Origin of the sequence: Algibacter sp. Ld11, assembly GCF_045066735.1 — a bacterium.
Taxonomy (GTDB): Bacteria; Bacteroidota; Bacteroidia; order Flavobacteriales; family Flavobacteriaceae; genus Algibacter.
This window is the reverse complement of record NZ_JBISHH010000023.1, coordinates 172217-229887: the sequence shown is the minus strand read 5'-3', so window position 1 is coordinate 229887 and position 57671 is coordinate 172217. Positions and strand designations below refer to the sequence as shown.

The following is a 57671-nucleotide window of genomic DNA, read 5'->3' as shown; positions in this document are numbered from 1 at the left end:
AAGAATTAATCCTATTTTATTAAATATTGTTTTCATCTGTATGTTTTATTGTTTTGTAAAATTCATTGTAATTGTAAATGGTTTACCTTCTACATTAAGCGTTTGTTGCCATTGCATTGTAGCTTCTGTAAGTTGAGTAAGTTGCATTCTGTAACCGTAGTTGGTTGGCGATTTTCCTTTTTCGTCTGTAGGTTTTAGTAAAAAATCGTACAAATCGGTATCAGGGTCTACTTCTTGAATGGTAAAAATGAAGTTACGAGCACCAATACTACAATTGGTATCATTAATGGTGTAAATCCCCGAATTGTTATTAGGAATAAACTGCCAATCACTACCTTCAAAACATGCTTTTGGAGCATCATCTAAAAGAGATACATTATAGGTGCCTTTTTCACTATAAGAAATAGTACTTAGCGTCCAATTTCCTTTCATTACTTTTTTTGAAGTTCGCACTACTTTTGATGTGCCGCATGAAGCTAAACTTAATGCTAACACTAATAAAATTGCTATTCTTTTCATTTACATGTATTAATTAGGTTTCTATTTGGGTTTAAAAATTATCACTATTTATTGCTTCTTAAAAAAAAGAAACAATTTGATGTACGCAAGTTAAGACCCCTATGCGATATAGGTAGTCACTATAAGTTATTTTTTTAACGTTATCGGGAATTGAACTTGAGTAAATACCAAAAACACGGATGGTTTTTGGTACGAATATTTTTAGGTATTAAGAGTGATTATGCCACTTTTTTAAGCAAGTCGAAACAAGGGCATTTTTTACAACGCTTATTTTCGCCTTTTTTAAATTTTTTACAACAACTGCTTTTTACTTTATCAGGAAGTTCTACTCCTAATTCACGTAACATTTTAATTGCCTTTTTTTTCTTTTTTTTGCCCAAAACAGAATCTGAAATTTAAGAGATATCAAATTTATCTTGGGCAAAAATAACTATTTTTATTAAATCTAAATAAGATTAAATGTTAAAATTACTGTAAACCATCTGCAGATGCGGAAGTTACAGTTAAGTTTTCTATATCGCGATCAAAAAGATACAATCCACCTTTATCATCTCCAATAAGATTTATTTTGTCTAAAATGGTGCGAGCTACAGCTTCTTCTTCTATTTGCTCAGCAACATACCACTGTAAAAAGTTGTGTGATGCATAATCTCTTTCTTCTAAACTAATATGGACTAAATCGTTTATACTTTGAGATACAAATACTTCGTGCTCGAACAATTTCTCAAACATTTCTTTAAATGAAGTAAAGGTTACGTTAGGTGCCGATAATTCCGAAATTTTTGCATGACCACCACGCTCGTTAACAAACTTTACAAGTTTTAACATATGCTCACGCTCTTCATCAGATTGTGCGTACATAAAGTTTGCAACACCTTCTAAACCTTTTACTTCGGCCCAGCAAGCCATGGCTAAGTATATTTGAGACGATTCTGCTTCTATTTTTATTTGATTGTTTAATGCTTTTTCTATAGCTTTTGATAACATAGGTTTTGTTTTTTATAAAGTTAGTAAATTAGACCTTCTTAAAAGTAAATAATACTTTTATTCATTACTTTTCAAATTCTATTAGATGATAATTTTTGTCTTCGGTGTTTAAGTACCCAAAATACAATTTGTTATTAAATGAAAATACATTGGTTAATTTAGCTTTAGGAGTATAAATGCTTTTATTATCAAAAGAATCTTCAAAATCTTTCACCTTGTCTAAACTATTTTTTTCTATTTCACCTTTTACGTGATTAAAATCTTTATCGAAAAGACAACCAATATAAGTAGACCTTGATGATACATAATTTCCATAAGCAGAAAATGTAGGATTAAAACTTACGCTTAAAGGTCCAAAACCACCAAGCGGAATTCCGCCAAATCCAGGCATTGAAGCACCACCGCTGTAATTTATAATTTCACCTCCCAAAAGAATCTTGAGATTTTCATTTTGTCTTAGAACTGATACACCTATTTTATCTTTAGAAATTTTTCTTAGAAACTTATTTGTTTTCTCAATTTCTTTAGTCTTATCACCGTTAAATCCGACTCCCTCTAGAATAATAGGTGTGTTTTTGAATGTTATTGAATCTGATTTATTTAAAACGATATTTTTAATTAACTCTTTAGTTCTAAAATCTTTAATTGTAAATTTTAATTCCTCAGCTGAACCACTAATTTGATATAGTTTGTTATCAAAAAGATAGGAGTTATGTTTTGAAAATTGATGTAGCGTCACAACCGAATGTTTAAAAACATCATGTTTTATATTAAAATTGGTTGGATCAAGTTTTGCAACAATCGTACTGTTTTTATCATTATCAAAAGTGAAGATAAATTCGTCATTATTTAAATAAATTTTATTTTCATTTGCTGTTAACTCTATTGCATTTGGTAAGCTAACATCAATTTTAGCTAGTTTAGAACCAAACAAAATGTTAGAAGCCTTTTTGTTAGATGAATTTACTTTTCTCTCTAAAAAATCGAATGATACTGTTTTTTTATCAAAATTTCCGTTGTTATTATAAATATAAAAGTGAACATCGTTACTTCGCTTTGTTACAGAAATTAAATAAAATTCATTATTAAACATTAGAGTTTCAACATAGCCTTCGAAATTAAATGTAAAATCTAATTTGTGTACGCTTGATTCTTTTGTTTCAAAATTAATGTCTAACCTTCCAAATTTCTTGTTTTTAAGATTCGTAAAAAAAACTGAGTAACTATTGTCTTTATTTACTTTATAACCAAGATAGTTTTTAAATGATTTTGGTAACGTCTCTATTTGAAATTCAGATTTAACCTCAAGGTCACTATTAAGTAAAACCAATTTAGTCTTTTTATGATCTTCTATAAAAAGAACTAACTCACTTTTACTTTCATTTATTAAAGCAAGAGACTCTTTGTCTCTATAAAATTCTGATTTATAATTTACTGGTAAATTCAAAACTGGGTTTTGAGAAAAACCAAAAAAAGAATAAAATAGGACAATAAATAGTAAACGTTTTTTCATTTTTTTTATAAAACTTATTAGCTTATCGCTAATCCATTAGCAACATTATCTGTATCGGGATTTACAAATACAAGTTTTCCGTCTTCACTCTCCGTCATTAAAATCATGCCTTCACTTTCTACACCGCGTAAGGCTCTTGGTGCTAGGTTTACCAAAACAGTAACACGTTTGCCTACAACCTCTTCTGGCGTAAAGCTTTCTGCAATACCAGAAACAATAGTTCTAACATCAATACCTGTATCTACTTTTAAAACTAAAAGTTTTTTAGCTTTTGGCATTTTTTCAGCTTCTATAATGGTACCAACACGCATATCAAGTTTAGTGAAATCATCAAAGTTTATAGTGTCCTTTTGTGGTTCTACTACTTTATTTGCTGCTTCGTTAGCTTTTTTACTCGCTTCTAGTTTATCAAGTTGTTTTTGAATTGTTTCATCTTCTACTTTAGAAAATAATAATTCAGCTTCACCAATTTTATGTCCTGCAGGTAAGAGTACGCTTTTTGTAGCAACTTCTTTCCAAGTCGTTTCTCTATCTAGATTAGAATGATTTAATATGTTTTTTAATTTAGTTGAAGTGAACGGTAAAAAAGGCTCACTTAAAGTGGCTAATGCTGAAGCAATTTGCAACGCAACGTACATAATGGTTTTTGTGCGTTCAGCATCTACTTTAATCACTTTCCATGGTTCTGCATCGGCTAGATATTTATTCCCTAAACGCGCTAAATTCATCATTTCTTGGCTTGCTTCTCTAAAACGGTAACGCTCTATAGAGCTAGCAATAACATCTGGGTAAGCTTTTATGGTAGCTAAAGTTTCTTCATCTACTTGCTCAAGTTCTGAGGGACTAGGCACAATACCTTCATAATATTTATTAGTTAAAACAACTACTCGGTTAATAAAGTTTCCGAAGATAGCAACTAATTCATTGTTGTTTCTTGCCTGAAAATCTTTCCAAGTAAAATCGTTATCCTTAGTTTCTGGTGCGTTTGCTGTTAATACGTAACGTAAAACATCTTGTTGACCTGGGAAATCTTCTAAATATTCTGGTAACCAAACGGCCCAGTTTTTAGAGGTAGATAATTTGTTGCCTTCTAAATTTAAAAACTCGTTTGCTGGCACATTATCAGGTAAAATATAAGAGCCTTCCGCTTTTAACATCGCAGGGAAAATAATACAATGAAATACAATATTATCTTTACCTATAAAATGTACTAGTTTAGTATCTTTATCTTTCCAGTATGGTTCCCAATCTTTTCCTTCGCGAGCAGCCCATTCTTTGGTAGATGAAATATAACCAATTGGTGCATCGAACCAAACGTAAAGCACTTTACCCTCACCACCTTCGGCAGGTACAGGGATTCCCCAGTCTAAATCACGGGTTACGGCTCTTGGGCGTAAACCATCGTCTATCCAAGATTTACATTGTCCGTAAACATTAGGTTTCCAGTCTTTTTTATGACCTTCAAGAATCCATTCTCTTAAAAAAGCTTCATGTTTATCTAGTGGTAAATACCAATGCTTTGTTTGTTTTAAGGTTGGTACATTGCCTGTTATAGCCGATTTAGGATTAATTAAATCGGTAGCATTATGGCTTGTTCCACAGTTTTCACATTGATCACCGTAACTTTCTTCATTGCCACATTTTGGGCAAGTTCCAATCACGAATCTATCTGCTAAAAATTGATTAGCTTGAGCATCATACAATTGTTCCGATGTTTCTTCAATAAATTCACCTTTGGCATCTAAAGTTTTGAAAAACTCAGAAGCTGTTTCATGATGAATAGGTGCAGAAGTTCGAGAGTAATTATCGTAAGTAATTCCAAAATCTACAAACGATTTTTTAATAATAGCATGATATTTATCTACAATATCTTGAGGTGTTACACCTTCATTTTTAGCTTTTATAGTAATTGGCACACCGTGTTCATCACTTCCGCCAATAAATACAACATCGTTTCCTGTTAAGCGTAAATAGCGTACATAAATGTCTGCAGGCACGTAAACACCAGCTAAATGGCCTATATGTATTGGGCCGTTGGTGTATGGTAAAGCAGTTGTAATGGTATATCGTTTTGGTGTGTTCATCAATTTAAAATTATATTATGAGTGTGTTTTTGATTGTTATGTATTATAATATCAATTGTTTAAAATGAAATATATATTGGTTTTACTCAGAAACACAAGTGTTTTTCAAGCCGTAAAAGTAATCAATTTAAGCCCTATTTAGAAAAAAAATGTACATTTACATTATGACACGAATTACTTATGTTACCATTTTATTTTGCACTCTTTTTTTCTTCGGAAAAACAACACTATTGGCGCAAGAATCACCATTAAAACACTCCACTAAATTGATACAACCTCCATATTTAAAAGCAGGCGATACGGTTGCTATTGTAGCACCATCGGGTGTTATAAAAAACGGCGTTAAAGAAATTGAACAAGCTAAAGCATTACTTAAAAGTTGGGGTTTGCATGCTATTGTAGGTAAGCATGTTTTTAGTAAATACAATCATTTTGCGGGAACCGATGATGAGCGTTGTGAAGACTTTCAAAATGCTCTAGATAATCCAACCGTTAGTGCCATTTGGTGTGCTCGTGGGGGTTATGGCACTGTTAGAATTTTGGATAAACTAGACTATACTAAATTTAAAAACCATCCAAAATGGCTTGTAGGTTATAGCGATATTACGGGGTTACATAATCAATTTAATAATGAAGGTATAGAAAGTATACATGGTATTATGTGTTTAAGTTTGCCAGATGATATAAGCACTATAGAAAAGCCTATTGCCACATTTAAAGCGGCCCTTTTTGGAGAACAAATGAGTTATACGCTTGAAGGCTCTAAATATAACAGACCAGGAACAGCAAAAGCTCCTTTAGTTGGTGGTAATTTAACATTATTGCACACTATGCTAGGTTCTAAAACAAGTATCGATACAGATGGAAAAATTCTTTTTATAGAAGAAGTAGGCGAGTATAAATACCATATAGACCGTATGTTGCAAAGTTTAAAACGTGCTGGCTATTTTGATAATTGTGAAGGTGTTATTATTGGAGGAATTAGTAAAGTGAGAAAAAACACAACAGATTGGGGTACATCTATTGAACAGTTATTTTTAGATGCATTGGCCGATTATAATTTTCCAGTAGCTTTTAATGTGCCTGCGGGACACGAAAAAGATAATCGTGCTTTAATTTTAGGTAGAACTATAGATTTAAAAGTAGATAAGGATAAGTCTACAATTGTTTTTGAATAGAAAACGGTCTAGTTTATAATGTTTTTTGTTGTAAAAATCGTTGCTACGTTTTGGTTTTTAGGTTGGTAATTTAGTTTGACGTTAATAAACTACAGTCAACTAATATTTTGTTTTAATTCAAGGATGCGTTGTAGTTTCGTAGTGTTAATTTAAAGTATAACCAACAAAAATTCTCTCAATGAAAAAGTTACAATTATTAAGTGTAGCAGCAATGCTTTTATTTTCTGTAAATATTAATGCAGATACAGTAAATCCAAATTTAAACCTTTTTAATCCAGATGTGCGTAAGTGCTTAATTGAAGCTTCTGAAAGTGAAGGCTGGAAATTAGAGGCTGTTTACACAGATACACAAGACAAACTAGTTATGGTTTTTGGGAAAGGAACTGAAACTAAAACTTATATCAATAAATAATACTTATTGATATCATTAAAATTAAAAAGCCAACTATTTTATAGTTGGCTTTTTTTATGTGTTTTAAACTCCAAATTGATTGAGATGGTGATCTAGATGTTTGTAAAACATGGTGTTCCATTCTTTATTGGTTAGGTTACCGAAGGAATGTGATGCTTTGTTCTCAAAGTGGTTTGCACCTAATTGTTGAGTTCTATTAATAAAATCTACAAGTCTACTTTTTTCTTTATCGAAGTTCTTCTTATCGGTAATTACGAATTCTGGAGCTGTACGGCTATTTTTTTTATAAGGTTTGTCGCCTACAACTATAGGTTTTACAATGGTTTTTAGCATCCAACGTTTAAAAGCATTTGGTTTTGGGTGCTTTTTATCGTAGACCATTTCGTAAGTTACGTTGCAATGCGCTAACATTTGGTCTACACTCATTTTGCCCCAAAGCGGTTGTGCTTCGTTGTCCAAGGTTTTAATTCTTTCAACTACAGCTTGTGTGTCTTTAGAATTGAACATGTTTTTCATAAAAAAGAAGTATTAAGATAGTATCACGCACTAAATTTATTACTTAAAGTTCTTATAACCAATTGTTTTTGGGTTGAAAAGTATTTTTTTTAAGAAGAACTTAATCTATCATTAAAATCTACGCTCCTTCTGTATCTGCTCATAAGCAGCTTGCACTTGCCTAAATTTTTCTTCGGCACCTTTTTGGTGTTCTTTTCCTAGATGAATAACTTTATCTGGATGGTATTTTTTAGCCATAGTACGGTAGGCTTTTTTAATTTCGTCTACGCTAGCACTTTTAGTGATTTCTAAAACCTTGTAAGCATTGTCGCTACTGTCGTAAAACATGGCTTTGATGCTTTCGTAATCTCGAGAGCTTATGCCTAAATAGCCGGCTATGGTATAAATTTGTTTTATCTCGTCTTCGGTTACTAAACCATCGGCTTTGGCTATACCAAATAGAAAGTGCATAAGTTGTAAACGTGATGGATGATCCATCATTTGTTTAATTTGTAAACATACTTGACGTGTAGAAATATTGTTTTGTTTGTTTATGTTTTTAAAAAGCGTAAAAGCACTATTTGCACGTTCTTTGCCATACATATTTACAAATTGTTGACGTACGTAATCTAGCTCGCGTTGGTCTTGTTTACCATCGGCTTTTATTACTATGGAAGCTAAAATAAGTAAGCTCACTTCAAAATCTCCAGATTGTGTTTGCGGGCGTGGTGCTGTGCGTGTATTATATGTGGTTCGTTGACCTTGTTGAGGTTGTCCTTGGTTTAAAAAGGGGTTTCCTTTTCCGTCGGACATGGCATCAATAACACTACCTAGTGCTAAGCCTATTATGGCACCTATTGGTCCGCCAAACGACCAGCCTAAAGAGGCGCCTATCCATTTTGTAAAACTCATGTACTGTTTGTTTTTTATGTTTCAAAGATACTATTGTTAGTTGAATTTTTATGGGTTTTGTTACAACATTGGCTAATTTGTGATGCTTTTAACGTATGCTTTATTTTGGCTGATGACCGCGTTAAGGATAGTAGCGGCATCCTTTTTTGTGATTGGCCTTTGGTTAAATTTTAGCTCGAACTTTGGATATATGCTAAAGTTTAATATGAAGTACGATATTTGAATATGAACAAAAAAGATATAGCGGAAAGCCTGACCCGTAGGGAAACGCCCAAAGAATTATACGTAAATTTGTCAGGTTTTGGTGGTTATGAACGACTTAAACCTGACAGTTGTCTTAAATCGCATGATTTTTGACTAACTTTGTAACAGAGATTAATTATAAAACATAAAAATTTAAAAGATATGTATCCAGCAGAATTAGTAAAACCTATGCGTGAGGATTTAACCAACGTTGGTTTTGAGGAATTACACACTGCCGAGGCGGTTGAGGCGGCTATTGCAAAACCGGGAACTACGCTTGTAGTTGTAAATTCGGTTTGTGGTTGTGCGGCAGCTAATGCGCGTCCAGGTGCGAGAATGAGTTTACAAAACGCAAAACGCCCAGACCATATTACTACGGTTTTTGCAGGTGTTGATAAGGAGGCTGTAGATGCAGCGCGTGGCTTTATGGTACCGTTTCCTCCAAGTTCACCTTGTATGGCTTTATTTAAAGATGGCGAATTAGTACACATGTTAGAGCGTCACCACATTGAAGGTCGTCCAGCAGAATTAATTGCTGAAAACCTTGTTGATGCTTACAATGCAAATTGCTAGTCTAGTTTATAAAAACTTGATTTAATTTATAAAGAAAACCACGATTTATCGTGGTTTTCTTGTTTCTACACGCAACTATTTACTTGTTTTAGTATCTAAAAAATAAAGAACTTATTTATGCGAAAATCGATTGTGTTACCTGGTTTGCTTTTGTTTAGTATGCTGTTTATGGCTTTTCAGTGCGATGAGGAGAATACTGACACCATGGAAAGTGATAGGCTCGAATTATCTCAATTAAAAACTGAAATCGACAGCATTGTAAATGCTTCTGCTTGTGATGGTACTCACATTTGCGAGTTTATGGCTTATGGCAGTAAAGCTTGCGGCGGACCTCAAGGGTATTTGGTGTATTCTACTTCTATTAACGTAGAAAACTTAAAGGCGCTAGTTGATAATTACAATGAAGCTGAAGCCGAATTTAATTTAAAATGGAATATTTTATCTGATTGTTCTGTGCCAAACCCGCCAAGTGAAATAATTTGCGAAAATAACAAGTGCGTGCCTGTTTTATAAGACTGAGTTTTTACTTATTTTTGAGGCATGGTAAAATTAATATCTTATCCGCTAACTATTATATATGCCTTTGCGTTTTTATTAACCATTGTTATATTTCATCCTATACAAGCGTTTTGTTATAGGGTTTTTGGTTACGAAGCGCTTAAAAAAAGTGTAGATGCTTTGCAGTTTTGCTTAATGCGCTGTTTAAATATTTTGGGCACGCGTTTCACGTTCGATAATCCTTATGATATTCCTACCAATCAGCCTATAATTATTGTTTCTAATCACCAAAGTATGTACGATATATCGCCGCTTATGTGGTATATGCGTAAACATCATCCTAAATTTATAAGTAAAATTGAGTTGGGTAAAGGTATTCCTAGTGTATCGTATAATTTGCGCCACGGCGGATCATGTTTAATAGATCGTAAAAACCCAAGACAATCTTTACCGGCTATTATGAAGTTTGGAGAGTATATTGAAAAAACAAAACGAGCAGCTGTGATTTTTCCCGAAGGCACACGAAGTGTAGACGGTAAACCAAAGCCTTTTCAAACTAAAGGTTTGGAAATTTTACTTAAAAAAATACCTTCGGCATTGGTTGTGCCTATTACGATAAATAACTCTTGGAAAACCCTGCGTTATGGGAAATTCCCAATGGGTTTGGGCACTCACATAAAATTTACCGTGCATAAGCCTATAAAAGTTAGTACCTTTGCTAATAGACAAGATTTGATAAATAGTGTGGAAACCACTATTGTAGAACATATAAAACATTAAAAACACATTCCGATGGCGTTAAAAAACAAACGAATTGAAGTAATGAACTTTTTGGAGAAGGATATTGATGCCTTGGTTCAGAAATATTTAATTCCGATTGAAAAAATATGGCAACCTACCGACTTTTTACCAAACACTGAAGGTAGTGATGAAGAGTTTTTTGAAGAAGTTAGAGAGATAAGAGAGTTGGCTAAAGAGCTGCCTTACGATTTCTGGGTGGTTTTAGTTGGAGATATGATTACTGAAGAAGCTTTACCTACTTACGAATCTTGGTTAATGGATGTAGAAGGTGTAGATCAAGTTAATGGTAAAAATGGCTGGTCTAAATGGGTAAGCCAATGGACTGGTGAGGAAAACCGCCATGGTGATGTGCTTAATAAATATCTTTACCTTTCCGGTCGTGTAAATATGCGCGAAATAGAAGTAACTACACAACATTTAATTGCCGATGGTTTCGATATTGGAACCGATAGAGATCCTTATAAAAACTTTGTATATACAAGTTTCCAGGAATTAGCAACTTACGTATCGCACAACCGTGTGGCTAAAATTGCAAAAGATTTTGGTAATAAGCGTTTGGCTAAAATGTGTAAAATAATTGCCGGTGACGAAATGAGACACCACCATGCGTATTCTGAATTTGTAGAGCGTATTTTTGAAGTGGATCCGAACCAAATGATGATGGCGTTCCATTACATGATGAAGCAAAAAATAACAATGCCTGCTCACTTTTTACGTGAAACAGGTGGGAAAATTGGTTCGGCATTCGAAGAGTTTTCAAATACAGCACAACGTATAGGTGTTTACACTTCTATGGATTATATTGATATTTTAGAGAAATTAACCAAGCGTTGGGAGATTGATAAAATAACCAACCTGAATGATGAAGCTGAAAAAGCTAGAGATTACCTCATGAAATTACCGTCTAGAATGACGCGTGTTGCAGAGCGTATGAAGGTGCCAGAAAACTCTTTTGAGTTTAAATGGGTACAGCCAGCTATTATTAAATAGATTTTTTAGGTTAAATATTTAGACCGAATAAAAACTAATAAAATTTTATGAACCTCTAAAAAATGAATTCCGTTTTTTAGAGGTTTTATATATTTATGACATTATTTAGCCAAGATAAAGATTATATAAAGCGCGTAAACTTAGCGCTATCTTTTATTGACGCTCATTTAGACTCCAATGTTTTATCCTTAGAAAGCGTTTCGGGAATAGCTTCGTTTTCTCCCTTTCATTTTCATCGTATTTTTAAAAGTATTGTTGGCGAAACTTTAAATAGTTATATTGGTAGAAGGCGTCTAGAGCGTGCTGCTGCCATGTTAATTCATAAAAAAGAATTTACTATTACCGAAATTGCTTTGCATGTTGGTTTTAATACAAACTCTGCTTTTACCCGAGCTTTTAAAAAGTTTTACAATGTGAGTCCCTCTGAATTTAGAAATGAGCATCCGCATAAATTTAGCAAGATTGGTATAGTTGAAAGCAAGATTGGACAAGAGAATTTTATGCTCGAAAGCTATTTTTGCAATATTGATAATCATATAAATTGGATTGAAATGAATGCAAACATTAAAGTAAAACAAATACCCGAATTACATTTTGCAAGCCTAACGCATATTGGTGTCGAAAATATTGATAAAGCTTTTGAAAGGATTATTAAATGGGCTATTTCAAAGGGGGTAATGCAAAAGCCTGAAACGAGATTAGCTAGAGTTTTTCATGATAGTTTTAAATTTACAGATGCTAATAAAGTACGTATGAGTATTTCGGTGTTAACAAAAGAACCTGTTTTAGTTGAAGGCGATATTCATAATTTATCTACCAAAGCAGGAAAGTATATTATTGGCCGATTTGAAATCACTCCTCAAGATTTTGAAAAATCGTGGAGCGGTCTTTTTATTTGGATGCACGATAATGGTTATGCAAAAGCAGATAGTACGCCTTTCGAAATCTATCAAAACGATATGCGAGAACACCCAGAAGGTAAAGCTATTGTAGATTTTTATATTCCGGTAATGTAGGTTGTTAAATTCTTTTAAAAAGTAATATTATTTACTTGATAATCTTTCTATTTTTATATCATGACAAATCAAGAAAACATCATAAATAAAACAATTGTTTTTGTAAAAGAAAAACTAGAAGGAGCCGAGGGTGGTCACGATTGGTTTCATATAGAACGAGTTTATAAAAATGCACTTTTAATTTCGAAAACGGAAAAAATAAATGGTTTTGTTGTTGCTCTTGGTGCTTTGCTTCATGACATTGCAGATAGTAAATTTCACAATGGAGATGAAACTGTGGGGCCAAAAGTAGCTCGTGATTTTTTATCGGGGTTAAATGTTGATAACGAAACAATTCAGCATGTGGTTAATATTATCGAAAACATATCGTTTAAAGGCGGAAATATAGAGCAGAAGTTTACTTCTCCAGAATTAAACGTGGTGCAAGATGCCGATCGTTTAGATGCTATTGGAGCTATTGGTATTGCACGTTGCTTTAATTATGGTGGTTTTAAAAATAGAGCGCTTTACGATCCGGAGATAAAACCAGATCTAAATATGAGTAAGGAAGCATATAAAAAATCGACTGCTCCAACAATAAATCATTTCTACGAAAAGTTATTGCTTTTAAAAGATAGAATGAATACAGAAACAGGAAAATTGGTTGCTGGAGAAAGACATGAGTTTATGCTTCAGTTTTTAAATCAGTTTGATAAAGAATGGAATGGTGTTTTATAAAGTAAGTATGTAAAACCTAAATTATCACCTTTTAAGTGTTTGTTTTTATCGATTATCGGTTTATCTTTGTAAGATGTAACGTATTTTTTTGTTATCCTATGAAAAACAACATCTATTTTATTGTATTTGTTTCATTGTTTTGTTCGCAAATATATGCTCAGAAAGAAAGTGTATTGGTAGATTTTGGTTACCTGTCTACTGCAAGTGCAAACCCTTGGAATAATATAACCGATAATTCTTCTGGCTTTACCAGTAATTTAATTAATTCCGATAACGTAAAAACAGGTATTGGTATTCAAGTTATCGATGGTTTCAATGGTATTGGTTCATCTGGAACTCAGAGTCCTTCGGTTAGTGAAATACCATTGATATCTGGAGATTCTTCAGGAGACTTTTTTTTCGGGACCGCTTCGGATTCGGGAGTATTAGAGTTTTCAAATTTAATAAGAAATAAGGACTACACGTTTACCATATTTGCTTCTAGAGATAATGTTTCAGATATTCGAGAAACTAATTATTTAATAGAAGGGATTACAAGCGAAACCTTAGTGTTAGATGCTGGAGGTAATTCTGCAAATGCAGTTTCGTTTACAGTAAAACCAAAAAATAATGGAACTGTTAAAATAACGGTGTTTACAGGAAGTAATAATAACTCTCAGTATAATTACCTGAATTGTTTAGCGATTAGTTATGATACTGATGTTGTAACGCCTTCTGACAATGCTTTGCTCATAGATTTTGGAGCAAATACCAACACAAGTGCTAGCCCTTGGAATAATATTACAGATCCAATAGCTGGTAGTATTTCGAGTTTGGTGAGTTATAGTGGAGCTAGTTCTGGTGTTAGTTTAGCTATTACAGATCGATTTAATTATGCTAATGAAGAAGGAACAGATTCGCCTGGTTTAACTATTAATGTGCCGGGAACGGCTACTGCTGATAGCTTTTTTGGAAATACTCCAGAATATGAAGGCAAAATTGAGCCAAGTGGAGCTATGCAGTTTGGTGGTTTTTCTTCTGGTGAGGAGGTCAGTTTTACAATGTATGCCTCTAGACTAGATTATGCGGAGTATGATAATAAACAGACCAAGTATATAGTAGAAGGATTAACTACAGAAACGGTTTATTTAGATGCAGCTAATAACATAAATAAATCGGTTTCGGCCTCTGTAAAAGCAAAGGTTGATGGCACAATTGATATTCTGATTTCAGCTGGAGAAGATAATACATCACCATATCAGTTCTTTTATATAGGTGCTATTAAGGTGGATTATAATCCAGTACCTAGTATTTCTGTGAGTTCTCCTAATGGCGGCGAGTTTTGGCAAGCAGGAAAAAATCCGGTTATTTCATGGGAAAGTAATAATTTGAGCGATAATATTACTTTAGAGTATTCCACAGATAATGGAAGCTCATGGACTGCTATAGCAACGGTTTCTGATGTTACAGAAAGTTATACATGGGAGGTGCCGAGCGAAGTATCCACAGATTGTTTGGTGAGGTTAACTTCTGGTGCTTTAAATGATGTTAGTGATAGTGTTTTTGAGATTTCGGACGATATATCAACATGTACCGTTGTTGTTATTGGGTCATCTACTGCTGAGGGGCTGGGCGCGTCTTCAATAGAGAATTCTTGGGTATATAAATACAATAATATTTTATTTCAAAATGATACAAGGCTTAATGTGGTTAATTTAGGTTTAGGAGGTCTTACTACATACAATTTATTGCCAACAGGCTCTTCTACAGCATTGCCTTCTGGGGTTAGTATTGATACGAATAGAAATATAACCAAGGCGTTATCATACGGTCCTGTTGCTATTATTGTCAATTTACCTTCCAATGATACTTATAATGGATATTCTCGAACAACACAGCTTGCTAATTTTGCTGAAATTAATACTGAGGCTGCAAATAGTAGTATTCCTATTTGGATAACAACAACACAACCCAGGTATTTTTCTGATCCGGCAGATGTTCAAACTCAGAAAGATGTAAGAGATGATATTTTGAGTACATATTTAGATAAGTGTATCGATTTTTGGACCGATATTGCAGATACCGATGGTACTATTTTATCTTATTTGGATAGTGGTGATGGTACGCATGTTAACGATGACGGTCATAGTATTTTATTAAATAAAGTTATTAGTAAAAATATAGGCGATTTAACATGTTCTAGCAGTACGCTTAGTGATGATGTTTTCGCTGTTGATAGCTTGTCGGTTAAATTGTATCCAAATCCATTAATCGATGGGGATTTAAATTTTAGTTTTGCAAGTTTAAATAGTGGTACATTGCAGTTGGAGCTTTACAATACTTTAGGACAAAAGATTACTGCTGGGAAAGAATTTTACAATTTTAATACAGGAAGTAATACGTTTAAAATAAATATGGACCATATAAAATCTCAGGTGCTATATTGCATCTTCAATTTTAAGTATAAAGGGGAGGCTGCTGTTACTAAAAGTTATACGCTTTATGTAGAATAGCGTTTTTTTAATTGAAAATAAAATAACGGCAACTTTAAAACTTTTAAGGTTGCCGTTATTTTTTGAGATTATCTAAGTAGTATAGGGTTTGTGTTATTGGATAATATGCTTAATTTCCTTTCGGTACTGAGAGGCACTTTTTCCTGTGATTTCATTAAACTGCTTATTGAAATGTGAGAAATTATTAAATCCACACTCAAAACAAACATCCGCAATGCTCATTTTACTTTCATTTAAAAGTTTAGTGGCATGCACAACTCTATATTCATTTACTAACTGTGTAAACGTTTTGCCTGTAGTTTTTTTGAAGTAGCGACAAAAAGCTGGTACAGTCATGCTAACTTCATTAGCGATATCATCTAGAGCAATATGCTCGCTAAAATTAGCATTGATATACTTGTATATGGTATTAATTTTATCACTATCCTGCGGATTGGTCTCTAAAGCAATTCCGTCGGCATTTAATAAAGTATAATCATCTGTTTTAGATAAGTGGTTCAAAATCTCTAAAAACTTCAGGACACGCTTTAAGCCATCGTATTCTAAAAGTTTTTCAATTTTAAGTCCAATTTTCTTTTTAGTATCAATTTGAAAACGAATTCCTTTTTTAGCTCTTTCAAATAGGGCAACAATATTTGCCATCTCTGGAACGGTTAAAAAATCGTCTCCTAAAAAATTTGATTTAAATTGTACCGTAGTTTCTGTACCATTGGCTGTAAGGCGATCACTAAAACCATTATGTGGCAAATTAGCACCTATTAGTATAAGTTGGCTATTATTAAAGTAAGATAAGTGATTTCCAATGTGTGTTTTACCTTGTCCTTTATTTACATATACAAGTTCTAGTTCTGGGTGAAAGTGCCAAAAAGCATTGTTTTTATCTGCCTTTTCGCCGTGCTGCCTAACTAATATAGAACTGCCAAAACTGGGGCTAATTTTTTCTAATGTAGGTTTTTTAATAATCATAGGGGAATATTTGTTGCAAAATTACGACATATTATGCATACATTATATATTTAATTACCTTTAATGTATGTTAAATTAACTTAACGCTCTATTAACACTGTATTAACAGATAATTTAGCATATAAATAGGTCAAAATTGTTGTTTTCTAAGGTTTATTACCCCTGTATCTTTGTACCGTAAGTTAGATTGAACGCCCAAATCATGAAAAACGCTATTATCATCTCAAAAAAAATTGTTTTATCAGCTGTGTTTTGCACAACCTTGTTAAGCAATGCCGCAAATACAAGTAATGGTATACTTGTTGGTAAGGATGTAATTAAAACAGCACTAACTATTAATAATGTAAAAGCTGGAAACCTATTATCTGTAAAAGATGAAAATGGCATAACATTATATAAAGAGTTCATTGAAGAGTCTGGAATTTATAAAAAAGGATTTGACTTAACAGCTTTACCAAGCGGAAATTATTTTTTTGAAGTTGATAAAGATGTTGAAATAAAAACAATTCCTTTTATAGTAAGTAATAATGAAGTTGCTTTTAATAGAGAAGCTGAAGTTACTGTTTACAAACCATTTGTTAGACAGCAAGATGATGCGATTTATATTACACAGTTTTTGCCAGATTTTTCAAAAGCAAAAATTGAAATTTATGCGAATTATAATGGAGAGTTAGAATTGCTACATGCAGATCAAATAGAAAACTCTCAATTAATTCAAAAAGCATACAGGCTTGAAAAAGGAAGTTATAAAATAATAATAAACTCTAATAATAAAGAGTATACAAAATTCATTAATTAGTTTAATGTCTTATTTAGTTTAGTTTAGTTGGTAAAGTGGGCTGTGGTGGCCCACTTTTTTTTGCTCTATTTTTACCTGACAAGCTTAACTACTACATTTCTATTTTTTTTCAGTAAAATGAACATCTTCAGTTTTTAGAAATTATCTCCCAGCCAATAGTTCTCAGAGCTTTCTAGTTTTTTGCTTTAAAAGCTAATTCCAAATTTATTTTTATACTTAGTATTTCTAGAGGTTTCTTTTTGGTCGATATCCATTTTTGATGCTTTTTTAACCTCAATATATGCTATTTTAATTAACCTTTTGATAATGTAATAATAACGGTTAAAATAGCACAGAAACCCATCAAAATCAATGCTTTGTGTTTGGTTTGTCTGTTGTATTTTTGTCTTGTTGAACGTTACTAAAACCAATATTATGAAAAACGTAATTAAACATTCCAAAAAAATCCTATTAGCAGTAGCTATGTTAACTGTATTAGTAGGTAATGCAAAAGAAAAAACATCATCCTTAAAGAAAGGACTTATAAAAACTGCCTTAACAATTAATAATGTGAAGGAAGGTAATTTGTTATCAATCAAAGATCAGAACGGTATCACTTTATATAAGGAGTTAATTTTAGAATCTGGAACTTACAAAAAAGGATTCGATTTAACAGCTTTACCAAACGGTAGCTATTTCTTTGAAGTAGATAAAGATGTTGAAATCAATACAATACCTTTTACTGTAGAGTATAATAAGGTGGTATTTAACAAGAACGAAGAGGTTACTGTTTTTAAACCTTATGTAAAAGAAAAAGATGGTGTTGTATTTATCTCGAAATTATCTCCAGACTATGGTGCTTTAAAAGTAAATATTTATGCTAACTATAAAGGTGAGTATCAATTACTTCAATCGGATAAAATAGAAAATTTACAAACTATTGAAAAAGTTTACAGACTTGAAAAAGGAAGCTATAAAATAGTTTTAAACTCTGATAATAAGGAGTATATAAAATACATTAATAATTAGTTTAATGTCTTATTTAGTTTAGTTTAGTTGTAAAAGTGGGCCGTGGTAGCCCACTTTTTTTTGCTTTAAAGTTAACTATATAGGGTGCATTGTGAAGGCGTTTTTTTTTATTTTTTGCGCTATGGTTTTATTTTTTGCGAGAAGTGATTTTTTTAAAATACACAATTAAATTTCTAAGCTTACAATCAAACTGATTTTTGGATGATAATGCTAAAGGTTTGTTATAGTTAAAATTAGTATCTATGTAGTTTTAACTTCGTTATATACTATTTTAATTCATAATTTTTTAACTTAATAATAACAGATAAAATAGCACATAAATTGGTGAAAATCAATGATTTGAGTTTGGTTTATCTGTTGTATTTTTGACATGTTGAACGTTATTAAAACCAAGTATTATGAAAAACGTAATTAAACATTCCAAAAAAATCCTATTAGCAGTACTTATGTTAGCTGTATTAGTAGGTAATGCAAAAGAGAAATCTTCATCCTTAAAAAAGGGTCTTATAAAAACGGCCTTAACGGTTTACAATGTAAAAAAAGGTAACTTATTGTCTATCAAAGATCAGAATGGTGTCACTTTGTATAAGGAATCAATTTTAGAAACTGGAACTTACAAAAAAGGATTTGACCTAACAGCTTTGCCAGATGGCGATTATTTCTTTCAAGTTGATAAAGAAATAGAGGTTAAAACAATTCCTTTCACCGTAAAATCTAGTACAGTAGTCTTTAAAAAAGATGAAGAAGTTACTGTTTTTAAACCTTTTGTTAGAGAAAAAGACGGTTATGTATTTATAACAAAACTTTCTCCAAATTATGCAAGTTTAAAAATTACCATTTATGCTAACTATAATGGGGATTTCGAGATGCTTTATTCTGATAAGTTTGAAAACTTACAAACTATTGGAAAGGCTTATAAGCTTGAAGAAGGAAATTATAAAATTGTAATGAACTCGGATAACAATGAGTATGTAAAATATATCAATAATTAGCATCTAATTTAGTTTAGTTGATAAAGTGGGCTTTTACAGCCCACTTTTTTTGCTTTAAACTTAACTTAACATTGAAAGAAAAGTGAACGGTTTTAATTAACGAGTCTTTTGTACGAATAGTTATTAGTGTTACTTTTTAAATTTACGAGCTTTGGAATCTACTTGTTGTTTTATGGAATATAATTGATCTACTGGGGGCGCTGTTATTTAATAATTATGTTGTTTCTATGTCTTTTTAACCGGCAGATATGTTATATTAACTTAACATTAAATTGATGTAATAATAACGGTTAAAATAGTATATAAATACATCAAAATCAATGTTTTGAGTTTGGTTGTTTGGTTGTAATTTTGACATGTTGAACGTTAAAAACACCAAATCATGAAAAACGTAATTAAACACCTTAGAAAAGGAATCTTAATGGTAACAATTTTTGCTACTATTTCAAGTTTCGCAAATGAAGTTTCAATTAAAAATGAAGCAGACAAAACCTCACTTACTTTAACAGATGTTAAAAAAGGGAATCTTTTATCTATTAAAGATGAAAATGGCATTGTATTATACAAAGAGTTTATACAGAAATCTGGAAGCTATACTAAAGGTTTCGATTTAACTGAATTGCCAGATGGAGACTACTTATTTGAAGTAGATAAAGATGTAGAGATTAGTACAATACCTTTTACGGTAGGAGCTAATGGCGTTACATTTGACAAAGCTGAAGAAAAAGTAATTTACAAGCCTGTAACACGCGTTGTAGGAGATTTACTTTATGTAACTAAGCTTTCTCTAGATGAAACTCCTTTAGAAATTGATATCTATTATGAATCTGATACTGCTCACAATGGTTTAGAGTCTGTTTATTCAGAAAAAGTTGAAAACTCTAAAATTATTGAAAGAGTTTACAAATTATCAGATTTAAAAGAAGGTAAATTTGAAGTAGTTTGCCATTCAGAAGGTAGAACATTTACAAAAACAATAAATTAATTCTAACTCAGCTTAAAAAAGGGTGAACCAAAAGGTTCACCCTTTTTTTTTCTCAAAAAATAACTAATCGATGAATACACTTAATCAACTAAGTCGTTTTAAAGAAAATATAGTATTTAAAATTATTAAATTTGATAATGCAAATACACAAGCAAACTGGCTTCTTAAACGAATTGCATTACATATTGTATGGGGGACTTTAAATGTAGTAGGTGTAATTTATTTGTTTAAAATAATTACGAATACAATATTAGAGTACTTTTTTTTAATTATTGGAGTTGCTTATTGCTTGATGTATTGGATTATTGCATCGAAAATATTTGATAGACTTATTGGTGACGAAATAGATCATTTAAGTCGTTGGAAACATTAGTAGTTCAAGTTTTTATTAATATTATTCGACAAAAAAAAGGATAGCTGTTTTAGGTAAAAAGCTATCCTCGATATTTAATAAAAAAATATTATACTTATTCTCCTGGAAATTCAGCAGGACGTTTTTGTAAAAAAGCAGTAGTTCCTTCCTTGAAGTCTGCGGTTCCAAAGCTTTTTCCAAATTGCTTTATTTCTGTTTTATATCCGTTTTCACCTTCTTTAATGCCTGCATTTACGGCTTTAATTGCTTTGGCGATAGCTACAGATGAGTTTTTCATTATTTTATTGGCCATTTTTTCGGCTAAAGGTATAAGCTCCGCTTGTGCTACTACATGGTTTACTAAGCCGTAGTTTTTGGCAGTTTCAGCATCAATCATTCCTGCAGTCATAATCATTTCTAATGCACGGCCTTTTCCTATAAGTTGTGGTAGTCGTTGTGTGCCTCCGTAACCAGGAATAACTCCAAGAGATACTTCTGGTAGTCCCATTTTAGCATTGTCGCTAGCGAGCCTAATATGGCAAGCCATAGCTAACTCTAATCCGCCACCTAAAGCAAATCCATTTACTGCAGCAATGACTGGAGTTGCTAAATTTTCTACATAATCAAATAATATTTTTTGACCTTTTGCGGCTAGTTTACCTCCTTTTTCTTCAGAGAAATTGGCAAACTCACTTATATCTGCGCCAGCAACAAAAGCTTTTTCTCCACTACCTGTTAAAATAATAACTTTCGTGTTTTTATCTTTATTGGCTGCTTTAAATGCCTCGTGCAATTCTTGTATCGTGTCTTTATTAAGTGCGTTAAGTTTGGTTGGGCGGTTAATTGTGATTTGGGTAATACCGTTGTTGGTTTCGGTTAATATGTTTTCGAAATTCATAATATTTAGTCTTTTTTAATCTCTTGCTAATTTACTTGTTTTTTAAGAAATATTATTTCTGAAATTATTAGAGTGTTCTGTGGTTTGCGGGAAAACTACTTTAAAAACAGCGCCTTTATCTATCTGTGATTCAAAAGAAATTGAGCCTTTGTAGGTCTCCACAATATTTTTAACCATCGCCAAGCCAAGGCCCATGCCGCTAGTTTTTGTTGTAAATTTAGGTTCAAAAAGTTTCTTTTTATTTTCTTCTAAAACACCCGATCCGTTGTCTGATACTGTTAGCACAACGTTACCATTATTTGTGCCCACATGTATGTTTATTTTGGGGTCATCTTTTGGAGGCATGGCTTGTATGGCGTTTTTAACCAAATTAGTTACCACGCGAATAAGTTGTGTTCTATCGAAAATGGCAATAATTTCCTCTTTCTCAGTGGTGAAATAGATATAGTGTTCGTTAAAAATATCGAGTGCTAGTTTTACAATTTCTACTACATTTAAAGTTTCATTTTGTTGTGCTGGCATTTTTGCAAAGTTGGAAAATGCTGAAGCAATGGAGCTCATGGTGTCTATTTGCTGAATAAGTGTTTTGCTGTATTCGTCTAGTTTAGAATGTATGTTTTCATCTTCTGGGTTAAACTTACGCTGAAAGCTTTGCACGGTTAATCGCATTGGTGTTAGAGGGTTTTTAATTTCGTGTGCCACTTGTTTTGCCATTTCGCGCCAAGCTTGTTCGCGTTCGCTTTTTGCAAGTTGTACGGCGCTTTCTTCAAGTTCGTCTATCATGCTGTTGTATGAGTTGACGAGGGTTGATATTTCTTCGCTAGTATCGCTAATTTCAATACGTTGATTTTGTTTTTCTAAACGTGTAGTGTTTATTTTGTCGCTAATTGTTTTTAGAGATTTGGTAATGTATTTGGATAATAGAAAAGCAATACCAATAGCCATAAGTAAAACGAATAGGTAGGCGTAGATAATTCGGGACAAAAATTCATCGAGTTCTTTGGCTAGAAAATCATCATTTTCCAAATACGGAATATTTAAAATAGCAATGGGTTTGGATCTGTTATCGGTAACGTAAGTGAAAGAGGATTGAAAAGTTTGTCCGTTTTCGAGATGTTTATCCACATAACGATGATCTGGCGTATTGGATATGGCATTTAAAACATCGGCACCCAAGCATTTTTCTACAGCCGATTTTTGTAAGCCTGCGCTAGAGGCTATTAATAGCCCGCCATCTAAATCGTAAAGTATAATTTGTAGTTTGTGTATGTCGGCAATATTATATATTTCTTCTTTAAATATTACAGGAATATTTTCGGTTTTTACTTCCCAAGTGTTTTGCCTACCGTTTAGTACGCGTTTTATGTGTGTTTTTGTGTTTAGTTCTTTACGCTCTAATCGCTCGGTGTGATAGTCTTTAGTTTCTTCTTTGTATTGGTAAATGGCAATGCCTGTAATAAGTACAGATGCTAGTAAAACCAAGAGAATCATGGAAAGGAATATGCGGGTACGAAGTGACGGTTTTTTTATTTTCATTAACATATTTGTAGTGGTCTAAATATAACAATAATCGCACCAAAGCTTACATAAGAGGGCTTAAAAGTTATTTTTATAGCTGAATTCTGCGGTTGGTTGCGTTAGGGATTGTAGCATTGTTGGAGCTCTTTTTGTGTTGTTGCACCTATTGCAACACAAAAAAGCGACTGCGGAAAGCCCGACCCTTTTCGGGGAACGCCCAAAGTTTTATTTTAGTTTTGCTTAAGTGAGAAATTTACGGGTGGTTGTAACAAATTATTGTTAAGAGCTTCTAATAAATACGGGGAGTAATTATAATTTTTCTATTTTTGGAATAGTAATTGTAATTTATTGCTTGTTACAATAATTGTACATTTAATAAGTTACATGATATGACCTACAAAGAAATGAAAAGAATACTACTTATATTATTGTTGGTTTTTGTTGCGCAAACTAGTTTTTCGCAGTCAGAATCGGCTTTTGAAGATGGCGAATGGTTTAAGTTTAGAATGAGCTATAGTAATTGGCTTAAGGCTGGTAATGCTACGCTGTCTGTGCATGACGAGGTTTTAAACGGTAAGCCTGTTTATCACGTAGTTGGAAAGGGTTGGACAACTGGAATGATTAAGTGGTTTTTTAAGGTGAAGGATCGTTACGAAACATATTTTGATAAAGAGACTATTTTGCCTTACAAGTTTATACGTAATATTGACGAGGGTGGCCACACTAAGGATTTAGAGATTGATTTTGATCAGAAAAACCACAAAGCTCATGTTAACGATAAAAAGCATAATAAAAAAGTAATTATTGATACTAAGCCTAATATACAAGATATGGTATCTACGTTTTACTATTTACGCAATCATTTGGATACGGAAAACCTGAAGGTTGGTAGCGAGGTGAAAATTGATATGTTTTTTGATGAAGAGAATTATGGTTTTAAATTGCAGTATTTAGGTGAAGAAACTATTGAAACCGATTTTGGAGATGTGAAAGCTTTAAAATTTAGACCCTATGTTATGGCAGGGCGCGTTTTTAAAGAGGAAGAAAGTTTAACCCTATGGGTTTCGAAAGATAAAAATAAATTACCTTTGCGTATAAAGGCAGATTTGGCTGTGGGTTCGCTTAGAGCAGATTTAGACGCTTTTAGAGGGTTAAAGCACCCTTTTAATGTTGTTGTTAAAAACTAATAAATTTTGAACTCTAAAATTACCGATCAAATTAAAGCTAAGTTTGAGGCTATTGACCAAGATGTTGATGCGCATTTGGAAGGCTTATTGCATAGTAAACCCATTAATTATTGGGATTATATACAAACAGATGCTTTATTGAATTTGCAAGTGCAACGCACGGTTTTTCCAGATGAGTTGGTTTTTATAATGTACCACCAAGTGAACGAGTTGTTGTTTAAAATGGTGCTTTCCGAAATGGATCAGATTGCTAAAAACGACACCATTGATACCGAAACGTTTACTGTTAAAATAATGCGTATAAGCCGTTATTTTGATGTGTTAACGTCTTCTTTTAGTATCATGAAAGATGGTATGGATGTAGAGCAATACAACAAATTCAGAACAACTTTAACGCCTGCAAGTGGTTTCCAGAGTGCACAATACCGTAAAATTGAATTCGCATCTACAGAATTAATAAATTTAATTGATAAGCGTTTTAGAGATACGTTTGATAAAAACTCATCATACGAAAATGCTTTTGAACATTTGTACTGGCAAGCGGCAGGGAAGGATTATAAAACTGGAAAAAAAACGTACACATTATCCGATTTTGAAGGTCGTTATAAAGATGAGTTTATTAGATTTACAAAGTTTTATCAGCATAATAACCTGTGGAGTAAGTTTAAAGGGCTTCCTAAGGCATCGCAAGAGAATGAAGATTTAATAAATGCCATGAGGCATTACGATTATACTGTAAATATTAAATGGGTAATGGCGCATTACAATACCGCAAATCATTATTTAAATATTAACGGTAAAACTGCCGAGGCAACCGGAGGAAGTGAATGGGTAAAATATATGCACCCAAAATATCAAAAAAGAATATTTTTTCCAGATTTATGGACAGAGAAAGAAAAAGAAACGTGGGGAACAAATATATAATGCTATTAGCGGCATGTGCCGTATTTTTTGCAAGTTGTAAAGACGATGAAAAACAAGAGATTTTAGAAGAGCAAGATTTGGCTGTTGTAGAAATGCCTGAGGAGAATCTTGAATTTGGGTTTAATCTAGACGATTTTATTGTAAAGCGCGACACGATAAAAAGTGGCGATACTTTTGGTAAAATTCTTGATAGAAACCACATGTCTTATCCTAATATTTTTGACATTGTAGAAAAATCTAAAGATAGTTTTGATGTTAGAAGTTTGCGCCCGGGGAAACCGTATACCTTACTATGTGCAAAAGATTCTTTACAAACTCCCAAATGTTTTGTTTATCAGCCCAATGTGGAGGAGTATGTTGTGGTTAATTTTCAAGATTCCGTTCATGCCTACACAAGTAGAAAGCCTATAAAGTATGTTGAAAAAACAGCTACGGGTATTATAACCAATAATATTTCTCAAACTTTAGAAGAGCAGGGCTTAAGTCAGCGTTTGGCTTATAAAATGGCCGATGAAATTTATGCTTGGACTATAGATTTTAGACGTTTACAGAAAGGTGATCGATTTAAAGTTATTTATACCGATAAATATATTGATGATACTATATATTCTGGTGTTCATGATGTTAAGGCTGCTTATTTTGAGCATAATAACGAGCCATTTTACGCTTTTGAGTTTGTTACAGATTCCGCAAAAGGCATTGTAGATTATTTTAACGATGAAGCTAAAAATTTGCGTCGAGCATTTTTAAAAGCACCAGTGAAGTTTAGTAGAATTTCATCTCGATATAATTTAAAAAGACGTATTGCGGTTTATGGTTTTAAATTACGTCCGCACAAAGGCACTGATTTTGCGGCACCAATAGGTACACCTATTATGGCAACTGCAAATGGTACGGTTACAGAGTCTACAAGGCGCGGTGGTAATGGTAAGTTTGTGAAAATAAGGCATAATGCAACTTATGAAACCCAATATTTACACATGAAAGCGCAAAATGTTAAAAAAGGACAGTTTGTTAAGCAAGGAGATGTTATTGGTTGGGTTGGCATGACTGGTAATACCGGAGGCCCGCATGTATGCTATCGTTTTTGGAAAAATGGCAAACAAGTAGATCCGTTTAAACAAAAATTACCTGAAGCAAAAGGAATTTCAGATTCACTTAAAGTAGATTATTTAGAGTTTATAGCACCTATTAAAAGGCAATTGGATGCTATTGATTTCTTAGAAGATGTTTTTGAAGATGAAAAAATAATAGAACCTACAATAAAACAAAACACTAACGCAATATCATTTAATAATTAATCCTATGGCATTACCAAACGTAAACCCTACAACAACTAAATCTTGGAAGAAATTACAAGCACATTTTGATGCAGTAAAAGATGTTCATATGAAAGATTTATTTGCTGAAGATAAAACTAGAGCAAATAAGTTCACTATTAAATGGGACGATTTTTATGTAGATTTTTCTAAAAATAGAATTACAGAAGAAACAATTAAGTATTTATTAGAGTTAGCTGAAGAGGTGAAACTAAAAGATGCTATTAAAAGTCAGTTTTCTGGTGAAATAATTAATGAAACAGAAGGACGAGCAGTGCTACATACGGCATTAAGAGCACCTAAAGATGCCGATTTTAAGGTTGATGGTGTAAATGTAATGCCAGAAATATATCAAGTAAAACAAAAAATTGAAGGCTTTACAAATGAAGTGGTAAGCGGGCAAAGAAAAGGTTATACAGGAAAAGCATTTACCGATGTTGTAAATATTGGTATTGGTGGATCGGATCTTGGGCCAGCTATGGTTGTAGATTCTCTACAGTATTATAAAAATCACTTAACAACTCATTTTGTTAGTAACGTAGATGGTGACCATGTTAATGAGGTTATTAAAAAATTAGATCCTGAAACTACTCTGTTTGTTATTGTATCTAAAACATTTACTACACAAGAAACACTTTCTAATGCAAACACCTTAAAAGATTGGTTTTTAAAGTCAGCAGATAACGATGCTATTGCAAAACACTTTGTTGCAGTTTCAACCAATATAGAAAAGGTAAAAGGTTTTGGAATCGATGGTAATAATATTTTTCCAATGTGGGATTGGGTTGGCGGTCGTTTTTCTCTTTGGAGCGCCGTTGGCCTAACAGTAAGCTTAGCTGTTGGTTATAATAATTTTGATAGCTTATTAAAAGGCGCTAACAAAATGGACGAGCATTTTAAAAATGAAGATTTAGAAGCTAACATTCCAGTTGTTTTAGCCTTATTAACTATATGGTACAATAATTTCTTTAAAGCTGAAAGTGAAGCTGTAATACCATATTCTCAATACTTAAACCAATTTGCTACCTATTTACAACAAGGTATTATGGAAAGCAATGGTAAAAGTGTGGATAGAAATGGTAATCCTATAGACTACCAAACAGGAACTATTATTTGGGGAGAGCCAGGAACAAATTCACAACATGCCTTTTTTCAATTAATTCACCAAGGTACAAAGTTGATTCCTGCCGATTTTATTGGGTTTACTAAGTCCTTACACGGTAATCAAGATCATCAAGATAAATTAATGTCTAACTTTTTAGCACAAACTGAGGCTTTATTAAATGGTAAAACAGAAGATGAAGTTGTTGCAGAAGGTACAAGTGAAACCATAACACCGTTTAAAGTGTTTAAAGGTAATAAGCCAACCAATACTATTTTTATAAACAAACTATCGCCTGAAAGTTTAGGGAAACTTATCGCGATGTACGAGCATAAAATATTTGTACAAGGTGTTATTTGGAATATTTTTAGCTACGACCAATTTGGTGTAGAGTTAGGGAAGCAATTAGCTTCCAAAATTTTACAAGAATTTAACGGAAGCGTTACAAATGAACATGACTCTTCAACTCAAAATTTATTGAATTATTATAAGCGATTTAAGTAAAACCGTAGAATATTCTTATAGAAAAAGTGAAAACACCTCAGTATTTTTAATGCTGGGGCGTTTTTTTTTGTGTAAATTGTTAAATTTGTTAACAATTACTTAATATTGGAGCGCAATTTATCCGTACTTTTGCACCGACTAATTTCAAATAATTAATTACATAATTAAAATTATGAAAAAAACAGCAAATTATTTATTACTAACTGTCGCTCTGTTATTCAGCACGGTTATTATGGCACAAAGTACACTTTCTGGTACTGTTTTGGAAAAAGGTATAAATATGCCGCTTCCAGGTGCGAATGTAGTAGAAAAAGGTACTACTAATGGGGTTGTAACAGACTTTGATGGAAATTTCAAGCTAAGCACAAAATCTAGTTCTGGCGAAATTGTAATTTCTTATGTAGGTTACACATCTAAAACAGTTTCTTTTTCTGGAGATGCCTTTTTAGGAAAGATAACTTTAGAGCCTAGCCAAGTAGGTTTAGAAACAGTTCAAATTATTGCATCTGTGGCGGTTGATAGAAAAACGCCTGTAGCAGTTTCAACAGTTAAAGCAGCAGATATTGCTTTAAAATTAAGTACTCAAGAATTTCCTGAGATTTTAAAATCTACACCAGGTATCTACGCTACAAAGCAAGGTGGTGGTTATGGTGACGCAAGGGTTAACATTCGTGGGTTTTCTTCAGAAAACGTTGCTGTAATGATTAATGGTGTTCCTGTTAATGATATGGAAAACGGTGCTGTTTACTGGTCTAACTGGGCTGGTTTAGGAGATGTTACATCTACAATGCAGGTTCAGAGAGGTTTAGGTGCTTCTAAAGTAGCTGTGCCTTCTATTGGTGGTACAATTAATATTGTCACAAAAACAACTGATGCTGAAGAAGGTGGTAGCTTTTTTACAGGTATTGGTAATAATGGTTATTTAAAATATGGAATGACTTACTCTACTGGATTGTCTGATAAAGGTTTTGCTGCAACAGTAAGTGCTTCTAAAATTTCCGGTGATGGTTATGTTGATGGTACACAGTTTGAGGGTTATAATTACTTTATTAATTTAACGAAAGAAATAAATGAAGCACATACAATCTCTTTTTCTGCATTTGGTGCACAACAAGAGCATGGGCAAAGATTTAACCGTTCTACAATCTCTGAATTACGCCAAACAGAACAAGGGCCTTTAAAAGCAAACAAAGATTGGGGTTATAAAGATGGAGAAATTTATAATTCAGCTTACAACTTCTATCATAAACCTCAAATGTCTTTAAATCACTTATGGACAATTGATGATAATTCGGTATTATCTACAGCTTTATACGCATCTTTTGGTCAAGGTGGTGGTCGTAGAGAAGAAGGAGGTAAAATTGGTTCAGATGATTATAGAATTGGTGGTGTAGATCAACCAATCGATTTTGATACTATTGTAGAAGAAAACATTGCTAATGGTGTTGCTGGTTCTTCAGATATTATCTCTTCTTCAAGAAACTCTCATAAATGGTATGGTTTGTTAACCACTTATAAAAATGATATTTCTGACAAGCTAGTGCTTTCAGGAGGTTTTGATGGTAGATACTATGTAGGTTCTCACTGGTACCAAGTTGATGATTTGTTAGGAGGTCAATTCTATTTAGATAATGAAGATGATACCAAAGCTTTTGGTCAAGCATTACAAGTAGGCGATCGTTATAATAAAGACTATGATGGTTATGTGGTTAGAACAGGCTTTTTCGGTCAAGCAGAATATCAAGTTGATGAAAAGTTAAACTTATTCATGGCTGCCGATGTTTCTAATACTAACTATTGGAAAAAAGAATTTATGAGTAATGATGCTTCTTTTCCTGCAGACAGAAAGTCAGATAACGCTAACTTTGTTGGTTTCGGTATTAAAGGTGGTGGTAATTATAACTTAGATGATATAAATAATGTGTTTGTAAATATTGGGTATTTCTCTAAAGCTCCTTTTTTAACAAACGTATTTTTGCAAGAGGATGAGTTAACCTATAATCAAGATGCAATAAATGAAAAAGTATTTAGTGCGGAATTAGGGTATGGTTATAGAAGTGAGAAATTATCTGCTAATGTAAACCTTTATTACACAAGGTGGATTGATAAAGCAGAGTCTATAGAAGATCCTGCTACGAATGCTGGAGAAAGGTTTTATAATAATATTCAAGGTATTGAGGCAATACACAAAGGTATTGAGATTGACTTTAAATACAGACCAAACGATGATTTAACTGTTACAGGTATGGCATCTATTGGCGATTGGAAATGGGGAAATAATGTAGAGTATGACAGGTTTAATCAAAATGGTGATTTCGTAGCTTCTGGTGTAATATTTTCTGAAGGTTTAAAGGTTGGTAACTCAGCACAAACCACTTTTGCATTAGGTACAGCTTACGATTTTGCTCCAAAATCAAAAGCTTATATCGATTACAATTATGCGGGTAATATGTTTGCTGATTTCGATGTTAATGGTAGGAGTCGTTCAGATTTACCTGATGTATGGGAAGCGCCGAGTTTTGGTCTTTTCGATGTTGGGGTAAGCCATACTTTTGATATTGGTGATTTTGAAGCTGTTTTAAACACTAAAATTAATAACTTATTTAACACAGAGTACATTTCTGATGCACAAGATAATGGTCAATTTGAATCTAATGCTGCAGTTTACTACGGTACGGGTAGAACTTACAGTGTATCTCTTAAAGTTAATTTTTAAAAAAAGAAAAAGATGAAAAAAATTATTTATTTATTAATGGCAATTGGATTTGTGTTTACAGCATGTAATCCAATGGAAGATATCTATGAAGATATCGATGCGGACTTAGCAAAAGAAGGTATTATCGCTAATTTTGATTATACTTTAGTTGAAGATGATTATAAGGATGCTTTAGACTTAAGTTATGCTAATTTTGGTTCAGATGATGAAGCGAAAGAGTTGGTTTCTAAGTTTTTGAATGAGAAGTTTCCTTATTTCGGTGTTACTTACAAGACAGACGGGAGTATTGATCAAGCATCTTCAGCTACCGTAACATATGCTTTGTATAATAGAATTGACGATTATAGTGCTGTTATACGTGAAGTTGAATATGCTGAATACAATCCAATCACAGGTAACAATTATGGTAATTTCGATGAAGCTAGTCACCTTCAAGATTATTTAAATCAGGAGTATCCTGATGCTGAAGAAGATGATTTTGTATCATTGAGATATGATTACTATAGCGATGGCACAAATAATACTGTAGCTAACGGTTTTGTTTATCAAGGAGACGGTGTTTGGATGCAATTTAATGGTTTTTCAGAGGCTGAATATGAGGCTATGGGAGAAAGTTACCCTAATTTTTCTAGTGAAGATGAAGCCGAAACAAAAATCCCCTTAGCTTTAAGTACTGAAGATGTAGAGTTCGGAACGGTGAAACCTGTAATGTACGAGTTATATTCAAGCGGAGTAACGACGAGTTATACAATTGCCTTTATGTTCAATGATGTAGAATGGGTAGAATATAATAATGTGCAACCTAAAAGACTTCAGTTTGGTCATGATGGAACAAATTGGGTGCCAGATAATACTATTACTTATATTATGGTAGCTGCCGATTATGCAGCTGTTGTATCTGCTTTAGAAGGTACTTACCCTACGCAAACAGCAAGTGTTGGCAACTATACTAACTTTGATAGAAGATCTGGAAATGCTGCATATTGGAGTACAGATATGCTTGTTGAGGCTGTTAATGTTGTTTTGGACAATGTTGCTCCTTCGGCTGAAGAAAATCAAAAATATACTGTAACTTTTGATATCTACAATGGATCAAATACAACAGAAAATATTTCAGTTATTAAAACTGGAGGTGTTTGGGTTTTACAATAAAAGCTAGCATCTAAGTAACATAAAACCTCTTGTCTTAATCGACAAGAGGTTTTATTCTTTTTAAGAAAATCGAAAAATTATGAAAAAAAGTATTATTTATTTATCTATTATGGCATGTTTTGGCTGTAGTAGTTCTGGAGGAGACGATTCTCCAGTTAATCCTGATACCGAAAATGGTGTTTCAATCGCTGTTAACGATGTAGCCGTCACAACGGAAGATAAAGCTGTAGTTATCCAAAATCCTTTAGCCAATGATACAGTATTAGACAATGCTAGAATTACATCGTTTGATACAGCAAGTGCAAACGGAGGGACCATTGAAGATAATAGAAATGGCACGTATACTTATACACCAACCGATGGTTTTATTGGTGATGATACATTTACTTATACACTATGTGATAGTGATACACCAGCCGATTGTTCTACAGCCACAGTAACTATTACTGTAACTGATGAAGGAAATCCAATTGCAGAAAATGATACTGTTAATGTATTATCGAATAGTTCTAAAGTTATATCCACCTTGATTGAAAATGATTCGGCTATCGACAACGCTGTTATTACTTCTGTTGATAATGTTGGAACATTGGGAACTGTAGTTTTAAATGATGATGGCACCGTGACTTACACGGCTCAATCTGGTTATGTAGGTGATGATACGTTTACTTATACTATTTGTGATGACGATGTGCCTACTCCAGAATGCTCTACAGCAACAGTAACTATTAGTGTGCTACAAGCTATTAACTTTAATATGCCTGGAAGTCTTGGAGATTATTACGATGGTGTTATTTTTGCTGAGGATTCAGATTTAATGTTTGATGAAATATCCAATCATACTCAAGTTATGCATACGGTAATATTGACATATACCCAACGTCATGATTATTTGTATAATGCCGATGCCGATTTATCGAATCAAGATAATGTGATTTTGATGTACACTGGCGAAAGTAGATATTGGGAAGAGTATACCTCAGGAAACAATCCTTATGCAACCCAAACATACAACACAGAGCATATTTTTCCACAATCTAAATTAAGTTCGGATGTTGCTGTTTCCGATTTACATCACTTAAGAGCCGCAGATGCAACTGTTAATAGCGATAGAAGTAATTATCCATATGCAGATGGAAGTGGTTCAAACCAATTAATAGGAGGCAATACATGGTATCCTGGTGATGATTGGCGCGGTGATGTTGCCCGAATGGTAATGTATTTAAATATACGCTACGGAGAAGACTTTGATAAAGTTGGTGGTTTAGAGCTTTTTAAAGCTTGGAACGTTGCTGACCCTGTATCTGAGTTCGAAGAACAACGTAACAACGTTATTTATGCTGCACAAGGTAATAGAAACCCCTTTATAGATAATCCATACATAGCTACATTAATTTGGGGCGGTACGGCTGCAGAAAATAAATGGGAATAAAAATGATTCTATTATAGAAAACTTTCAAACCGCTTCAATCGAAGCGGTTTTTTTGTGAATTATAATTACTATTTTTGCATCTATAATTAAAACACCACATTCATGTACAACATTGTATTATCACTCCATTCCTATTGGGCATATTTAGTTCTTATTGTATTATTAATAGCTGCTGTAAATGCTGTTATAAAAACGTTAGGAGATAAAGAATATGAAAACAACGATTTTAGAAAATCATTATTCACATTAATCGTATCTCATATTCAACTATTAATAGGTATCGTGTTATACTTTGTAACTCCAAGATTTCAATTATGGGGCGAATTAGGCGGGAAAGTAATGAGTAACTCTATGGCAAGGCTATACCTAGTAGAACATCCATTTATAAACATTATCGCTGTTGCATTAATTACAATTGGTTATTCAAAACATAAAAAGAAATTAACTTCAAAAGGAAAATTAAAAACAATAGCAATCTTTTATAGTATTGCGTTATTATTGTTTTTATCAAGAATTCCTTGGAGTACTTGGATGTAGATTAAAATTCTATCCAGAATAAAAAATAGTCAGACCTTTCAAGTTATTTAATTTGAAAGGTCTTTTTTTTGAATTCGAAATCACTGGAATCGCGACAATTGAAGCAAGTCTGTTTTCTTATATTTTGACTCGTAATTTTTACTTTTTATCAACTTCCTTAATCAAATATATATAAACTGGAAAGTGATCGCTAAAGCCATTATTAAAGCCATGATATCCAAAACTTCGTAAAGGATATCCTTTATAAGCACCAAGTTGAGTAATAATATAGTTTTTGTTATAAATACCAGCTTTATAAAATTGAAATGAAGTGTAATCTTTTTCCAAAAACGGTTTGGTTACCATAATTTGATCGAATAGGCTCCAAGAATCTCTATAAGCCGTTGTGCCCATACCATCTTTAAAGAAATTTATATATGGATTGTAAATACCTTTTAATGGAACTTTTTTGGTTGACTTGGCTTTTAAAACTTTTTTAACGCTAGCATTGTTTGGATTATCATTTAAATCACCCATAATAAATACTTTTGCATATGGATCTGTAGTTTGCAAAGAATCGACTAGGCGCTTACTTAATTTGGCTCCAGCTACACGTTTTGGTCTACTTTTAGCTTCACCACCACGTCGGGATGGCCAATGATTTACAATAAGATGAATGGTTTCACCTTCCAAGTTTCCGCTTACCAATAATTGTTCTCTAGTATAAACGCGTTTATTTGTTTCCGGATCATAAATTTTCAACTCATGAGAACTCGTGCTTATCGGCGTAAATGTATTTTTCTTGTAAAGCAATGCCACATCAATTCCGCGCACGTCTGTAGAGTTATAATGCACAATACCATAATCTATATCAACTAATAGCGAATCGTTTACTAAATCTTCTAAAACAGCTTTATTTTCAACTTCACAAACACCAATAATACTTGGTGTGGTATTAGTAACATCTTTTCCAATATCGGCTAAAACTCGGGCCATATTCCTTATTTTTTTCTTGTAAACAGGGCCTCTATTGGTTTTCAATTCCATCATTGGGCTGTATTCATCTAATTTGTTCGGGTCATTTATGGTATCAAATAAATTCTCTAAATTATAGAAAGCAACCGTATGAATTTTAAATTTTTTATCCTGAGCATTTGTATTTAAAGAAGCTAATAAAAGCAATGATGTAAGCGCGAATTTTAAACAATTTTTACTTTTAAATAAGAATGAAACTACATGGGTTTTGTAGCTAAATTGAAATGTAACTGCTTGAAATTCTTTTAAGTATTTAACTGTCAATTGATTGTTTTTTATTATAATTGAAGTAATAAAGATAAGCATGAATAAAATAACCCTTATTTTTTTATTCGGAATTTTTTCAATTAGCCTCCATTCTCAACAAACTTTAGTGAAGGGTAGCGTACTAGATGCACTTACTTTTGAGTCTTTAGAAAACGTATCGGTAACTATCGAAAATAGCAATTTATCGATGGAGACAAATATACTTGGTGAGTTTTTATTCGAGAAAAACCTACCGCTAGGAGAACAAATATTGAGAGTTTCAAAAATTGGATATATATCAAAGCGTTTCCCTATTATAATAAATGAAAATGAAACTGTTGACATTGCTGGTATTACCTTAGATTTAGATACTACGGCTACTAGCAATTTGTTTACAATCACATTATCTGATGATGAATTAAACGATGATTCTAGCGGTGCCGATAATATTTCAGGCCTCTTAGCTTCGTCGCTCGATGTTTTTCAGCGTACAGCAGCATTCGAATTTAGTCCGTCTTTTTTCCGTCTTCGTGGATTAGATTCTAAAAACAGCACCCTTTTAATTAATGGTATCGAAATGAACAAAACCTACAACGGTAGGCCACAATGGAGTAATTGGGGAGGTATTAATGATGTGTTACGCAATCAAGAATTATCTACAGGTTTAGCACCCTCAAGCTATAGTTTTGGTGGCGTTTTAGGTACAAATAATATAAACATTCGGGCGTCGCAAACTAGAGCCGGAGGGCGCATTACCTATTCGTCGTCTAACCGAAGTTATAGCAATCGCCTTATGGCAACGTATGCTTCAGGTTTATTAAAAAATAATTGGGCATATACAGTAACGTTAGGTCGTCGATGGGGAAATGAAGGATATCAAGAGGCGACGAGTTATAATTCAAATTCATTTTTCACTTCCGTGGAAAAAATAATAAACGAGAACCATAGCCTTAGTTTTTCTGCGATTTACACACCAAATCGCCGAGGTAAATCGTCACCAAACACACAAGAGGTTTTCGATTTAAAAGGCATTAAATACAATGAGTATTGGGGCTGGCAAGATGGCGAAAACCGAAATTCTAGAATAAAAGAAGTGAGCGAACCTAATGTGATGCTTAACCATTACTGGAATTTAAATAGTAAAACCAAGTTAAATACCAACATAGCCTATCAGTTTGGTAAAATGGGAAATAGCCGATTAGATTACAACGGGAAAGATTTAATTGATGGTTTTCCTCAAGGAGGTGGAGCAAACCCTAGCGCAAGCTATTATCAAAAATTACCAAGTTATTTTGAGAGAAACTTTCCCGATCAATTAGGTTTTGCGTATCAGGCCTTACAAACGTTTCAAGATGGTGGTCAAATTGATTGGAATGCCATGTATAGCACCAATATTGCTAATGCCCAAAGTGGAGGTAATGCAACTTATGCCTTGTATGAAGATCGTGTAGATGATAAACAGCTTACTGTAAACTCTATTTTAAATAAAGAAATAAACGATCATGTTAACTTCAATGCGGGGATTAATTTTAAAAGTTTAAACTCCGAAAATTTTGCTCAAGTTTTAGATCTTTTGGGTGCTGAAACTTATTTGGATATCGACGGTTTTGCAACAAATATTAACGAAGCTCAAAACGATTTATTAAACCCTAACCGCATAGTTGGAGTGGGCGATAAGTTTAAATATGACTATAATATTTTTGCAAACGAAATTGGAGGATATGCGCAAACACAATTTTCTTATAGTAAAACGGATTTTTATGTAGCGGCTAGTTTGAAAAACACACAATATCAGCGTGAAGGTATTTATCAAAACGGTGGTTTTCCAGATAACTCATTTGGTAAAGGTGATAAGTTAAGTTTTATGGGCTTTGGTGCAAAAGCCGGATTTACTTATAAGCTATCTGGTAAACATGTGTTTAATATTAACGGTGGTTATATTTCGAGAGCACCAACATTGCAAAATACATTTTCAAATTCTAGAGAAAACCATAATGTTGTACCAGATATTACAGAAGAAAAAATAACGTCTGCAGGTGCAAGTTATGTATTCCGGTCGTCTGTGGTTAAAGCTAAACTTACGGGTTATTATACTAAGGTTACCGATGCTAGTGAAATTTCATTCTTTTTTGCCGATGGTATTGGTGGCGATAATTTGGCTTTTGTACAAGAAATTCTTCAAGGTATTGAAAAGCAACATATAGGTGCCGAGTTTGGTATTGAAGCCCAAGTAACACCAACTATAAAATTAAAAGGTGCCGCTGCTATCGGGCAGTTTACATACAATAATAACCCCAATTTATTTTTATCTACAGAGCCGGACGACGAGGCTTTAGCTGCGGGTTTTATAGATGGGTTTAAAGATTTTGGACAATCGAAATTAAAAGATTATAAACTCGCTGCCGGACCACAAAATGCTTATTCAGTAGGTTTTGAATATAGCGACCCAGATTATTGGTGGTTTGGAGCTACGGCAAACTTTTTTGCAAATACCTATATAGATGTGAGCCCGTTAACGCGTTCTTCAAATTTTTCAACCGATTTTGATGGCAATGTTTTTAATGATTACGATGAGGTTTTGGCTAGAGAACTTCTAAAGCAAGAACGGTTTGATGATTATATGGTGGTGAATTTAATTGGAGGAAAATCGTGGAAGGTTGGTGAGTATTACATCGGTTTTTTTGCTAGCATTAATAATTTATTAGATCAAGTTTATAAATCTGGTGGGTTTGAGCAAGGAAGAAATGCAAACTTTAGAGAACTTAGAGATGATAAAGCTTTGGATACTCCTGTTTTTGGATCGAAATATTGGTATGGTCGTGGTACCACTTACTTTTTGAATTTAAATGTGAGATTTTAAATGAATAACCACTGAGTTTAAAAAGATAGTGGAATACCATGCTGGGCTTGTAATAGCAACGAATAATATAAAAATATTAATCATGAAAAATTTTAAAATACTAATTGTCATTTTTCTGATACAAACACTTATAATATCTTGTGTGAAAGATGATGATTATAGCGTTCCCGATATATCAATTACAGAACCCGATATTCCTCAAGATAAAATAACCACTTTCAAAACCATCAGGTCACTTTACGATCAGGCTATAAATAGTGGGAATTCGACAGCTAGAATTGATGAAGATTCAGAATTATATATTGAAGGTTACGTGGTGTCTTCCGATAAATCGGGAAACTTTTTTGAAGAGTTAATTGTTCAGAATAAAATAGATGATTCTAGTCCCGATAATGACCCTAGAATGGGATTTCAAGTCGCTATTAATGTGTCTAGTTTATCGGATACTTATCAATTTGGACAAAAAGTATATCTAAAATTGGCCGGATTAACTATTGGAGAAAGTAGTGGTGTCATTTCCATAGGAAAAGGTGATGGAGCGCGTGTGGAACAAATTCAACCTTCAGAATATAAAAACATTATTATCAGAAGTAATGAAGTGGTGGATATTCAGCCTAAAGTTGCACATATTACAGATTTAACAAGTTGGGATCATAATACACTAGTTCAGTTAGAAAACATGCAATTAAATCGTTTTGAGTTGGGCGCCACATTTGCTAGCGAATCTATAGATGAGTATGATGGTATTAGAACTTTAGTAAGTTGCGAAACTGGTGTTTCTATACGGATGCAAACTAGTACGTTTTCCGATTTTAAATCTTTAATTGTTCCACAAGGACAAGGGGGCGTTACAGGAATTTTTGCAAGAGATTTTGGAGACGATTTTAATGTGCTTGTTTTAAATAGTTCGGCAGATATGAGTTTTACTTCTGAAACCCGTTGCGACCCAATAGAACTAGGTTGTGGTATTGCTGAAACATTGGGGACAGGGAATTTGTTTTATGAAGACTTTGAACCACAACGAAATAATAGACCTATAGAAATTGAAGGTTGGACCAATTATATTGAAGCAGGTACAGAAGCGTGGGAAGGTTATTCTTCCACCTCGTCAAATGCATCTTTGGGGCGTTCGGCACGGTTTCAATGTTCTAGTTCTGGAGACGATTCTAATATAGGTTGGTTAATTACACCGGCTATTAATTTAGACGAGCAGGATGGTGAAACACTTCGTTTTAAAACATCTAATAGTTTAGCAAATAGTAGTTTTTTAGAAATTTTGTATTCTTTAGATTGGGATGGTGATGAAGCTAATATTACTACTGCTACTTGGGGTACAATATCCGATGCTTATGTGGTGAAAGATACCGACTCGTTTGTGCCGTGGTTTAATTCGGGTGCTGTAGATTTATCTTGCGAAAGTGGAACCATGTATATCGCTTTTAAGTTTACAGGAAGTGGTGAAGATACCTTTGATGGTATTTATGAGTTGGATGAAATTAGCGTGGATTTTATTGAATAATAATTTGTTATTTAGACGTAACAAGTTTTAAATAAAAAGTCTAATTTCGCCGCATGAGCACATTCGATATTTTATTTTATCATTTTTTTAATCACTTCAAACTCAAGAAAAACAAGAAAGCTAATAGCATTGCTACCTTTTATGTTTCGTTTTTGCAATGCAGTTTATTGTTGCTTTTGGGCGTTTTTTTTGCTAAGTTTTTTAGAAAAATGCACATGGATACGATGTCTTCTGGTAAGGCTTGGACTATTTTTATACTAGTAGTAATATTTATTTATTTTAAAAACTGGATGTACTATGGTGGTAGAAAGCGTAAAGTGCTAAATGCCAAAATGATTAAAAACAAAAAGCTAACCTACAATATTTGGTTTTTGGGCTTTTTACCCATTATCATTTTAGCTTTAACTATGGTGCTTTTACAAGCTGTCTAAAAAAATAAAATTATTTTTTGAAAACGGCATATACTGGAAAGTGATCGCTATATCCTCCTTTGTAGCGTTGGCCAACATAAGTTCTGTAAGGCGCACCTTTGTATCTGCCTTCAAATATTTTCAAGAAATCTTCATCAAAAATATTAGAAAGACTGTATTCGTATAAATTATCGGAGGTTTTAAAAAAGTTAGTCGAAATTAAAATCTGGTCGAATAAATTCCATTGTCTGTTGTGTTTCGTGCTGCCGCGGTTAAAAGATCGTAAGGTTTCCATAGGGTTGAACAGGCCGTAATTATCAACTAAACGCTTAATACTGTTATTGTGCGGATCATCATTAAAATCGCCTATAACTATAATTTTAGCTTCGGGATCTTCTAAGGTTATACTAGAAATAATCTCACCAACTTTATCAGATGATGCCATACGTTTATGTTCCGTTTCTTTTGCACCTTCACGCCTAGACGACCAATGATTTACTATAACATGTACTTTTTCACCATCTAGAATACCGGAAACTAATAAAACATCACGTGTATAATCGGGTAAACCTTTGTCGTTTTTTAATTCAATGGAAAAAGGTTCGGAATGCAGAACCTGAAACACATCTTTATCATAAATTAACGCGACATCAATACCACGTTCGTCTGGAGAATTATAATGAACATAACCGTAATTAAAGGGCTCTAAATGTTTAGATGAAATTAAATCTTTAATGACTTTAGCGTTTTCAATTTCTGCTAAACCTACAACAGCTGGGTGTTTCCCTGTTTCTCTTTTGCCTATATTAGAAATAACAAAACCGAGTTTTCTTAGTTTTTTATCATAACGTTTTGGAGTCCATTTTTTAATAGATTTAGGAGTGAAATCATTGTCGTACTTTAGTTTATCATTAAAAGTATCAAATAAGTTTTCCGTATTATAAAAGGCAACTGTTTGTAAATCGTTACGAACGGGAATATTTTCGAAAGGTTTTATTATCATGAGTCAAAAATATGCTAAAATAATTAAACATTTAATTATCGTATTTAATCTACGTTATTTTACTATCAATTGAGTAAGAAGTTTGCATGAAAAAAGCCGAATAAAGTTATTATTCAGCTTTTTATTATCGATTATGGAGTTATATCCTTTCTTTTTTATTTTTTTAAAATACGTTTACTAAATGTACCGTGGCTACTTTCTACTTTTAAAATATAAATGCCTTCGGCTAAATTTGAAAGATTTACGGTTGGTGCATCTGTTTTGTTTTTTAGAACTTCTTGACCGACTAAACTATAAATGGTGGTTTTTTTAATAGTTGCTCCGTTTTTTAATTTAATATGTAATTGCGATGTTGTTGGGTTTGGATACACACTTAAATTTTCGTTTTTAAAACTTTTACTGCTTAGTGTAGCATTGTTTTTTAAGAAAACTAAAGTATTCGGTTCAAAATTATGTGTTATTGTAAATGTTTTTTCTGCCGCATTAACAGATGAAATTTCTATATCTACCCAATTGCCATCTTTATATATTTGTGCGGTTAGGTTTAATGGGTCTGTAATGTTATCCGTGAAATCTGCATTGTTGTAGGTTAAGTTTACGGTGCTTTGGTGGCTAGATTCATTTAGCGTAACTAATTTGTAATACGTTTTAGCATAACTGTTGTTTGGAAGATTTCCTATTTTGCTTTTAAATGCAATGCTTGTTGTGTCTAGCAATTCTATTTTTAACGTTTCATCGGGTGCTAAGCTGGTTGTTTCTAAATTAACATTGTAAACTATATTATTATAAGTAATATCTTCTTCAGAATTGTTTTTCTCTATATCAGCGCTTTTACCACCTTGGTTTGGTGTAAAATATTTTGCTCTTATTTCAACATTATAACTGTAAACTTTATCGAAATCTGAGAAAACGAAACCGTTATTAAACCGGTTTATATTGGTTATATATCCAGATATTTCGTTAGGGTTAAAAACTTTTTCTTTCGTGAATTGTGAGGTTGAGAAATCGAAAGATAAAATGGCAGCTTTAACTCCCGACGAAGGATAATAGCCTCCAATAATATAAGCCTTCCCTTCATTTTCTGAGATACTTAAATAATTGTTTTGTGCAAAAGAAAAATTATTGCCGTCAATACTCAAGGGGAATTCATGCCTAATAGTATTCAATGGGTCTCCATCTATCTCATACATGTAACATGTGCTAGAATAATCGGGGTTTAATTTTCGAGTTAAGTAATAAAATTTGTTATTGAATGTAAAATATACATCAGTATCTTTAGTGGAGTTTACTAAATTATAATTAGTACCATCAGGGTTTATTATATTTAAATTATCATTGTTTTCATCTATATAAATAACAGAACCATTAAACTCTTTAATTGGTTTAGACATCGCAGAGCCTTCAGAGGTGTTTTTAGCCCTATATCCTCGAGTGCCATCATAATTTTCTTTACTTACATTAAAAATAAATAGGGGAATTTGAGTTTGACTAGCTCCAAACATTATGTCGCCATTAGTATAACAAAGTTCTCGTCCTTCATCTACATAGTCATCAGGATCATCGCTAACACCCCAAGTTCTGTATAAACCTTGAAAATAAATATAAGAATCTTCTAATAATATGTCACTTGGGCCAACACCGGTGTTAGAGTTTCCGTTAACATATAATTTCGTCATTCTATAGTTGCTAAGACCATCAAATTTATATAAGTCTGTTCTATTTTGTGTGTTGTTACCAATAAAATAATAAGTGCCTTTCCAGTAAAATATATTTGTTATTAGAGTTAAACTATTAAAATCATCTACGGAGTTTCCTGTGCCTGTATTACCATCAAATTCATAACTGTTCTCTAAAATACCATCACTATTAAAAATACTTATAAAAAAATTATAACCACCAGCATATCTATTACCAAATAATGTGTACGGTGGGTAATATTCTTTTCTTTGTTTAATAATTTTATTGTTACTTGTTCGGGTTATACTTTCGGCGGAAGTAGAAGATGTTACTAGCGTAGCACTAGTTCTGCCATCATTTATTCTATAGGCTTTGTCTTCACTTTGAGAGTTATTTAAACGACTACTAAATAAAAAAACATCATTATCTATTGCGTAATTTTCTTTGTCTAAGCCTTCAAAACTGTATCTGTTATTTTCTAAGCCTTGTATTTGGTTTGTAGTTTCATTAGAGCCATTGCTTACATAGGCACCCAATTTATAAGGGCTTCCAGATTCCGTCATGGTAAATAATATGTCGTTATTTAATGTTTTGAGCCCGGTTACTCCTCTTCTATAAACATTATTTTCTGTTTGTTTTATTAATCTCAGTTGTGCATGTGTGTATAAGCTGAAAAGTGTACACAATAAAAGTAATTTTGTTTTCATAAGTATTGTTTTATAGCTAATACAAAGATTTATTTTTAAATAAAGGAAGTGTAGCATAGTTGTATAGATTGTATTAAAAACTGTATAAATGGTGTTTTTTTTCTTTTTTGACCAACTATGTTTACTTTTTAGCAGGTTATATTAGTTTTTAAACGATTCATACATAGTTGGTTGTAAAATGTGTAATTAATTTTAACTTTGAGAAAACTTCTAAAATGATAAAAGCAATTATTATAGATGATGAATCTAACGCTATTGAAGGATTGTCTTGGGAACTCTCTAAGTTTAGCGACAACATAGAAGTTGTAACTAGCTTTACAGATCCAGAATTGGCTTTAAAATATTTAAAGCATGAGCAAATAGATTGTGTATTTCTCGATATTGAAATGCCCATTATGGATGGTTTTACATTTTTAGAAAAAGTACCTAATAGAAATTTTTCGGTGGTAATAACCACGGCCTATAATGAATATGCTCTAAAAGCCTTAAAAAAAGAAGCCATAGATTATTTACTAAAACCAATTGATTCCGACGATTTAAAAGTGGCAATAGAGAAAATTGAAAAGCAAAATACAGAACGTTACAGTTTGGAGAATTTTGAATCCATACTTTTAAAGTTTAATAATAATCTAAGTCGAAAAAAAATAACTATTAGTACCGATGGGAAGTTGGTTTTTTTAAAACCAGATGATATTTATTATGTCGAATCGGATGGCAATTATTGCACAATCCATTGCCAGAACCAGAAGAAATTAGTCGTTACCAAAAAACTTAAGTCGTTTTGTGAGATCTTGCCTGATGAACAATTTTTTAGAATTCATAATTCCTATATCATTAATTTAAATAAAGTTAAAGAGTTTATTAAGGTTGATGGCTATGTTGTTTTAGAAAACAGCGCTAAAATACCCGTATCTCGACAAAGAAAAACAGAACTTTTAAGGAAATTATAGTTGTAAATGTCTACTTTTTTTTTAAATTTTAATACATGGGTTCAAGGCGTTTTATTTATTTTAATTGTCTACCATACAAGTGCTTTTTTTATTACAAAAGATAAAAGCCTTGGTGTTTATGCTGCTTATTTGTTTTTGGTTTTTTTATATCTAATACCTAAAACTAATAATGAGAGTTCTATACACTTGGCTCATAGTTTTAGTTCGTTTTTTAAAAAAGCAAACTGGATTATACAAGTGTATTATTGGCTTTTATATGCTTGGTTTAGCTTACTGTTTTTATCAATAAGTAAGAAGAGTAAAAAGCTAAGCTCTATTATAAAATGGTATATAAAAAGTGCTTTTGTAATATCAACAATAATTTATGTAATTGATTTTTTTGCTTTCGATAACAACTATTTTGTTTGGTATTTTATAGGTGTTTTTATGCCAGTGTCCTTAGGGATTGTTTTTATTTTTCTTAAAACTATTAGTAAGTTTAAGGATGTTTTAAATACCTATTTTGTTGTTGGGGTGGTCTTTTTTGTGGGGTTCTCCTTGTTGTCAATAATATTCTCTTATTTCCCCCGTTTTTTTGTTAAGCATTTTAGTCCTATAGATGTTTTTGTATTTGGTGTTTTAATAGAAGCTATTGTGTTATCTGTAGGTTTAGGATACAAATTCTTTTTATTTAGAGAAGAATCTTTTAGGTTAGAACAAATAAAAAATGCTTTTGAAAACGAAATAAACGAACTGAAATTAGCGAGTTTACACAGTCAAATGAATCCGCATTTTATTTTTAATGCCTTAAATTCCATTAAGCTTTACATTATAAATAACGACAGAGATAGAGCTGCTCATTATTTAACAAGGTTTTCTAAACTTATCAGGAAAATTTTAGAAGCTTCAAACAAAAACGAAGTTACCTTAAAGGAGGAGTTAGAAACCTTAGACCTATATTTAAATATAGAGAATATTCGTTTTCAAAATCAAATTGAAGTATCGGTTTCAATAGATAAAACTGTTAATTTAGAACAAGTTAAATTACCGCCTTTAATATTGCAGCCTTTTTTAGAAAATGCTATTTGGCATGGTTTGTCATCTAAAAAAAGTGATAAAAAAATAATAATACATGTTTCGAAATACAATGCTCATTTTGTCGAAATTACTATTGAAGATAATGGAATAGGCAGAGAAGCGTCGGCTAAGATTAAAGCAGAGAAGTCAATCAAGCGAAAGTCTGTAGGTATACAATTAACAAAAGAGCGATTAGAACGCTTTGTAAAATATAAAAAGCGTAGTTACACTTTAATCTATAAAGATGTTATGTCCGTAAATAATGAAGTTGTCGGAACAGTAATTTTTTTAAGACTTCCAATGGTTTAAGTCTGTTATAAAAGAACGTAGGTAAAAGCGGTAGGAGTAAAAAAAAATAGGCTTAAAATTATTAAAAATAAAATCACTGCAATTGTGTAACTTTGTATTATGATAGAAGAGAAAGATATTTCTTTAGAGCGCGCAGTATTAATAGGCGTTGTTACTAAAGAACAAGACGAAGAAAAATCTAAAGAATATTTAGATGAGTTGGAGTTTTTAACCTACACGGCAGGCGGATATGCCATTAAGCGTTTTACACAGAAAATGGACATGCCTAACCCGAAAACCTTTATTGGTACAGGTAAAATGGAAGAAGTTCGCCAATTTATTGTAGATAATGATATAAGCACTGCTATTTTTGATGACGAATTGTCGTCGGCACAAGAGCGTAATATTAGTAAAATTTTAGAAGTAAAAGTTTTAGATCGAACGAATTTAATATTAGATATTTTTGCGCAACGAGCACAAACTAGTTATGCCCGCACACAAGTAGAATTGGCACAGTGTCAATATTTACTACCGCGATTACGGGGTATGTGGACGCACCTTGAGCGTCAAAAAGGGGGTATTGGAATGCGCGGACCTGGTGAAACAGAAATAGAAACCGATAGACGAATTGTACGAGACAAGATTGCACTTCTAAAAGACCGAATAAAAACCATAGATAAGCAAATGGCTGTGCAACGTGGTAACCGTGGTAAAATGGTTCGTGTTGCACTTGTGGGTTATACCAATGTTGGTAAGTCTACCTTAATGAATGTAATTAGTAAAAGTGATGTATTTGCTGAAAACAAACTTTTTGCAACCCTTGATACTACGGTGCGTAAAGTTGTAATTCAAAACTTGCCATTTTTATTGTCTGATACGGTAGGGTTTATTAGAAAATTACCAACACAGTTGGTCGATAGTTTTAAAAGCACGCTAGATGAGGTTCGTGAAGCCGATTTATTGTTGCATGTTGTAGATATATCGCACCCAAATTTTGAGGAGCATATTGCATCTGTAGAGAAAATTTTAGGTGAAATTAAAAGTGGTGATAAGCCAACTATTATGGTTTTCAATAAAATTGATGCGTACAGCGCTGAACATCTAGATGATGATGATTTAGAAACAGAGCGTAGCGAAAAACACTATAGTTTAGAAGAGTGGAAAAGCACTTGGATGAGCAAAGTAGGGAACAATGCACTCTTTATTTCGGCATTGAATAAAAAGAACTTAGAAGATTTTAAAAAGCGTGTCTACGATGAGGTTCGTGAAATCCATGTAACTCGTTTTCCTTATAATCAATTTTTATATCCGGATTACAATTATGAAGATATGGAATAGATAAAACCACATATGGCATTACTAAAAAGTTTATTTAGAAATAAATGGATGAAACTGGCGCTTGTTGGTTTCATTTCCGTTTTAATATTTTTTATAGGGCTTTACATCAGTATTTATTTAGGGGCTTTTGGTAAAGTGCCAACATCTGCAGAATTAAGTTTTATTAAGCAGGAAGAAGCTACTCAGGTTTTAGATCAAGAAGGGAAACTTATTGGCAAATATTATGTTTATGATAGGCAACCGCTGCATTTTGAGGATTTCCCAAAACATCTTATTGAAGCCTTAGTTAATACCGAAGATGTTCGTTTTTTTGAACATGATGGTATCGATAACGTGAGTTTAATGCGGGTTTTTGTAAAAAGTATTTTACTTCAAGATAAATCTGCTGGAGGTGGAAGTACTATAACATTACAGTTGGCAAAAAATCTATACGGTAGAAAGAATTATCGATTTTTTAGTATGGTGATTAATAAGTTTCGAGAATCGATTATAGCGAAACGTATTGAAACCATATATTCAAAACATGAGATTCTTACTATGTATTTCAATACAGTACCTTTTCCTGATAATACTTATGGTATTGAAAGTGCGGCGCGTAAGTTTTTTAATAAACCAGCGTTTGAACTTTCTATAGATGAAGCTGCTGCTTTGGTTGGTTCCTTAAAAGCCAATAATTTTTATAACCCGAGATTACACCCAGAGCGAAGCATAGATAGGCGTAATGTTGTACTTAGCCAAATGGTTAAATACGGAAATATGCCTCAAGATACTGCTACGTTTTATGCCGATAAACCTTTGGGGTTAGATTATAAATCGTTTAATCACGATGTGGGTATTGCGCCTTATTTTAGAGCGCAGGTTAAAAAGGAATTAGCGGTTATTTTAGATAGTATAAAAAAGCCCAATGGTGAGTCTTACGATTTATATCGCGACGGACTTATAGTACACACCACTTTGGATATGGGTATGCAAAAAATGGCAGAAGAAGCCATGAAAGAGCACCTTACAGCTTTGCAAAATAGTTTTGAACGTTCCTATGGAAATAATGCGCCATGGGTAAAGAATAAGCAATTAATAAATGCTGCTTTAAAAAAACTACCAGAATATAACCTATATAAAAAATCAGGTTTAACTGAAGCTCAAATTAGAGATTCACTCTCAATAAAACAGGATGTTGAATTGTTTCAGTGGGAAGGCGATACTATTAAAAAAGCAAGTGTTATCGATAGTTTACAGCATTATTTAAAGTTTTTAAATACAGGTATGTTAAGTATCGAACCTCAAACAGGTGCGATAAGGAGTTATATTGGAGGTATTGATTATCGTTATTTTAAATACGACCATGTGTCTCAAAGTGAACGTCAAGTAGGTTCTACTTTTAAGCCTTTTGTTTACACAGCTGCTATCGAGAATGGTATGGAACCTTGTACTTATTTTTCTTTAGCTGAGGTTACTTATAGCAATTTTAATAATTGGACGCCTTCAAATTCTGGAGGTGAAAATGAGGATCCCTACATTAACTATAACCTTGAAATGGCATTGAGTAATTCTGTTAATACCATTGCTGTAAAGGTTTTAAATGAAGTTGGAATTCCGAAGGTATTAGAGCAAGCAAAACGAATAGGTATTAAAAAAGAGTTGCCCAATTTACCTTCTATAGCGCTTGGTGTTGCAGAAATTAACTTAAAGGAACTTACGGGAGCTTATGCTAGTTATGTAAACGATAGCAAACCGGTAACGCCTTACGCTATAACTAAAGTTACGGATAGAACCGGTAGAGTTCTAGCAGAGTTTAGACCGGAATTAGCGGAGCGTGCTTTTAAGGATTATACACGGCAGGTTATGTTAGAAATAATGCAATCTACAGTTAATAAAGGTACGGCTTCTCGATTAAGGTCTATCTATGGTTTAAATAATGATATTGCTGGAAAAACGGGAACAACACAAGATAATAAAGATGGTTGGTTTGTTGGAATTACTCCAAAACTAGTAACTGTAACTTGGGTTGGGAACGATAACCAATCTATTGGCTTTAGAACAACAGGATTAGGGCAAGGCGCAAATTCTGCCCTTCCTATATTTGCGAAGTTTTACTCTAAATTGAATAAGGATTCTAAGTATAATGGTATAACAAAAAGTCATTTTGAAAAACCTACCGATCAGGTGGTTTCCGATTTGGATTGTAATGAAGAAAAACGAGATGGGTTTTTAAAAAGAATCTTTACTAGTAAAAAGAAACAACGAAAATTTAAAGGGAATAGAAAATAGTTATAACAAAAAAAACGCACATCAATCGATGTGCGTTTTTTTTTCTTCCGTTAAGGAAAAAGTTATTAGAATTTATAACTTAAACCAACAGTATAGAAAGATTGTAATTTGTTATCTACAGAATCAAAAGTTTCAGTAGTGTTACCCAAAGTTTCAATAGAGTAATTAAGTGCTTCTTGTTTGTTACTTCTTAAACCAAAATCAAAACCAACACCAATCATTTTCCATAGCGTGTAGCTAAAAGAGTTTGTCCAAGTAAGGTTAGATAAATCTCCAGATTTATAGCTTTGGAAAGCAGATAAGTTAGTTTTAAAGTTAATAGCTCCAATTTGTCTTGTGTAATCTGCAACAATTTTAGCGCCTAAAGAAGATTCGAAAACTGAATCACCATCAGCAAATACAAAGTTGTAGTTTAAAGGGTGGACAACCACAATTAAGTTTTCAATTGGAGTCCATGTAGCACCAATACCAAGGTCTAAATATCCAGGATCGTTAAAGTTATCTAATATAGTAGTTCTGTATTCCATTAATCCAGAAGCAGCTAATGTTTTGGTAATGTTTCTACCGTATAAAGAAGAAATATTAAAAACATCTGTTGTTGGGTTAAAGCTATCATCATCACCAGCATCATCTTTATTATCAAGTTTTACCCAGTTTAAATTTGTATTTAATGAGTTTCTCCAGAAAAACTTGTCTTCAATTAAGTTTGCGTAAGCATTTAAAGTGAAACCTATATTTCCAGAAGAATTGTTTGGTGTACCTTGAGAATACCAGTTACTAAAGTTAGATAAGTTACCACCAATAGTACCAAAAGCACCTTTTCTCCATCCTGGAAGTGCATCAATTTGAGCTTGTAAAGCATTTGCTTCACCTTGAGCAGCATCTGCAATAGCTTGCTTTTCTGCTTTTTGAGCTTGTAATTCTTCTTTAGTCTGTGCATTTACCGAAAACATTCCGATAGATAGTGCAAGTAATAATAACGTTTTTTTCATTTTTTAGTTTGTTTTAAAATGGGTGCAAATGTAAGGTATTTTTTAAGTTAGAAATCATCCTGTTTAAAAAAAAGGGAATGATTGTATGTTTGCACACATAAGTTAGACTCTAAATATGTGTAAAGGTCACAATAAAATTAATTATTTCTTTTTATAAAGAGGCACCGAAGAACAGGCCTCGCCATACATAATAGATTTTGCAAAGGGTTGCAATTTGTTGGCCAACATAATATAGGCATTTTGTGGCACTGGTTTTTTAGAGCAGCCTTTTATAATAATAGGTTTGTCTTTAAACTCCCTAACATCAAGAGCGTTAATAACATCTTGATAGATAGCTGTTTCTAGATTGTCGAGGTTGCCAATAATGGTTTTTTTAGCATAAGGCTCTAAGTGAATACTTAAAAGCATGTAGGCCCAGCCTGGTACAATTGCATCTGTACTGCATGTTAAGGCTATATATGCGCCTTGGTATTGTTCCCAATTAAATTCTAATGCCTGAGCTCTAAAATCTTTTTCACGCAAAACAAAGCCTTCAAAAAGCCAATCTTTGATGTCAAAAAGAACACGGTTGCCCTGAGGATAATAATCTTCAAGATTAACCGTGATTAATTTACTATTCGCAACGCGATTAATTATTTCGTCTGCCATAATTATTTTAGAAAATGTAGTAGAAACTTAGTCCTAGTATTAAAGCATTCCAAGTTCTAATTTTGCTTCTTCGCTCATTAAATCTTGGGTCCATGGTGGATCGAAAGTAATTTCAACTTCGGCACCCTTTACTTCGTTTAAAGATTTTACTTTTTCTTCAACCTCTAAAGGCAACGTTTCTGCTACTGGGCAGTTTGGAGTTGTTAGAGTCATTAAAATTTTTACGTCGTAATCTTCATTTACAAATACATCGTAAATTAAACCAAGTTCGTAAATGTCAACAGGTATTTCTGGATCGTAAATAGTTTTTAGTACGTTAACTATTTTTTCACCTAATTCGGCTGTATCTATGGTTGTTTCGCTCATTTTTTAAGTTGTTTTTATTTCCGTGAAAACGGAAATCTTATTGATTTAGAATATTATTTTATTTGCGTTTGGTAAGCTATAGCATACAATTTTAATTGTTTAATCATGCTTACTAAACCATTTGCTCTAGTTGGAGACAAATGTTCTTTTAATCCAATTTTATCAATAAAATCGGTGTTGGCATCAATAATATCTTTTGGGTGCTGGTCGTTAAAAACACGAATTAAAATAGCAATAATACCTTTAGTAATAATAGCATCACTATCTGCTGTAAATTCTATTTTATCGTTGTTTAATTCGGCATGTACCCAAACTTTACTTTGGCAACCTTTAATAATGTTGCTTTCAGTTTTATATTGATCGTTAATTATAGGTAAATCTTTCCCTAAATCAATCATGTATTGGTAACGTTCTTCCCAGTCTTCAAACATTGAGAATTCGTCAATTATTTCGTTTTGAATATCTTCAATAGTCACAATAACAAATTTTTATACAAAAATACAATAATAGAAGTTGCTTTTCAATGTTTTCCCAAAAGATAGGTTGCTCTTTCTGTATTGATTTTTTTCTTAGGAAGAATAACAACACGGTCCAGAGTGGTGCAAAGGGCTTTCAGGTTTTTATTACTGAAAAGAAAACTTTAGTTGAATTATTTTTTTGCTTTTAGTAAAATAGCGTCGTCTGCTTTTAAGTTTAAGGTATTGTTTTCAAATGAAAACGTATTAACTTTAGAAAGCAGTTGAAGCATTTCTGATTCTATTTTATTAATATCTTCTGCGCACATTTTTCTGGTCGATCCCATTTGGCCGAACTCTAAAACAGCATCTTCCACTATGAAACTTCCAAAATAATTATTACATCCTGAAAAACCCGATATCTTTTTAGCCTTGGCATCAAAAGTGATAGTTAGGTTTTCTGGTAATTCCGAGTTTTGATTTAGTGATACAATATGAAATTCTCCAGATAGCTTTTCCGCATTCGGTTTGTTTCCGCATGACGTTATAACAAGCATTGTGAAAAGTAAAGTACTAAATATTTTCATGTTTTATTTTTTAATTTGGTGTTCAAAAATGAAGCCAAACTAATTTTAAGAGAGCATCATTTTCGCCTTTTTTATGCCTTCAACTAAAATGTCAATTTCTTCTTTTGTGTTATAAAAAGCAAAAGAAGCTCTTATAGTTCCGGGAATACAGTAAAAATCCATAATAGGTTGTGCACAATGGTGCCCAGTTCTTACGGCAATGCCTAATTTATCTAGAATAGTACCTACATCATACGGATGAATACCTTCTAAATTAAATGAAATTACAGATGTTTTATGTTTAGCCGTACCGTAAAATTTTAAGCCTTCGATGGTGGATAATTGTTCGGTAGCATAGGCAAGTAATTCATTTTCGTAGCTTGCAATGTTATCGAAACCAATATTGTTCATGTAATCTAAAGCGGCTCCAAAGGCAATACCTCCGCAAATGTTAGGTGTTCCTGCTTCAAATTTATGAGGTAAATCTGCATAAGTTGTTTTTTCAAACGTAACTTCTGCAATCATTTCACCACCACCTTGATAAGGAGGTAGTTTTTTCAACCATTCTTCTTTACCGTAAAGCATCCCAACACCTGTTGGCCCGCAAACTTTGTGAGCAGATGCCACATAGAAATCGACATCTAAATCTTGCACGTCCGGTTTTATATGCGGGCAAGATTGAGCGCCATCTATTAAAACAGCCGCTCCGACCGCGTGTGCTTTTTCAATAATATATTCAATAGGGTTAATAGTACCTAATGCATTTGAGATGTGGTTTACAAAAACTAGTTTTGTTTTATCTGAAAGTAAATTATCATAAGCTTCCATAATAAGTTCACCTTCCAAATTCATTGGAATCACTTTTAATACAGCACCTGTACGTTCACAAAGCATTTGCCATGGCACAATATTACTGTGGTGTTCTAAGGCAGAAACAATAATTTCATCGCCAGTTTTTAAGAGCGCGGAAAAACCATTTGCAACCAAGTTGATACTGTGGGTTGTGCCCGAGGTAAAAATAATTTCATGCGAAAATTTCGCGTTAAAATGTTTTTGTATGGTCTGTCTTGCTATTTCGTATTTATCAGTAGCTTCTTGACTTAATGTATGCACGCCTCTATGAATATTTGCATTGTAATTGCTGTAGTAATCTACAATAACATCGATAACGGCTTGTGGCGTTTGTGATGTTGCTGCATTATCAAAATACACTAAGGGTTTATTGTTTACTTGTCGAGATAGAATAGGGAAGTCGGCTCTTATTTTGGATACGTCAAGCATGTTTTTTTTCGTTTGAATACACAAGGATTTTATAATTCCTTCTGTAAAGGGTTTATTATTTTTTTTCTTGAAATCGAACTCTATAACTAGGTTACGAGTTTGATTTAAACAAAAAAGTAACATTATAAAAGACGAGCTTTTCTAATATTACTTTTAAATTATAAGGGTTAAAATGTAGACTATAAATCGAATCCGATGTTTACACCCAATTTGTTTGCAATAATTTTAGTAATACGTTGTTTCATCTCAGGGATTTTAACAGAACTTAAAACATTGTTGCTAAAGGCATACATTAAAAGCGCTTTAGCTTCTTTTTCTGGTATACCACGAGATTGCATGTAAAACATAGCGCTTTCGTCTAATTGCCCAATAGTACAGCCGTGAGAACATTTTACATCATCTGCAAAAATTTCTAATTGTGGTTTACTATTTATTGTTGCCTTATCACTTACTAATATATTATTGTTAGATTGAAATGCGTTTGTTTTTTGCGCTTCTTTATCTACAATAATTTTACCATTAAAAACACCTGTAGAGCTGTCTCCAAAAATACCTTTGTAATCTTGGTGGCTTTCACAGTTTGGTTCTATATGGTGAACTAAAGTATTGTGATCTACGTGTTGTTTTTCGCCAATAATAGTAACACCTTTTAATATAGAATCAATACGCTCTCCGTTTTGATAAAAGTTAAGGTTATTACGTATTAGTTTACCTCCAAAAGAAAATGTGTGCACAGATGCTACACTTTCTCTTTTTTGTTTGATAAATGTATTATCAATAAGTGATGCGTTAGAATTATCATTCTGAATTTTATAATAATCTACAATAGCACGCTTGTTAGCAAAAATTTCGGTAACACTATTTGTAAGTACAGGGTTATCGGTTAAACTTTGGTGACGCTCAATAATTTGAACATGACTATTCTCGTCTACTACAATTAAATTACGTGGTTGAGATAAAGTAGCCGCTTCACTTCCTGTAGAGAAATGTATAATTTGAATTGGTTTTGAAACCAATTTATTCTTTGGAATATGGATATAAGCGCCTTCTTGCGAAAATGCTGTATTTAAAGATGGTAAACTATCTTTAGTAGCGGCTTTATTAAAATAGTTTTCTATAACTAGGCGGTATTTTGGCTTAGTTAAAGCTGCAGACATTAAACAAACATCTATACCATCGTGAGTAGTCTCCGATAGGTAAGAAGAATATTTTCCATCTATAAAAATTACTTTATAAGAATCGATATCGTGAATAAAATATTTTTTCACGTCTTTATAATCGATAGTGCTTTCGTTTTTAGGGAAAACGCTATAATCTTCTTTTAAAATTCTATTTAAAGAGGTGTATTTCCAAGCTTCTTCTTTTTTAGAAGGAAAGCCTTTTTCTTCAAATGCTTTTATAGCTTCGTTTCTAATATCATGTATTTGAGTATCAACATCTACGTTGTTCTCAAATGCTAAAAAAGATGATACTAATTTTTCTTTTAAATCCATTGTTTTCAGTTTTCAGTCGCAGTCTCAGTTTTTCAGTAAAAGAAAATCTAGGAGTTAAACTGTTTACTATGTTTTATAATCTTGAGTAATTGGGTTTAAGAATGCAACTGCATGCTGTTACCAAATACTGAGACTGTTTTTAAGCGTTCACTTCTTCTTTAATCCAATCGTATCCTTTTTCTTCAAGCTCGTGAGCTAGCTCTTTACCACCCGATTTTACAATTTTACCATTGTATAAAACATGTACAAAATCTGGAACGATATAGTCTAAAAGACGTTGGTAGTGTGTAATTACAACTACAGCGTTGTCTTTGCTTTTAAGTTTGTTAACACCATTCGCAACAATACGCAATGCATCGATATCTAAACCAGAATCAGTTTCATCAAGTATTGCTAATTTTGGCTCTAACATGGCCATTTGGAAAATTTCGTTACGTTTTTTTTCTCCACCGGAAAAACCTTCGTTTAACGAGCGAGATAAAAATTTACGATCCATTTCTAATAAATCTGCTTTATCACGAATAAGTTTAAGCATGTCTTTGGCAGGCATATCTCCTAAACCTTTTGCTTTACGCGATTCGTTAATAGCTGTTTTTATAAAGTTAGTTACAGATACTCCAGGGATTTCAACCGGGTACTGAAACGATAAAAACACACCTTTATGAGCGCGCTCTTCGGCTGCTAATTCTTCAATATCCTCACCTTCAAAAATAATGTTACCATCTGTAACTTCATATTCTTCTTTTCCAGCGATAACTGAAGCTAGTGTACTTTTACCAGAACCATTTGGCCCCATAATAGCGTGAACTTCTCCTGCTTTCACTTCTAGGTTAATACCTTTTAGAATGCCTTTATCTTCTACGCTTGCGTGTAAATTATTTATTTTTAACATACTTTATATTTTAAATTCTGTTTCGATTAGAATATTCTAATCAAATTAGAATTCGGTGTTTAATTTTATTATTTAACTGCCTAGTTTAACAAGGCCTTCGTTTTCGTTATGTGCTGGTGTTACGCTTATAATCTTAACAATATCAACTTTGTTTTCCCAAAGAATTTTTTTGTCTTGTTCCTGCGTTACCTTGCCTCGTATTTCAACAGTAACCATATCGGTTTTGCTGTTTTTAAAGGCTTCTGCTTGTTTATTTAGTTCTTCTAGTTTATCAGTAATGAAAACACCATAGATTTCTGTGCTTGTTTGCAATACTGCAGCACCATCGTAATAAACAAATTCACCTTTTAATAGTGTTAAATCATCATCTTGATATATGTTTTCATTCGATTTGCTGTCGTTTTTACAACTTGTAAATAGTGAAATACAAAGAACTAAAATGGCTAATTTTTTCATTTATATCGATTTAATAGATGTTATCCTACAGAACCTTCTAAACTAATTTCTAGTAATTTTTGAGCTTCAACAGCAAATTCCATTGGTAACTTATTTAGTACCTCTTTACTAAAACCATTTACAATTAACGCAATAGCTTTTTCGGTATCGATACCACGTTGGTTACAGTAGAAAATTTGATCTTCACCAATTTTACTAGTTGTAGCTTCGTGTTCTACTTTAGCTGTTTTGTTTTTAGCTTCAATATATGGGAAGGTGTGTGCTCCACATTCATTACCCATTAGTAAACTATCACATTGTGAAAAGTTACGTGCATTATCAGCTCTAGAGCCAATTTGTACTAAACCACGGTAACTGTTTTGCGATTTACCTGCCGATATTCCTTTAGAAATAATGGTAGATTTTGTGTTTTTACCAATATGAATCATTTTTGTACCTGTATCGGCTTGTTGATAATTATTGGTCACTGCGATAGAGTAAAACTCACCTACAGAATTATCTCCTTTTAATATACAAGAAGGATATTTCCATGTTACAGCCGAACCAGTTTCAACTTGTGTCCATGAGATTTTTGCGTTTTTCTCGCATAAACCTCTTTTAGTTACAAAGTTGTAAACACCACCTTTTCCTTCTGCATTACCAGGGAACCAGTTTTGTACGGTTGAGTATTTTATTTCAGCATCGTCTAAAGCAATAAGCTCTACAACGGCTGCGTGTAATTGATTTTCATCACGACTTGGTGCAGTACAACCTTCTAGGTAACTTACATAACTACCTTCGTCGGCAATTACTAAAGTTCTTTCAAATTGTCCTGTTCCTGCTTGGTTAATTCTAAAGTATGTAGATAATTCCATTGGGCATCTAACACCTTTAGGAATATAGCAGAAAGAGCCATCACTAAAAACAGCAGAGTTTAAAGCTGCATAAAAATTATCTTTAGTTGGAACAACGGTTCCTAAATATTTTTTTACAAGTTCTGGATGCTCTTTAATAGCTTCAGAAATACTCATAAAAATAATACCCTTTTCTCCTAATGTTTTCTTGAACGTTGTAGCAACCGAAACGGAATCTACAACAATATCCATAGCAACATTGTTCATTTTTTTCTGTTCGTCGACAGAAATTCCTAATTTCTTGTACATAGCAAGTAAATCAGGATCTACATCATCTAACGTTTTATTTGGATCTACAGAAGTTGGAGCAGAATAGTAAGCTATGGCTTGAAAATCTGGTTTTGTATACCTAACATTCGCCCATTCTGGCTCTGCCATTTCTTTCCAAACTTTAAATGCTTCTAATCTCCAATCGGTCATCCATTGTGGCTCATCTTTCTTTTTAGAAATAGCGCGCACAATATCTTCATTT

The 57671-nt window shown here is 32.8% G+C and carries 52 protein-coding genes (2 of these 52 running past the window's edge); 29 read left to right on the top strand and 23 right to left on the bottom strand.

Annotated elements, in window-relative coordinates; genetic code table 11:
• The 5 genes from ACJJV4_RS10435 to metG all read right to left on the bottom strand — a co-directional run.
• Positions 1-36, bottom strand: partial view of an OmpA family protein gene (locus ACJJV4_RS10435; protein WP_405294132.1) — the start only. The gene continues 669 nt to the left of window position 1, outside the view; only the first 36 of its 705 coding nucleotides appear in the window; its start codon is at positions 34-36; its stop codon lies off the left edge, out of view.
• A 9-nt stretch (positions 37-45) separates the two neighbouring features.
• A complete protein-coding gene (locus ACJJV4_RS10430; RefSeq protein WP_405294130.1) occupies positions 46-519 on the bottom strand; it encodes a lipocalin in 474 nt (157 codons plus the stop codon).
• Positions 520-987: 468 nt separating this feature from the next.
• The gene (locus ACJJV4_RS10425; RefSeq protein WP_159018932.1) at positions 988-1506 is read right to left on the bottom strand and encodes a ferritin; all 519 of its coding nucleotides are present in this window, start codon (positions 1504-1506) and stop codon (positions 988-990) included.
• A 64-nt stretch (positions 1507-1570) separates the two neighbouring features.
• Entirely contained in the window at positions 1571-3019 is a 1449-nt protein-coding gene (locus ACJJV4_RS10420) for a hypothetical protein (RefSeq protein WP_405294128.1), read from the bottom strand.
• Positions 3020-3036: 17 nt separating this feature from the next.
• A complete protein-coding gene (gene metG, locus ACJJV4_RS10415; RefSeq protein WP_405294126.1) occupies positions 3037-5103 on the bottom strand; it encodes a methionine--tRNA ligase in 2067 nt (688 codons plus the stop codon).
• Positions 5104-5252: 149 nt separating this feature from the next.
• On the opposite strand from metG, the gene ACJJV4_RS10410 reads away from it, so the two are divergent.
• Positions 5253-6281, top strand: a complete 1029-nt coding sequence (locus ACJJV4_RS10410; RefSeq protein WP_405294124.1) for an LD-carboxypeptidase — start codon at positions 5253-5255, stop codon at positions 6279-6281.
• 178 nt (positions 6282-6459) lie between these two features.
• Complete coding sequence (locus ACJJV4_RS10405) at positions 6460-6693, top strand: hypothetical protein (protein ID WP_405294122.1); 234 nt, start codon at positions 6460-6462, stop codon at positions 6691-6693.
• Between the two features lie 63 nt (positions 6694-6756).
• On the opposite strand, the gene ACJJV4_RS10400 is transcribed toward ACJJV4_RS10405, so the two are convergent.
• Both ACJJV4_RS10400 and ACJJV4_RS10395 read right to left on the bottom strand, forming a co-directional pair.
• Positions 6757-7209 carry a DUF1569 domain-containing protein gene (locus ACJJV4_RS10400; protein ID WP_405294120.1) on the bottom strand — a complete coding sequence of 151 codons (453 nt, stop codon included), beginning with the start codon at positions 7207-7209 and terminating at the stop codon, positions 6757-6759.
• A gap of 111 nt (positions 7210-7320) precedes the next feature.
• Positions 7321-8100: a TerB family tellurite resistance protein gene (locus ACJJV4_RS10395; RefSeq protein WP_405294118.1), complete on the bottom strand. Its 780-nt coding sequence runs from the start codon at positions 8098-8100 to the stop codon at positions 7321-7323.
• 405 nt (positions 8101-8505) lie between these two features.
• Here ACJJV4_RS10395 and ACJJV4_RS10390 point away from each other — a divergent pair, with 405 nt between their 5' ends.
• The 7 genes from ACJJV4_RS10390 to ACJJV4_RS10360 all read left to right on the top strand — a co-directional run bounded on the left by ACJJV4_RS10390 (position 8506) and on the right by ACJJV4_RS10360 (position 15430).
• Positions 8506-8916, top strand: coding sequence for a BrxA/BrxB family bacilliredoxin (locus ACJJV4_RS10390; protein WP_042503973.1), 411 nt, complete (start codon positions 8506-8508; stop codon positions 8914-8916).
• A gap of 117 nt (positions 8917-9033) precedes the next feature.
• Positions 9034-9429 carry a hypothetical protein gene (locus tag ACJJV4_RS10385; protein ID WP_405294116.1) on the top strand — a complete coding sequence of 132 codons (396 nt, stop codon included), beginning with the start codon at positions 9034-9036 and terminating at the stop codon, positions 9427-9429.
• Between the two features lie 27 nt (positions 9430-9456).
• Positions 9457-10194, top strand: coding sequence for a lysophospholipid acyltransferase family protein (locus tag ACJJV4_RS10380; protein WP_405294114.1), 738 nt, complete (start codon positions 9457-9459; stop codon positions 10192-10194).
• 12 nt (positions 10195-10206) lie between these two features.
• The gene (locus ACJJV4_RS10375) at positions 10207-11205 is read left to right on the top strand and encodes an acyl-ACP desaturase (protein ID WP_405294112.1); all 999 of its coding nucleotides are present in this window, start codon (positions 10207-10209) and stop codon (positions 11203-11205) included.
• A 95-nt stretch (positions 11206-11300) separates the two neighbouring features.
• A complete protein-coding gene (locus ACJJV4_RS10370) occupies positions 11301-12221 on the top strand; it encodes a GyrI-like domain-containing protein (RefSeq protein ID WP_405294110.1) in 921 nt (306 codons plus the stop codon).
• Between the two features lie 60 nt (positions 12222-12281).
• Positions 12282-12938, top strand: coding sequence for an HD domain-containing protein (locus tag ACJJV4_RS10365; protein WP_405294108.1), 657 nt, complete (start codon positions 12282-12284; stop codon positions 12936-12938).
• A 98-nt stretch (positions 12939-13036) separates the two neighbouring features.
• Positions 13037-15430, top strand: coding sequence for an SGNH/GDSL hydrolase family protein (locus tag ACJJV4_RS10360; RefSeq protein WP_405294106.1), 2394 nt, complete (start codon positions 13037-13039; stop codon positions 15428-15430).
• Positions 15431-15523: 93 nt separating this feature from the next.
• On the opposite strand, the gene ACJJV4_RS10355 is transcribed toward ACJJV4_RS10360, so the two are convergent.
• Positions 15524-16396: an AraC family transcriptional regulator gene (locus tag ACJJV4_RS10355; RefSeq protein WP_405294104.1), complete on the bottom strand. Its 873-nt coding sequence runs from the start codon at positions 16394-16396 to the stop codon at positions 15524-15526.
• Between the two features lie 202 nt (positions 16397-16598).
• Here ACJJV4_RS10355 and ACJJV4_RS10350 point away from each other — a divergent pair, with 202 nt between their 5' ends.
• From ACJJV4_RS10350 to ACJJV4_RS10330, 5 genes are all read left to right on the top strand, one after another.
• Positions 16599-17195, top strand: a complete 597-nt coding sequence (locus ACJJV4_RS10350; protein ID WP_405294102.1) for a hypothetical protein — start codon at positions 16599-16601, stop codon at positions 17193-17195.
• Between the two features lie 414 nt (positions 17196-17609).
• A complete protein-coding gene (locus ACJJV4_RS10345) occupies positions 17610-18203 on the top strand; it encodes a hypothetical protein (protein WP_405294100.1) in 594 nt (197 codons plus the stop codon).
• Positions 18204-18601: 398 nt separating this feature from the next.
• Positions 18602-19195 carry a hypothetical protein gene (locus tag ACJJV4_RS10340; protein WP_405294098.1) on the top strand — a complete coding sequence of 198 codons (594 nt, stop codon included), beginning with the start codon at positions 18602-18604 and terminating at the stop codon, positions 19193-19195.
• Positions 19196-19577: 382 nt separating this feature from the next.
• A complete protein-coding gene (locus ACJJV4_RS10335) occupies positions 19578-20180 on the top strand; it encodes a hypothetical protein (protein ID WP_405294096.1) in 603 nt (200 codons plus the stop codon).
• A 70-nt stretch (positions 20181-20250) separates the two neighbouring features.
• A complete protein-coding gene (locus ACJJV4_RS10330; protein ID WP_405294094.1) occupies positions 20251-20553 on the top strand; it encodes a hypothetical protein in 303 nt (100 codons plus the stop codon).
• A gap of 94 nt (positions 20554-20647) precedes the next feature.
• On the opposite strand, the gene ACJJV4_RS10325 is transcribed toward ACJJV4_RS10330, so the two are convergent.
• Positions 20648-21430: an enoyl-CoA hydratase/isomerase family protein gene (locus tag ACJJV4_RS10325; protein WP_405294092.1), complete on the bottom strand. Its 783-nt coding sequence runs from the start codon at positions 21428-21430 to the stop codon at positions 20648-20650.
• A gap of 42 nt (positions 21431-21472) precedes the next feature.
• A complete protein-coding gene (locus tag ACJJV4_RS10320; protein ID WP_405294090.1) occupies positions 21473-22966 on the bottom strand; it encodes an ATP-binding protein in 1494 nt (497 codons plus the stop codon).
• Positions 22967-23352: 386 nt separating this feature from the next.
• Here ACJJV4_RS10320 and ACJJV4_RS10315 point away from each other — a divergent pair, with 386 nt between their 5' ends.
• The 8 genes from ACJJV4_RS10315 to ACJJV4_RS10280 all read left to right on the top strand — a co-directional run bounded on the left by ACJJV4_RS10315 (position 23353) and on the right by ACJJV4_RS10280 (position 33821).
• The gene (locus ACJJV4_RS10315) at positions 23353-24135 is read left to right on the top strand and encodes a DUF3108 domain-containing protein (protein WP_405294088.1); all 783 of its coding nucleotides are present in this window, start codon (positions 23353-23355) and stop codon (positions 24133-24135) included.
• Positions 24136-24141: 6 nt separating this feature from the next.
• On the top strand, positions 24142-25059 hold the full coding sequence (locus ACJJV4_RS10310; protein WP_405294087.1) for a tryptophan 2,3-dioxygenase family protein: 918 nt from the start codon (positions 24142-24144) through the stop codon (positions 25057-25059).
• Positions 25059-26360: a peptidoglycan DD-metalloendopeptidase family protein gene (locus ACJJV4_RS10305; protein WP_405294172.1), complete on the top strand. Its 1302-nt coding sequence runs from the start codon at positions 25059-25061 to the stop codon at positions 26358-26360. The genes ACJJV4_RS10310 and ACJJV4_RS10305 overlap by 1 nt, the downstream gene beginning before the upstream one ends.
• A 4-nt stretch (positions 26361-26364) precedes the next feature.
• On the top strand, positions 26365-27984 hold the full coding sequence (gene pgi, locus ACJJV4_RS10300) for a glucose-6-phosphate isomerase (protein WP_405294086.1): 1620 nt from the start codon (positions 26365-26367) through the stop codon (positions 27982-27984).
• 172 nt (positions 27985-28156) lie between these two features.
• Positions 28157-30700, top strand: a complete 2544-nt coding sequence (locus tag ACJJV4_RS10295) for a TonB-dependent receptor (RefSeq protein ID WP_405294084.1) — start codon at positions 28157-28159, stop codon at positions 30698-30700.
• A gap of 12 nt (positions 30701-30712) precedes the next feature.
• Entirely contained in the window at positions 30713-31852 is a 1140-nt protein-coding gene (locus ACJJV4_RS10290; protein ID WP_405294082.1) for a hypothetical protein, read from the top strand.
• Between the two features lie 79 nt (positions 31853-31931).
• On the top strand, positions 31932-33284 hold the full coding sequence (locus ACJJV4_RS10285) for an endonuclease (RefSeq protein ID WP_405294080.1): 1353 nt from the start codon (positions 31932-31934) through the stop codon (positions 33282-33284).
• Positions 33285-33386: 102 nt separating this feature from the next.
• Positions 33387-33821 (top strand): hypothetical protein, encoded by a 435-nt coding sequence (locus tag ACJJV4_RS10280; RefSeq protein WP_405294078.1) that lies wholly within the window; start codon positions 33387-33389, stop codon positions 33819-33821.
• Between the two features lie 138 nt (positions 33822-33959).
• On the opposite strand, the gene ACJJV4_RS10275 is transcribed toward ACJJV4_RS10280, so the two are convergent.
• The gene (locus ACJJV4_RS10275) at positions 33960-34982 is read right to left on the bottom strand and encodes an endonuclease/exonuclease/phosphatase family protein (RefSeq protein WP_405294170.1); all 1023 of its coding nucleotides are present in this window, start codon (positions 34980-34982) and stop codon (positions 33960-33962) included.
• A gap of 157 nt (positions 34983-35139) precedes the next feature.
• On the opposite strand from ACJJV4_RS10275, the gene ACJJV4_RS10270 reads away from it, so the two are divergent.
• From ACJJV4_RS10270 to ACJJV4_RS10260, 3 genes are all read left to right on the top strand, one after another.
• Entirely contained in the window at positions 35140-37941 is a 2802-nt protein-coding gene (locus tag ACJJV4_RS10270; RefSeq protein ID WP_405294076.1) for a carboxypeptidase-like regulatory domain-containing protein, read from the top strand.
• A gap of 82 nt (positions 37942-38023) precedes the next feature.
• A complete protein-coding gene (locus tag ACJJV4_RS10265; protein ID WP_405294074.1) occupies positions 38024-39460 on the top strand; it encodes a DUF5689 domain-containing protein in 1437 nt (478 codons plus the stop codon).
• Positions 39461-39675: 215 nt separating this feature from the next.
• Entirely contained in the window at positions 39676-39891 is a 216-nt protein-coding gene (locus tag ACJJV4_RS10260) for a hypothetical protein (RefSeq protein ID WP_405294072.1), read from the top strand.
• A gap of 10 nt (positions 39892-39901) precedes the next feature.
• Here the strand turns inward: ACJJV4_RS10260 and ACJJV4_RS10255 are convergent, their stop codons facing one another.
• Both ACJJV4_RS10255 and ACJJV4_RS10250 read right to left on the bottom strand, forming a co-directional pair.
• Positions 39902-40873, bottom strand: a complete 972-nt coding sequence (locus ACJJV4_RS10255) for an endonuclease (RefSeq protein WP_405294070.1) — start codon at positions 40871-40873, stop codon at positions 39902-39904.
• Positions 40874-41028: 155 nt separating this feature from the next.
• Positions 41029-43257, bottom strand: coding sequence for a T9SS type A sorting domain-containing protein (locus tag ACJJV4_RS10250; protein WP_405294068.1), 2229 nt, complete (start codon positions 43255-43257; stop codon positions 41029-41031).
• A 215-nt stretch (positions 43258-43472) separates the two neighbouring features.
• On the opposite strand from ACJJV4_RS10250, the gene ACJJV4_RS10245 reads away from it, so the two are divergent.
• From ACJJV4_RS10245 to ACJJV4_RS10230, 4 genes are all read left to right on the top strand, one after another.
• On the top strand, positions 43473-44207 hold the full coding sequence (locus ACJJV4_RS10245; protein ID WP_405294066.1) for a LytR/AlgR family response regulator transcription factor: 735 nt from the start codon (positions 43473-43475) through the stop codon (positions 44205-44207).
• A gap of 6 nt (positions 44208-44213) precedes the next feature.
• Positions 44214-45572 carry a sensor histidine kinase gene (locus tag ACJJV4_RS10240; protein ID WP_405294064.1) on the top strand — a complete coding sequence of 453 codons (1359 nt, stop codon included), beginning with the start codon at positions 44214-44216 and terminating at the stop codon, positions 45570-45572.
• 99 nt (positions 45573-45671) lie between these two features.
• Positions 45672-46889, top strand: a complete 1218-nt coding sequence (gene hflX / locus ACJJV4_RS10235) for a GTPase HflX (protein ID WP_304405053.1) — start codon at positions 45672-45674, stop codon at positions 46887-46889.
• Positions 46890-46901: 12 nt separating this feature from the next.
• Positions 46902-49157, top strand: a complete 2256-nt coding sequence (locus ACJJV4_RS10230) for a transglycosylase domain-containing protein (RefSeq protein ID WP_405294062.1) — start codon at positions 46902-46904, stop codon at positions 49155-49157.
• A 65-nt stretch (positions 49158-49222) separates the two neighbouring features.
• Here the strand turns inward: ACJJV4_RS10230 and ACJJV4_RS10225 are convergent, their stop codons facing one another.
• The 10 genes from ACJJV4_RS10225 to sufB all read right to left on the bottom strand — a co-directional run.
• Positions 49223-50149 carry a DUF3078 domain-containing protein gene (locus ACJJV4_RS10225; RefSeq protein ID WP_405294060.1) on the bottom strand — a complete coding sequence of 309 codons (927 nt, stop codon included), beginning with the start codon at positions 50147-50149 and terminating at the stop codon, positions 49223-49225.
• Positions 50150-50290: 141 nt separating this feature from the next.
• Positions 50291-50797 (bottom strand): DUF2480 family protein, encoded by a 507-nt coding sequence (locus tag ACJJV4_RS10220; protein WP_405294058.1) that lies wholly within the window; start codon positions 50795-50797, stop codon positions 50291-50293.
• A 39-nt stretch (positions 50798-50836) separates the two neighbouring features.
• Positions 50837-51163 (bottom strand): DUF59 domain-containing protein, encoded by a 327-nt coding sequence (locus ACJJV4_RS10215; protein ID WP_042497739.1) that lies wholly within the window; start codon positions 51161-51163, stop codon positions 50837-50839.
• 53 nt (positions 51164-51216) lie between these two features.
• Positions 51217-51639, bottom strand: a complete 423-nt coding sequence (locus ACJJV4_RS10210; RefSeq protein ID WP_159018967.1) for a SufE family protein — start codon at positions 51637-51639, stop codon at positions 51217-51219.
• A gap of 173 nt (positions 51640-51812) precedes the next feature.
• Positions 51813-52205 (bottom strand): META domain-containing protein, encoded by a 393-nt coding sequence (locus ACJJV4_RS10205; protein WP_405294055.1) that lies wholly within the window; start codon positions 52203-52205, stop codon positions 51813-51815.
• 45 nt (positions 52206-52250) lie between these two features.
• Positions 52251-53465, bottom strand: a complete 1215-nt coding sequence (locus ACJJV4_RS10200) for an aminotransferase class V-fold PLP-dependent enzyme (RefSeq protein WP_405294053.1) — start codon at positions 53463-53465, stop codon at positions 52251-52253.
• 179 nt (positions 53466-53644) lie between these two features.
• Positions 53645-54958, bottom strand: coding sequence for a Fe-S cluster assembly protein SufD (gene sufD, locus ACJJV4_RS10195; RefSeq protein WP_405294051.1), 1314 nt, complete (start codon positions 54956-54958; stop codon positions 53645-53647).
• A 139-nt stretch (positions 54959-55097) separates the two neighbouring features.
• Entirely contained in the window at positions 55098-55850 is a 753-nt protein-coding gene (gene sufC / locus ACJJV4_RS10190; RefSeq protein ID WP_405294049.1) for a Fe-S cluster assembly ATPase SufC, read from the bottom strand.
• Positions 55851-55922: 72 nt separating this feature from the next.
• A complete protein-coding gene (locus ACJJV4_RS10185; RefSeq protein ID WP_405294047.1) occupies positions 55923-56306 on the bottom strand; it encodes a hypothetical protein in 384 nt (127 codons plus the stop codon).
• A 20-nt stretch (positions 56307-56326) separates the two neighbouring features.
• On the bottom strand, positions 56327-57671 hold the 3' portion of the coding sequence (gene sufB, locus ACJJV4_RS10180; RefSeq protein ID WP_159018973.1) for a Fe-S cluster assembly protein SufB. It continues 104 nt past the right edge of the window; the window shows 1345 of its 1449 coding nt (coding positions 105-1449); its start codon lies off the right edge, out of view; its stop codon occupies positions 56327-56329.

What these genes read in the sequence shown, in the direction of transcription:
- ACJJV4_RS10430 (WP_405294130.1), bottom strand. Translation starts at nt 519, where the DNA reads ATGAAAAGAATAGCAATTTTATTAGTGTTAGCATTAAGTTTAGCTTCA.
- ACJJV4_RS10425 (WP_159018932.1), bottom strand. Translation starts at nt 1,506, where the DNA reads ATGTTATCAAAAGCTATAGAAAAAGCATTAAACAATCAAATAAAAATA.
- ACJJV4_RS10420 (WP_405294128.1), bottom strand. Translation starts at nt 3,019, where the DNA reads ATGAAAAAACGTTTACTATTTATTGTCCTATTTTATTCTTTTTTTGGT.
- metG (WP_405294126.1), bottom strand. Translation starts at nt 5,103, where the DNA reads ATGAACACACCAAAACGATATACCATTACAACTGCTTTACCATACACC.
- ACJJV4_RS10410 (WP_405294124.1), top strand. Translation starts at nt 5,253, where the DNA reads ATGTACATTTACATTATGACACGAATTACTTATGTTACCATTTTATTT.
- ACJJV4_RS10405 (WP_405294122.1), top strand. Translation starts at nt 6,460, where the DNA reads ATGAAAAAGTTACAATTATTAAGTGTAGCAGCAATGCTTTTATTTTCT.
- ACJJV4_RS10400 (WP_405294120.1), bottom strand. Translation starts at nt 7,209, where the DNA reads ATGAAAAACATGTTCAATTCTAAAGACACACAAGCTGTAGTTGAAAGA.
- ACJJV4_RS10395 (WP_405294118.1), bottom strand. Translation starts at nt 8,100, where the DNA reads ATGAGTTTTACAAAATGGATAGGCGCCTCTTTAGGCTGGTCGTTTGGC.
- ACJJV4_RS10390 (WP_042503973.1), top strand. Translation starts at nt 8,506, where the DNA reads ATGTATCCAGCAGAATTAGTAAAACCTATGCGTGAGGATTTAACCAAC.
- ACJJV4_RS10385 (WP_405294116.1), top strand. Translation starts at nt 9,034, where the DNA reads ATGCGAAAATCGATTGTGTTACCTGGTTTGCTTTTGTTTAGTATGCTG.
- ACJJV4_RS10380 (WP_405294114.1), top strand. Translation starts at nt 9,457, where the DNA reads ATGGTAAAATTAATATCTTATCCGCTAACTATTATATATGCCTTTGCG.
- ACJJV4_RS10375 (WP_405294112.1), top strand. Translation starts at nt 10,207, where the DNA reads ATGGCGTTAAAAAACAAACGAATTGAAGTAATGAACTTTTTGGAGAAG.
- ACJJV4_RS10370 (WP_405294110.1), top strand. Translation starts at nt 11,301, where the DNA reads ATGACATTATTTAGCCAAGATAAAGATTATATAAAGCGCGTAAACTTA.
- ACJJV4_RS10365 (WP_405294108.1), top strand. Translation starts at nt 12,282, where the DNA reads ATGACAAATCAAGAAAACATCATAAATAAAACAATTGTTTTTGTAAAA.
- ACJJV4_RS10360 (WP_405294106.1), top strand. Translation starts at nt 13,037, where the DNA reads ATGAAAAACAACATCTATTTTATTGTATTTGTTTCATTGTTTTGTTCG.
- ACJJV4_RS10355 (WP_405294104.1), bottom strand. Translation starts at nt 16,396, where the DNA reads ATGATTATTAAAAAACCTACATTAGAAAAAATTAGCCCCAGTTTTGGC.
- ACJJV4_RS10350 (WP_405294102.1), top strand. Translation starts at nt 16,599, where the DNA reads ATGAAAAACGCTATTATCATCTCAAAAAAAATTGTTTTATCAGCTGTG.
- ACJJV4_RS10345 (WP_405294100.1), top strand. Translation starts at nt 17,610, where the DNA reads ATGAAAAACGTAATTAAACATTCCAAAAAAATCCTATTAGCAGTAGCT.
- ACJJV4_RS10340 (WP_405294098.1), top strand. Translation starts at nt 18,602, where the DNA reads ATGAAAAACGTAATTAAACATTCCAAAAAAATCCTATTAGCAGTACTT.
- ACJJV4_RS10335 (WP_405294096.1), top strand. Translation starts at nt 19,578, where the DNA reads ATGAAAAACGTAATTAAACACCTTAGAAAAGGAATCTTAATGGTAACA.
- ACJJV4_RS10330 (WP_405294094.1), top strand. Translation starts at nt 20,251, where the DNA reads ATGAATACACTTAATCAACTAAGTCGTTTTAAAGAAAATATAGTATTT.
- ACJJV4_RS10325 (WP_405294092.1), bottom strand. Translation starts at nt 21,430, where the DNA reads ATGAATTTCGAAAACATATTAACCGAAACCAACAACGGTATTACCCAA.
- ACJJV4_RS10320 (WP_405294090.1), bottom strand. Translation starts at nt 22,966, where the DNA reads ATGAAAATAAAAAAACCGTCACTTCGTACCCGCATATTCCTTTCCATG.
- ACJJV4_RS10315 (WP_405294088.1), top strand. Translation starts at nt 23,353, where the DNA reads ATGAAAAGAATACTACTTATATTATTGTTGGTTTTTGTTGCGCAAACT.
- ACJJV4_RS10305 (WP_405294172.1), top strand. Translation starts at nt 25,059, where the DNA reads ATGCTATTAGCGGCATGTGCCGTATTTTTTGCAAGTTGTAAAGACGAT.
- pgi (WP_405294086.1), top strand. Translation starts at nt 26,365, where the DNA reads ATGGCATTACCAAACGTAAACCCTACAACAACTAAATCTTGGAAGAAA.
- ACJJV4_RS10295 (WP_405294084.1), top strand. Translation starts at nt 28,157, where the DNA reads ATGAAAAAAACAGCAAATTATTTATTACTAACTGTCGCTCTGTTATTC.
- ACJJV4_RS10290 (WP_405294082.1), top strand. Translation starts at nt 30,713, where the DNA reads ATGAAAAAAATTATTTATTTATTAATGGCAATTGGATTTGTGTTTACA.
- ACJJV4_RS10285 (WP_405294080.1), top strand. Translation starts at nt 31,932, where the DNA reads ATGAAAAAAAGTATTATTTATTTATCTATTATGGCATGTTTTGGCTGT.
- ACJJV4_RS10280 (WP_405294078.1), top strand. Translation starts at nt 33,387, where the DNA reads ATGTACAACATTGTATTATCACTCCATTCCTATTGGGCATATTTAGTT.
- ACJJV4_RS10270 (WP_405294076.1), top strand. Translation starts at nt 35,140, where the DNA reads ATGAATAAAATAACCCTTATTTTTTTATTCGGAATTTTTTCAATTAGC.
- ACJJV4_RS10265 (WP_405294074.1), top strand. Translation starts at nt 38,024, where the DNA reads ATGAAAAATTTTAAAATACTAATTGTCATTTTTCTGATACAAACACTT.
- ACJJV4_RS10260 (WP_405294072.1), top strand. Translation starts at nt 39,676, where the DNA reads ATGGATACGATGTCTTCTGGTAAGGCTTGGACTATTTTTATACTAGTA.
- ACJJV4_RS10255 (WP_405294070.1), bottom strand. Translation starts at nt 40,873, where the DNA reads ATGATAATAAAACCTTTCGAAAATATTCCCGTTCGTAACGATTTACAA.
- ACJJV4_RS10250 (WP_405294068.1), bottom strand. Translation starts at nt 43,257, where the DNA reads ATGAAAACAAAATTACTTTTATTGTGTACACTTTTCAGCTTATACACA.
- ACJJV4_RS10245 (WP_405294066.1), top strand. Translation starts at nt 43,473, where the DNA reads ATGATAAAAGCAATTATTATAGATGATGAATCTAACGCTATTGAAGGA.
- ACJJV4_RS10240 (WP_405294064.1), top strand. Translation starts at nt 44,214, where the DNA reads ATGTCTACTTTTTTTTTAAATTTTAATACATGGGTTCAAGGCGTTTTA.
- hflX (WP_304405053.1), top strand. Translation starts at nt 45,672, where the DNA reads ATGATAGAAGAGAAAGATATTTCTTTAGAGCGCGCAGTATTAATAGGC.
- ACJJV4_RS10230 (WP_405294062.1), top strand. Translation starts at nt 46,902, where the DNA reads ATGGCATTACTAAAAAGTTTATTTAGAAATAAATGGATGAAACTGGCG.
- ACJJV4_RS10225 (WP_405294060.1), bottom strand. Translation starts at nt 50,149, where the DNA reads ATGAAAAAAACGTTATTATTACTTGCACTATCTATCGGAATGTTTTCG.
- ACJJV4_RS10220 (WP_405294058.1), bottom strand. Translation starts at nt 50,797, where the DNA reads ATGGCAGACGAAATAATTAATCGCGTTGCGAATAGTAAATTAATCACG.
- ACJJV4_RS10215 (WP_042497739.1), bottom strand. Translation starts at nt 51,163, where the DNA reads ATGAGCGAAACAACCATAGATACAGCCGAATTAGGTGAAAAAATAGTT.
- ACJJV4_RS10205 (WP_405294055.1), bottom strand. Translation starts at nt 52,205, where the DNA reads ATGAAAATATTTAGTACTTTACTTTTCACAATGCTTGTTATAACGTCA.
- ACJJV4_RS10200 (WP_405294053.1), bottom strand. Translation starts at nt 53,465, where the DNA reads ATGCTTGACGTATCCAAAATAAGAGCCGACTTCCCTATTCTATCTCGA.
- sufD (WP_405294051.1), bottom strand. Translation starts at nt 54,958, where the DNA reads ATGGATTTAAAAGAAAAATTAGTATCATCTTTTTTAGCATTTGAGAAC.
- sufC (WP_405294049.1), bottom strand. Translation starts at nt 55,850, where the DNA reads ATGTTAAAAATAAATAATTTACACGCAAGCGTAGAAGATAAAGGCATT.
- ACJJV4_RS10185 (WP_405294047.1), bottom strand. Translation starts at nt 56,306, where the DNA reads ATGAAAAAATTAGCCATTTTAGTTCTTTGTATTTCACTATTTACAAGT.